The sequence below is a fragment of the Massilia agilis genome (genome assembly GCF_024756255.1).
Classification (GTDB): Bacteria; Pseudomonadota; Gammaproteobacteria; order Burkholderiales; family Burkholderiaceae_D; genus Telluria; species Telluria agilis.
Genome location: NZ_JANUHB010000005.1, coordinates 1 through 56,677 on the forward strand (window position 1 = coordinate 1; position 56,677 = coordinate 56,677).

Annotated in this window: 52 protein-coding genes (1 of these 52 cut by a window edge); 34 read left to right on the forward strand and 18 right to left on the reverse strand. The window is 65.1% G+C overall.

The features are described 5' to 3' along the window. Positions 1-74 precede the first annotated feature (74 nt). Positions 75-1,172 carry an anhydro-N-acetylmuramic acid kinase gene (locus tag NX774_RS18700; RefSeq protein ID WP_258823788.1) on the reverse strand — a complete coding sequence of 366 codons (1,098 nt, stop codon included), beginning with the start codon at positions 1,170-1,172 and terminating at the stop codon, positions 75-77. A 98-nt stretch (positions 1,173-1,270) separates the two neighbouring features. Then, positions 1,271-2,617 carry a M23 family metallopeptidase gene (locus NX774_RS18705; protein ID WP_258823789.1) on the reverse strand — a complete coding sequence of 449 codons (1,347 nt, stop codon included), beginning with the start codon at positions 2,615-2,617 and terminating at the stop codon, positions 1,271-1,273. A gap of 160 nt (positions 2,618-2,777) precedes the next feature. Between NX774_RS18705 and tyrS the strand changes: the two genes are divergently transcribed. From tyrS to NX774_RS18780, 15 genes are all read left to right on the forward strand, one after another. After that, the gene (gene tyrS / locus NX774_RS18710) at positions 2,778-4,031 is read left to right on the forward strand and encodes a tyrosine--tRNA ligase (RefSeq protein ID WP_258823790.1); all 1,254 of its coding nucleotides are present in this window, start codon (positions 2,778-2,780) and stop codon (positions 4,029-4,031) included. Further along, complete coding sequence (dtd, locus tag NX774_RS18715; RefSeq protein WP_258823791.1) at positions 4,028-4,486, forward strand: D-aminoacyl-tRNA deacylase; 459 nt, start codon at positions 4,028-4,030, stop codon at positions 4,484-4,486. The genes tyrS and dtd overlap by 4 nt, the downstream gene beginning before the upstream one ends. A 52-nt stretch (positions 4,487-4,538) precedes the next feature. Continuing rightward, the gene (locus NX774_RS18720) at positions 4,539-5,204 is read left to right on the forward strand and encodes a YbhB/YbcL family Raf kinase inhibitor-like protein (RefSeq protein WP_258823792.1); all 666 of its coding nucleotides are present in this window, start codon (positions 4,539-4,541) and stop codon (positions 5,202-5,204) included. A 39-nt stretch (positions 5,205-5,243) separates the two neighbouring features. Then, positions 5,244-5,906 (forward strand): histidine phosphatase family protein, encoded by a 663-nt coding sequence (locus tag NX774_RS18725; RefSeq protein WP_258823793.1) that lies wholly within the window; start codon positions 5,244-5,246, stop codon positions 5,904-5,906. Between the two features lie 326 nt (positions 5,907-6,232). Next, positions 6,233-7,258: a tRNA dihydrouridine synthase DusB gene (gene dusB / locus NX774_RS18730; protein WP_258823794.1), complete on the forward strand. Its 1,026-nt coding sequence runs from the start codon at positions 6,233-6,235 to the stop codon at positions 7,256-7,258. A gap of 82 nt (positions 7,259-7,340) precedes the next feature. After that, positions 7,341-7,574, forward strand: coding sequence for a helix-turn-helix domain-containing protein (locus NX774_RS18735; RefSeq protein WP_258823795.1), 234 nt, complete (start codon positions 7,341-7,343; stop codon positions 7,572-7,574). Between the two features lie 89 nt (positions 7,575-7,663). Continuing rightward, a complete protein-coding gene (purH, locus tag NX774_RS18740; protein ID WP_258823796.1) occupies positions 7,664-9,250 on the forward strand; it encodes a bifunctional phosphoribosylaminoimidazolecarboxamide formyltransferase/IMP cyclohydrolase in 1,587 nt (528 codons plus the stop codon). 179 nt (positions 9,251-9,429) lie between these two features. Further along, positions 9,430-9,966 (forward strand): crossover junction endodeoxyribonuclease RuvC, encoded by a 537-nt coding sequence (gene ruvC / locus NX774_RS18745; protein ID WP_258823797.1) that lies wholly within the window; start codon positions 9,430-9,432, stop codon positions 9,964-9,966. A gap of 18 nt (positions 9,967-9,984) precedes the next feature. Further along, positions 9,985-10,563 (forward strand): Holliday junction branch migration protein RuvA, encoded by a 579-nt coding sequence (ruvA, locus tag NX774_RS18750; protein WP_258823798.1) that lies wholly within the window; start codon positions 9,985-9,987, stop codon positions 10,561-10,563. 3 nt (positions 10,564-10,566) lie between these two features. Beyond that, positions 10,567-11,628: a Holliday junction branch migration DNA helicase RuvB gene (gene ruvB / locus NX774_RS18755; RefSeq protein WP_258823799.1), complete on the forward strand. Its 1,062-nt coding sequence runs from the start codon at positions 10,567-10,569 to the stop codon at positions 11,626-11,628. Between the two features lie 27 nt (positions 11,629-11,655). Continuing rightward, complete coding sequence (locus NX774_RS18760) at positions 11,656-12,504, forward strand: PhzF family phenazine biosynthesis protein (RefSeq protein WP_258823800.1); 849 nt, start codon at positions 11,656-11,658, stop codon at positions 12,502-12,504. 41 nt (positions 12,505-12,545) lie between these two features. After that, entirely contained in the window at positions 12,546-13,124 is a 579-nt protein-coding gene (locus tag NX774_RS18765; RefSeq protein ID WP_258823801.1) for a TMEM175 family protein, read from the forward strand. Positions 13,125-13,233: 109 nt separating this feature from the next. Next, positions 13,234-15,036, forward strand: a complete 1,803-nt coding sequence (locus NX774_RS18770; protein WP_258823802.1) for a CIA30 family protein — start codon at positions 13,234-13,236, stop codon at positions 15,034-15,036. A gap of 30 nt (positions 15,037-15,066) precedes the next feature. Further along, entirely contained in the window at positions 15,067-16,170 is a 1,104-nt protein-coding gene (locus NX774_RS18775) for a sensor histidine kinase (protein ID WP_258823803.1), read from the forward strand. Further along, positions 16,167-16,772: a response regulator transcription factor gene (locus NX774_RS18780; protein WP_258823804.1), complete on the forward strand. Its 606-nt coding sequence runs from the start codon at positions 16,167-16,169 to the stop codon at positions 16,770-16,772. The genes NX774_RS18775 and NX774_RS18780 overlap by 4 nt, the downstream gene beginning before the upstream one ends. Here NX774_RS18780 and NX774_RS18785 read toward each other — a convergent pair. The 5 genes from NX774_RS18785 to NX774_RS18805 form a co-directional block, all read right to left on the reverse strand. Continuing rightward, a complete protein-coding gene (locus NX774_RS18785) occupies positions 16,769-17,278 on the reverse strand; it encodes a hypothetical protein (protein WP_258823805.1) in 510 nt (169 codons plus the stop codon). The genes NX774_RS18780 and NX774_RS18785 overlap by 4 nt on opposite strands. A gap of 3 nt (positions 17,279-17,281) precedes the next feature. After that, a complete protein-coding gene (locus NX774_RS18790; RefSeq protein WP_258823806.1) occupies positions 17,282-17,728 on the reverse strand; it encodes a DUF2147 domain-containing protein in 447 nt (148 codons plus the stop codon). 261 nt (positions 17,729-17,989) lie between these two features. Continuing rightward, on the reverse strand, positions 17,990-20,788 hold the full coding sequence (locus NX774_RS18795; protein ID WP_258823807.1) for a valine--tRNA ligase: 2,799 nt from the start codon (positions 20,786-20,788) through the stop codon (positions 17,990-17,992). 161 nt (positions 20,789-20,949) lie between these two features. After that, positions 20,950-22,209: an MFS transporter gene (locus NX774_RS18800; RefSeq protein WP_258823808.1), complete on the reverse strand. Its 1,260-nt coding sequence runs from the start codon at positions 22,207-22,209 to the stop codon at positions 20,950-20,952. A gap of 122 nt (positions 22,210-22,331) precedes the next feature. Beyond that, positions 22,332-23,906, reverse strand: a complete 1,575-nt coding sequence (locus tag NX774_RS18805) for a S8 family serine peptidase (protein ID WP_258823809.1) — start codon at positions 23,904-23,906, stop codon at positions 22,332-22,334. Between the two features lie 358 nt (positions 23,907-24,264). Between NX774_RS18805 and NX774_RS18810 the strand changes: the two genes are divergently transcribed. The 7 genes from NX774_RS18810 (at position 24,265) to NX774_RS18840 (ending at position 31,904) form a co-directional block, all read left to right on the forward strand. Further along, a complete protein-coding gene (locus NX774_RS18810; protein ID WP_258823810.1) occupies positions 24,265-25,371 on the forward strand; it encodes an S-(hydroxymethyl)glutathione dehydrogenase/class III alcohol dehydrogenase in 1,107 nt (368 codons plus the stop codon). Between the two features lie 323 nt (positions 25,372-25,694). Beyond that, positions 25,695-27,470, forward strand: a complete 1,776-nt coding sequence (locus tag NX774_RS18815; RefSeq protein ID WP_258823811.1) for a M56 family metallopeptidase — start codon at positions 25,695-25,697, stop codon at positions 27,468-27,470. 180 nt (positions 27,471-27,650) lie between these two features. Beyond that, positions 27,651-28,145, forward strand: coding sequence for an outer membrane beta-barrel protein (locus NX774_RS18820; protein ID WP_258823812.1), 495 nt, complete (start codon positions 27,651-27,653; stop codon positions 28,143-28,145). Between the two features lie 191 nt (positions 28,146-28,336). After that, positions 28,337-28,867 (forward strand): outer membrane beta-barrel protein, encoded by a 531-nt coding sequence (locus NX774_RS18825; RefSeq protein WP_258823813.1) that lies wholly within the window; start codon positions 28,337-28,339, stop codon positions 28,865-28,867. Positions 28,868-29,048: 181 nt separating this feature from the next. Next, a complete protein-coding gene (locus NX774_RS18830; RefSeq protein WP_258823814.1) occupies positions 29,049-31,124 on the forward strand; it encodes a M13 family metallopeptidase in 2,076 nt (691 codons plus the stop codon). Between the two features lie 46 nt (positions 31,125-31,170). Next, entirely contained in the window at positions 31,171-31,533 is a 363-nt protein-coding gene (locus NX774_RS18835; RefSeq protein ID WP_258823815.1) for a hypothetical protein, read from the forward strand. Beyond that, entirely contained in the window at positions 31,530-31,904 is a 375-nt protein-coding gene (locus NX774_RS18840) for a hypothetical protein (RefSeq protein ID WP_258823816.1), read from the forward strand. Before NX774_RS18835 ends, NX774_RS18840 begins: the two co-directional genes overlap by 4 nt. A 62-nt stretch (positions 31,905-31,966) precedes the next feature. Here NX774_RS18840 and NX774_RS18845 read toward each other — a convergent pair whose 3' ends face one another. From NX774_RS18845 to NX774_RS18855, 3 genes are all read right to left on the reverse strand, one after another. Continuing rightward, on the reverse strand, positions 31,967-32,542 hold the full coding sequence (locus NX774_RS18845) for an SRPBCC family protein (protein ID WP_258823817.1): 576 nt from the start codon (positions 32,540-32,542) through the stop codon (positions 31,967-31,969). Between the two features lie 141 nt (positions 32,543-32,683). Continuing rightward, positions 32,684-33,190, reverse strand: a complete 507-nt coding sequence (locus tag NX774_RS18850) for a hemerythrin domain-containing protein (protein WP_258823818.1) — start codon at positions 33,188-33,190, stop codon at positions 32,684-32,686. A 215-nt stretch (positions 33,191-33,405) separates the two neighbouring features. Beyond that, a complete protein-coding gene (locus NX774_RS18855; RefSeq protein WP_258823819.1) occupies positions 33,406-33,891 on the reverse strand; it encodes an SRPBCC family protein in 486 nt (161 codons plus the stop codon). 181 nt (positions 33,892-34,072) lie between these two features. Between NX774_RS18855 and NX774_RS18860 the strand changes: the two genes are divergently transcribed. Beyond that, positions 34,073-36,388 carry a UvrD-helicase domain-containing protein gene (locus NX774_RS18860; protein ID WP_258823820.1) on the forward strand — a complete coding sequence of 772 codons (2,316 nt, stop codon included), beginning with the start codon at positions 34,073-34,075 and terminating at the stop codon, positions 36,386-36,388. 122 nt (positions 36,389-36,510) lie between these two features. Here the strand turns inward: NX774_RS18860 and NX774_RS18865 are convergent, their stop codons facing one another. The 3 genes from NX774_RS18865 to NX774_RS18875 all read right to left on the reverse strand — a co-directional run bounded on the left by NX774_RS18865 (position 36,511) and on the right by NX774_RS18875 (position 38,753). Further along, a complete protein-coding gene (locus NX774_RS18865) occupies positions 36,511-37,278 on the reverse strand; it encodes a BPSS1780 family membrane protein (protein ID WP_258823821.1) in 768 nt (255 codons plus the stop codon). Beyond that, positions 37,275-38,234: a homoserine kinase gene (locus tag NX774_RS18870; protein WP_258823822.1), complete on the reverse strand. Its 960-nt coding sequence runs from the start codon at positions 38,232-38,234 to the stop codon at positions 37,275-37,277. The genes NX774_RS18865 and NX774_RS18870 overlap by 4 nt, the downstream gene beginning before the upstream one ends. Before the next feature lie 75 nt (positions 38,235-38,309). After that, positions 38,310-38,753 (reverse strand): DUF2782 domain-containing protein, encoded by a 444-nt coding sequence (locus NX774_RS18875; RefSeq protein ID WP_258823823.1) that lies wholly within the window; start codon positions 38,751-38,753, stop codon positions 38,310-38,312. Between the two features lie 176 nt (positions 38,754-38,929). On the opposite strand from NX774_RS18875, the gene polA reads away from it, so the two are divergent. The 5 genes from polA (at position 38,930) to NX774_RS18900 (ending at position 45,321) form a co-directional block, all read left to right on the forward strand. Further along, entirely contained in the window at positions 38,930-41,674 is a 2,745-nt protein-coding gene (gene polA, locus NX774_RS18880) for a DNA polymerase I (RefSeq protein ID WP_258823824.1), read from the forward strand. Between the two features lie 283 nt (positions 41,675-41,957). Next, entirely contained in the window at positions 41,958-43,178 is a 1,221-nt protein-coding gene (locus tag NX774_RS18885; RefSeq protein WP_258823825.1) for a DUF4382 domain-containing protein, read from the forward strand. A 183-nt stretch (positions 43,179-43,361) separates the two neighbouring features. Continuing rightward, a complete protein-coding gene (locus tag NX774_RS18890; protein ID WP_258823826.1) occupies positions 43,362-44,246 on the forward strand; it encodes a dienelactone hydrolase family protein in 885 nt (294 codons plus the stop codon). A 188-nt stretch (positions 44,247-44,434) separates the two neighbouring features. After that, complete coding sequence (locus NX774_RS18895; protein WP_258823827.1) at positions 44,435-45,097, forward strand: ZIP family metal transporter; 663 nt, start codon at positions 44,435-44,437, stop codon at positions 45,095-45,097. A gap of 77 nt (positions 45,098-45,174) precedes the next feature. Further along, entirely contained in the window at positions 45,175-45,321 is a 147-nt protein-coding gene (locus NX774_RS18900; protein ID WP_258823828.1) for a hypothetical protein, read from the forward strand. 22 nt (positions 45,322-45,343) lie between these two features. Here NX774_RS18900 and NX774_RS18905 read toward each other — a convergent pair whose 3' ends face one another. From NX774_RS18905 to NX774_RS18915, 3 genes are all read right to left on the reverse strand, one after another. After that, positions 45,344-46,195: a sulfurtransferase gene (locus NX774_RS18905; RefSeq protein ID WP_258823829.1), complete on the reverse strand. Its 852-nt coding sequence runs from the start codon at positions 46,193-46,195 to the stop codon at positions 45,344-45,346. Positions 46,196-46,203: 8 nt separating this feature from the next. Further along, positions 46,204-47,124 (reverse strand): DMT family transporter, encoded by a 921-nt coding sequence (locus NX774_RS18910; protein ID WP_258823830.1) that lies wholly within the window; start codon positions 47,122-47,124, stop codon positions 46,204-46,206. Between the two features lie 70 nt (positions 47,125-47,194). Continuing rightward, positions 47,195-48,295, reverse strand: coding sequence for an aromatic ring-hydroxylating oxygenase subunit alpha (locus tag NX774_RS18915; protein ID WP_258823831.1), 1,101 nt, complete (start codon positions 48,293-48,295; stop codon positions 47,195-47,197). Positions 48,296-48,646: 351 nt separating this feature from the next. On the opposite strand from NX774_RS18915, the gene NX774_RS18920 reads away from it, so the two are divergent. The 4 genes from NX774_RS18920 to NX774_RS23510 all read left to right on the forward strand — a co-directional run bounded on the left by NX774_RS18920 (position 48,647) and on the right by NX774_RS23510 (position 52,998). Beyond that, positions 48,647-48,898, forward strand: a complete 252-nt coding sequence (locus NX774_RS18920; protein ID WP_258823832.1) for an exodeoxyribonuclease VII small subunit — start codon at positions 48,647-48,649, stop codon at positions 48,896-48,898. Beyond that, positions 48,895-49,785: a polyprenyl synthetase family protein gene (locus tag NX774_RS18925; RefSeq protein ID WP_258823833.1), complete on the forward strand. Its 891-nt coding sequence runs from the start codon at positions 48,895-48,897 to the stop codon at positions 49,783-49,785. The genes NX774_RS18920 and NX774_RS18925 overlap by 4 nt, the downstream gene beginning before the upstream one ends. Continuing rightward, entirely contained in the window at positions 49,786-51,657 is a 1,872-nt protein-coding gene (gene dxs / locus NX774_RS18930) for a 1-deoxy-D-xylulose-5-phosphate synthase (RefSeq protein WP_258823834.1), read from the forward strand. It begins immediately after the preceding gene. Positions 51,658-51,834: 177 nt separating this feature from the next. Then, positions 51,835-52,998, forward strand: coding sequence for a diguanylate cyclase domain-containing protein (locus NX774_RS23510; protein WP_258823835.1), 1,164 nt, complete (start codon positions 51,835-51,837; stop codon positions 52,996-52,998). Between the two features lie 91 nt (positions 52,999-53,089). On the opposite strand, the gene NX774_RS18940 is transcribed toward NX774_RS23510, so the two are convergent. Both NX774_RS18940 and NX774_RS18945 read right to left on the reverse strand, forming a co-directional pair. Then, positions 53,090-54,079, reverse strand: coding sequence for a rhomboid family intramembrane serine protease (locus NX774_RS18940; protein ID WP_258823836.1), 990 nt, complete (start codon positions 54,077-54,079; stop codon positions 53,090-53,092). A gap of 13 nt (positions 54,080-54,092) precedes the next feature. Further along, on the reverse strand, positions 54,093-54,644 hold the full coding sequence (locus NX774_RS18945; RefSeq protein WP_258823837.1) for a cob(I)yrinic acid a,c-diamide adenosyltransferase: 552 nt from the start codon (positions 54,642-54,644) through the stop codon (positions 54,093-54,095). Positions 54,645-54,717: 73 nt separating this feature from the next. Between NX774_RS18945 and NX774_RS18950 the strand changes: the two genes are divergently transcribed. Both NX774_RS18950 and glcE read left to right on the forward strand, forming a co-directional pair. After that, entirely contained in the window at positions 54,718-56,199 is a 1,482-nt protein-coding gene (locus tag NX774_RS18950) for an FAD-linked oxidase C-terminal domain-containing protein (RefSeq protein ID WP_258823838.1), read from the forward strand. A 13-nt stretch (positions 56,200-56,212) separates the two neighbouring features. Continuing rightward, a protein-coding gene (gene glcE, locus NX774_RS18955; protein ID WP_258823839.1) for a glycolate oxidase subunit GlcE crosses the window boundary here: on the forward strand, positions 56,213-56,677 show its start. The gene runs 585 nt beyond the window's last position; the window shows 465 of its 1,050 coding nt (coding positions 1-465); the start codon lies at positions 56,213-56,215; its stop codon lies beyond the right edge, outside the window.

The following is a 56,677-nucleotide window of genomic DNA, read 5'->3' on the forward strand; positions in this document are numbered from 1 at the left end:
ACCGTCGTCCCGACGCACGCCGGGATGACGTTGCCAAAAGGGCGGGGCTTTCCCGGCGCCAGGCAGTGGGCAGCTTACGCGGGGTACAGCGCTCCCAGGATGCGCGGGCCTTTCGCCCCCGTCACCGCCGGCAGGTTGCCCGGCTGGCGCTGCATGAAGCGGTAGCCCAGCCAGGCAAACGCCAACGCCTCCACCCGGTTGGGCGCCACGCCCAGCGCCGCCGTCGATTCCACCGTCACCTTGCCTCCCAGCTCCTGCGCCAGGTCGCGCAGCAGCGTTGCGTTGTAGGCCCCGCCGCCGCACACGTAGACCGCAGCCACGCTCGCGTTTTCGTCCTCGATCGCGCGCGCGATCGTGATCGCCGTCAGCCGCGTCAGGGTCGCCTGCACGTCGGCCGGCGCCACGTCCGGGCACTGCGCCAGCTTCGCATCCAGCCATTCGTCGTGGAACAGGTCGCGCCCGGTGCTCTTGGGCGCCGGCTGGCGGAAATAGGGCTCGTCCAGCAGCACTTCCAGCAGTTTTGCGTCCACCTTGCCGCTTGCCGCCCACGCGCCGTCCGCGTCGTAGGCCTTGCCCTGGTTGCGCGAAATCCACAGGTCGATCAGCACGTTGCCCGGGCCGGTGTCATAGCCTGTCACCCGGCCGTCGCCGTGCAGCACGCTGATGTTGCCGATGCCGCCGATGTTGACGACCGCGCGCGCCACGCCCGGCTTGCCGAACGCGGCCTCGTGGAAGGCGGGCACCAGCGGCGCGCCCTGGCCGCCAGCGGCGATGTCGCGGCTGCGAAAATCGGCCACCACGTCGATACCGGCCAGTTCCGCCAGCAGGGCAGGGTTGTTGGTCTGGCGCGTGAAGCCCAGTTCAGGCCGGTGCCGGATCGTCTGCCCGTGCACGGCCACCGCCGCCACCGGCCCGCCTGCTGCCGGCAGCAGGGCCTGCACGCACTGCGCGTACGCCGCCGCCAGCCCATTGGCCGCGATCGCCTCGCGTTCGAGTTCGTTGTCGCTTTTGGCCTGCAGCGCCATCAGTTCGGCGCGCAGCGCCGCGGGAAAGGGAACGAAGGCCGCTTCGATGGTGCGGATCGCGCCGTTGCCGAAGTCGGCCAGCACGCCGTCCACGCCGTCCAGGCTGGTGCCGGACATCAGCCCGATGTAGAGGGAAGAAGTGTTCATTTGAAAAAGGGAATTTGCCGTGCCCGGCAGTATAGTCAATAAAAAACGCCTCCCGCGCAAGCGCTGCGGGAGGCGTTCTGGTGTTGCGTCAGCCTGGCTTAGCGCGCGGCCATCGTCTGGCCGGCCGGCGCCAGCAGCGAGAAGCGGTGGCTCATGTCGGCCGCGGCCATCTTGAAGCGCGCCAGTTCGCCCTGCGACAGCGGCGCCTGCGCCACCACCTTCATCGAGTTCGGGTCGCGCGCTTCGCCGGCGACGCGGAATTCGTAGTGCAGGTGCGGGCCGGTGGCCCAGCCGGTGGCGCCAACGTAACCGATCAGGTCGCCCTGGTGCACCTTCTGGCCGCGGCGCAGGTTGCTGGCGAAGCGGCTCAGGTGGCCGTAGGCGGTGCTGTAGTTGGCCCAGTGCTTGAGCACAACCAGGTTGCCGTAGCCGTTGCTGGTGCCGGCGAAATCGACGACGCCATCGCCGGCCGCGCGGATCGGGGTGCCCAGCGGTGCGGCCAGGTCGATGCCCTTGTGCTGCTTCCACACGCCGAACACCGGATGCATGCGCATCGAGAAGCCGGACGAGACGCGGGTGTAGGCCACCGGCGACTTGAGGAAGCCCTGCTTGAGCGACTTGCCATCCAGGGTGTAGTAGCCGCCCTGGCGGGTGACCGGGTCTTCGTACCATACCGACTGGTAAGTGACGCCACGGTTGACGAACTCACCGGCGAGGATGCGGCCGGTCTTGACCAGTTCGCCATCCTGGTAGAAGGTTTCGTAGACGACGGAGAAGTGGTCGCCACGCTTCAGGTCCGAGCGGAAGTCGATGTTGTTCGAGAACATCTCGATGATCTGGCCGACGATCGAGTCCGGCAGCTTGGAGCCGTCGACATCGGAATCGGTGGCCGCGTACAGCGAGCTGGTGATCTGGCGCGAGCGCATCTCGATGCGGCGCTCCAGCTCCGGCGCGCCCTCGGCCGCCACGAACTTGTCGCCCTTGCGCTTGACGGTGATGGTGGTCGGCGCGTCCTTGCCTTCGATCGTGGCGTGCAGCGACAGCAGCAGGCCGTTTTCGTCGGTTTCAGCCTGGATGCGCTTGCCGGTCTTGAGCGTCAGGATGCGTTTGGCCAGCTTGTCCGAGCGGATGAAGTTCTGCGCTTGCGCGTCGTCCACGCCCAGGCGGGTGAGCACCGAGCCGAGCGAGTCGCCCGAACGGATCCGCTCTTCGTGGATGAACTGCTGCGAGTCGTTCTGCAGCGCGGCGATCTGCGCGGACAGGTTGGGCAGGTCCAGTTGCTGGGTGATCGACTTGACCGGCAGGTCGGACGCATCGGGGGCGATGGGAGCGACAGCGGTGGCGCCAAACGCGCACACTGCGAGCAAGCCAGCGCCTGCGGCGACGATCCGCGTCTTGCGGGACGTGTGGGCCAGCTTATCGGTGATTTTCTGTATTGGGTTCATGCAATCAGTTAAAATTTGCCGCTTCAACGTCTCTGAACCACTGCTTGTTATTGATCTTGTTACTGCTGATATCTTTTTTTGCGGCAAGATCGATGGATCGGGCATTATACCAAACTCCTCGGTCCTACAACCAAATAAGCTCATTTCCTACAAGAATTTTATGACAGATTCCGTTTCTTCTGGTAGTGATAAAAATGCAACTTTGCCGCTGACCGACAGCGTGCGGGAAGCGCTCGCCATTACCAAGCGGGGCGTCGACGAACTGCTGATCGAAAGCGAATTCGCACAGAAGCTGGCGCGCTCCGAGCAAACCGGCCAGCCGCTGCGCGTGAAGCTGGGGCTGGACCCGACCGCGCCCGACCTGCACCTTGGCCACACCGTCGTGCTCAACAAGCTGCGCCAGCTGCAAAACCTTGGCCACCAGGTGATTTTCCTGATCGGCGACTTTACGTCGATGATCGGCGACCCGTCGGGCCGCAACGTGACCCGCCCGCCGCTCACCCGCGAACAGGTGGAAACCAACGCGATGACCTACTTCCGCCAGGCGTCGCTGGTGCTCGACCCCGAGCGCACGGAGATCCGCTACAACTCGGAGTGGAGCGACCCGCTGGGCGCGCGCGGCATGATCCAGCTGGCCTCGCGCTACACCGTGGCACGCATGATGGAGCGCGACGACTTCACCAAGCGCTTCAAGAGTGGGACACCGATCAGTATTCATGAGTTCCTGTATCCGTTGATGCAGGGCTACGATTCGGTCGCTCTGCACTCGGACCTTGAGCTAGGTGGAACGGACCAGAAGTTCAACTTGCTTGTTGGCCGCGAGCTGCAGAAGGACTACGGCCAGGAGCCGCAGTGCATCCTGACCATGCCGCTGCTCGAGGGCCTGGACGGCGTGGACAAGATGTCCAAGTCCAAGAACAACTATATCGGCATCACCGAGCCGGCCAACACCATGTTCGGCAAGCTGATGAGCATTTCCGACGTGATGATGTGGCGCTACTACGAGCTGCTGTCGTTCCGCTCGATGAACAACATCATCCAGCTCAAGGCCGCAGTCCAGGAGGGCATGAACCCGCGCGACGCCAAGGTGGCGCTGGCCAAGGAGATCGTCACCCGCTTCCACGACGCCCAGGCCGCCGAGGACGCGCTGGCCGACTTCGTCAACCGCTCCAAGGGCGGCATTCCGGACGACGTGCCGGAAGTCACCCTGGCTGGCGCCCCGCTGGGGATCGGCGTGCTGCTCAAGCAGGCTGGCCTGTGCGCCTCGACCTCGGAAGCGAACCGCATGATCGACCAGGGCGGCGTGCGCATCGACAGCGCCGTCATCAGCGACAAGGGCCTCAAGGTCGAAGCCGGCACCTTCGTGCTGCAGGTCGGCAAGCGTAAATTCGCGCGCGTCACGCTGACCGCATGATCGGCCTGCTGCAACGGGTCAGCCAGGCCAGCGTGGTCGTCGATGGCGAAACCATCGGCGCGATCCAGGCCGGCCTGATGGTGCTGGTGTGCGCCGAAAAGGGCGACACCGAGCGCGAGGCCGACGCCTTGCTGGCCAAGCTGCTCGGTTACCGTGTGTTCGCCGACGATGCCGGCAAGATGAACCGCAGCGTGAAGGACGTGCAGGGCGGCTTGCTGCTGGTGCCGCAGTTCACGCTGGCGGCCGACACCAAGTCCGGCACCCGGCCCTCGTTTTCACCTGCCGCCAGCCCGGAAATTGGCGCGCGCCTGTTCGATTATTTCGTGCGCCGCGCCGCCGAAAGCCATGGCAATGTTCAGACCGGCAGGTTCGGTGCGGACATGAAAGTTTCGCTGATCAACGACGGTCCCGTGACTTTCTGGCTGCAGGTTGATCCGGTCGGTGTTTCGCGCTGAAACAAGCGGGCACCGGCAAGGGTCAATGACATCAGGGCGACGGGAGACAGCGATGAAGATCTGGAGTGATTCCTTTACCGAAGGCGGGGTCATCCCGCCCGAGTGCGCGTTCGCCGTGATCGATCCGGTCAACCACATCAAGCTGTCGAGCAACCGCAACCCGCATTTTGCCTGGGAAGACGTTCCCGCCGGCACCCAGTCGCTGGTGCTGCTGGCCCACGATGCCGATGTGCCCAGCGAAGGCAGCAACGTCAACAAGGAAGGCAGAACCGTGCCCGAATCGCTGGCCCGGGTGGACTTTTACCACTGGACGCTGGTGGACATCCCGCTGTGCATGAAGTCGATCACCGAAGGCATGTTCTCGGACATGGTCACGCCGCACGGCAAGGCCGGCCCGCTGGTTCCCTTCACGATCAAGAACGGCACCGAGCACCAGCTGCGCCAGGGCCTGAACGACTACACCGGCTGGTTCGCGGGCGACCCCGACATGGCCGGTGAATACTACGGCTACGACGGCCCGTGCCCGCCCTGGAACGATGAGCGAGTGCACACTTACGTGTTCACGCTGTACGCGCTCGACATCCCGCGCCTGCCGCTGGAAGGCCGCTTCACCGGGCCCGAGGCGCGCCTGGCGATCATGGGCCACATCCTGGACGAAGCACAGATGATCGGCGTGTACTCGCTCAACCCTGCCGTTGCCGCCACGCTCACCAAATAACAACCACGCGCCCCGAGGTTCGGGCGACCTGGGAACCTCATGTCTGCATCAAACAACCATCCCACCCGCATCCTGCTGATCCGCCATGGCGAAACCGCGTGGAACGCCGAGCGCCGCCTGCAGGGGCACCTCGACATTGCGCTCAACCGAGAAGGCGAACGGCAGGCGGAACTGCTGGCTGCCGCGCTGGCCAGCGAGACGATCGACGCCATCGTCGCCAGCGACCTGATCCGCGCCAGGCAGACCGCCGCCGCGGTTGCGCGCGCGCACCTGCTGCCCGTGCACGAAGACCGCGCGCTGCGCGAGCGCGGCTACGGCGGCTTTGAAGGGCTGCTGTATGCCGAGATCGCCCAGCGCTTTCCGGCCGAGTTTGCAGCATGGCAGGCGCGCGACGTGGACGCCGTGCTGCCGGCCGGGGCCAACCGGGGCGAGACCTTCCGCCAGTTCCATGCCCGGGTGACGGGCGCGATGCTGCGCTGGGCCAAGGCGCATCCGGGCAAGACGCTGGCGCTGGTGGCCCACGGCGGCGTGCTCGAATGCGCCTACCGCGCGGCCCAAAACATGCCGCTGGAAACGCCGCGCGACTTCAAGGTGCACAACGCGAGCGTCAACCGCTTTGTGGTCGATGAGGGCGTGCTCAGGCTCACCAGCTGGGGCGAGATCGGCCATTTGCGGCCGGCCGTGCTGGACGATCTGCCGTAAGCACGTATCCACCAAGCAGGACCGCAGCCCCGCCTTTTTCGTTACCCTCAAGACCGTCGTCCCGGCGCAGGCCGGGACCCATACTGAGTCGGACAGAGCCGCGGGGCAAGAAACTCAGCATGGGTTCCGGCCTCCGCCGGAACGACGGCGAGGAAGGGGCCGGAGCCGTGCTGGCTATTCCTCCCTGTAATCGCTCAATAACCCCAGCGAATCCCTGCGCGCCACTGTCGCGTCCGCCACACCTCATCAAAAAATAGTGCTAATAAATTGAGCAGCGGTTCGGTTAAAATAGCGGATTCCCGCTGACCCTTTCGAAGTTTTCGCCTGTGCAAATCGGTCCCTACACCCTGCGCAATAACGTCTTCGTCGCCCCGATGGCAGGGGTGACGGACCGGCCGTTTCGCCAATTGTGCAAAGAGCTCGGCGCCGGTTACGCGGTGTCGGAAATGGCCGCGTCCAACCCGCGCCTGTGGGCCAGCGAAAAGAGCACGCGGCGCATCGATCACGCCGGCGAAATGGAACCGAAAGCCGTGCAGATCGCCGGCGCCGTGCCCGAGGAACTGGCCGACTGCGCCAAATTCAACGTCGATCGCGGCGCGCAGATCATCGACATCAACATGGGCTGCCCGGTCAAGAAGGTCTGCAATAACTGGTGCGGCTCGGCGCTGCTGCAGCACGAAGACCTGGTCGCGCGCATCCTCGACGCCGTCGTGGCGGCGGTGGACGTGCCGGTCACGCTGAAATTTCGCACCGGCTGGAACCGCGAAAACAAGAACGCGCTGCGCATCGCGCGCCTGGCGCAGGATGCCGGCATCCAGATGCTGACCCTGCACGGCCGCACCCGCGCCGACGGCTACAAGGGCGAGGCCGAATACGACACCATTGCGGCCGTCAAGGCGGCGGTGTCCATTCCGGTGGTGGCCAACGGCGACATCACCACGCCCGAAAAAGCGAAGTTCGTACTCGACTACACCAAGGCGGACGCGGTCATGATCGGGCGCGCGGCCCAGGGCCGTCCCTGGATCTGCCGCGAAGTGGACCACTACCTGCGCACCGGCACCCACCTGCCGGCGCCCACCGTGGCCGAGGTGCGCGCATTGATGAACGCTCACCTGGAGGCCCATTACGCCTTCTACGGTGAATACGTCGGCGTGCGCACCGCACGCAAGCATATCGGCTGGTACGTGCGTGATTTGCCGGGCGGGGAGGCGTTCCGGCAGCGCATGAACCTGCTCGAAGCGACTGCCGATCAACTTGCGGCTGTCGATGAGTTTTTCAAATCGCAATATCGGTACGGTGAGCGGTTACAATACCGGCCCGCAGATCCTGTCGACGAAGCGATGGCGGCATAGCAGTGAAAAATAAATAAAACCAGGGGACAAACGCTGCCGACAGTAAGCAGCGTGGAAAACTAACCAGGATGAAGCAGCAAACATGAGCAAAGAGAGTATTCAGGAAGTCGTCCAGAAGAGCCTTGAGGACTATTTCAACGACCTGGGCGAGCAAAAACCGTCGAACATCTACGACATGATGGTGATGACCGTCGAAAAGCCGATCCTCGAGGTCGTGATGCACCGCGCCGAAGGCAACCAGTCGCACGCGGCGCAAATGCTGGGTATTAACCGTAACACCTTGCGCAAAAAGCTCCAGGAGCACGGCCTCCTGTAACGCGCCGGCATCCGTGGCCGTGCGATCGGGCGCGGCCGCGAAAGCGCCCCTAGCCCGATCGCAGAATTCCAATCAACCAGGCCACACCCATGATCAAACAAGCTCTTATCTCCGTCTCCGACAAGACCGGCGTGCTCGATTTCGCGCGCGCCCTGGCCGCGCTCGGCGTCAACATCCTGTCCACTGGCGGCACCGCCAAGCTGCTGCAGGATAACGGTGTGCAGGTGACTGAAGTCGCCGACTACACCGGCTTCCCGGAAATGCTCGACGGCCGCGTCAAGACGCTGCACCCGAAAGTCCACGGCGGCATCCTCGCGCGCCGCGACCTGCCGGAGCACATGGCCAAGCTCACCGAGCATGGCATCCCGACGATCGACATGGTCGTCGTCAACCTGTACCCATTCCAGCAGACCGTCGCCAAGGAGCAGTGCTCGCTGGAAGACGCGATCGAAAATATCGACATCGGCGGCCCCACCATGCTGCGCTCTGCCGCCAAGAACCACCGCGACGTGGTCGTGGTGTGCGACCCGGCCGACTACGGCCGCGTGCTGGCCGAGATGAAGGGCACCGGCGCCGCTGCCGGCGACGTCAGCTATGAGACCAAGTTCGAGCTGGCCAAGAAAGTGTTCGCGCACACGGCGCAGTACGACGCGGCCATCACCAACTACCTGACCAGCCTGGGCCCGGACAAGGCGCACGCCACCCGCGCCACCTACCCGCAGACCTTCAACATGACCTACGAGAAGGTGCAGGACATGCGCTACGGCGAGAACCCGCACCAGAGCGCCGCGTTCTACCGCGACCTGGCGCCGGCCGAAGGTTCGCTCGCCAACTACAAGCAGCTGCAGGGCAAGGAACTGTCGTACAACAACATCGCTGACGCCGACGCGGCCTGGGAATGCGTCAAGTCGCTGGGCGGCTTCGACCAGCCGGCCGGCTGCGTGATCATCAAGCACGCCAACCCGTGCGGCGTGGCGATCGGTGCGGACGCGCTGGACGCCTACTCGCGCGCGCTCAAGACCGACCCGACCTCGGCGTTCGGCGGCATCATCGCCTTCAATGTGGAAGTGGACGGCAAGGCGGCTGAAGCGATTGCCAAGCTGTTCGTCGAAGTGCTGATTGCGCCGTCGTTCACGGCCGAAGCACTGCAAATCATGTCGGCCAAGCAGAACGTGCGCGTGCTGCAGATCCCGCTGGGCAACGGCCACAACGCGTTCGACCTCAAGCGCGTGGGCGGCGGCCTGCTGGTGCAGTCGCCGGACGTCAAGAACGTCGGCATCGGCGAACTGCGCGTCGTCACCAAGAAGCAGCCGACCCCGCAGCAGCTGCAGGACATGATGTTCGCCTGGCGCGTGGCCAAGTTCGTCAAGTCGAACGCCATCGTCTTTTGCGGCAACGGCATGACCCTGGGCGTGGGCGCGGGCCAGATGAGCCGCGTGGACTCGGCGCGCATCGCCTCGATCAAGGCGCAGAACGCCGGCCTGACGCTGGCTGGTTCGGCCGTGGCGTCGGACGCGTTCTTCCCGTTCCGTGACGGCCTGGACGTGGTCGTGGACGCAGGCGCGACCTGCGTCATCCACCCGGGTGGATCGATGCGCGACCAGGAAGTGATCGACGCCGCCGACGAGCGCGGCGTGGTGATGCTGTACACCGGCACGCGCCACTTCCGCCACTAAACCGCTTTCCGTAGGGTGGGCAGCTCGCTGCCCACGCGTTCAAACAGTGCCTGAGCTGTGCCGGCCGGTTTTGAACGCGTGGGCGGAAAACCCGCCCACCCTACGGTTGCGTCGTGAAAAACCTGTGTTTTTGCACAGTATTTCCCCACGAAACTTGTCTGCCGGTATAACATGCGCACATGATTATTCTCGGCATCGACCCCGGCCTGCGCACGACCGGCTTTGGCGTCATTGAAAAGCACGGCGCCAAGCTGCGTTACATCGCTTCCGGCACCATCAAAACCGGCCTGGAAGGCGCGCTGCCGCCGCGGCTGAAGGTGATCCTGACCGGCGTCTCCGAGATCATCACCACCTACCGCCCCACCTGCGCGGCCATCGAAAAAGTCTTCGTCAACGTCAACCCGCACTCGACCCTGCTGCTGGGCCAGGCGCGCGGCGCGGCGATCACGGCGCTGGTTGGCGCCGACCTCGACGTGGCCGAATATTCGCCCACCCAGATCAAGCAGGCCGTGGTCGGCACCGGCAAGGCCGCCAAGCCCCAGGTGCAGGACATGGTCTCGCGCCTGCTCAAGCTGCCCGGCCTGCCGGGCACGGACGCCGCCGACGCGCTCGGCGTGGCCATCTGCCACGCCAACAGCCAGGATGCGCTGGCCCTGATCGGCTCGATGGCGCCCGCAATGCAAGGCCTGCGCATGAAGCGCGGCCGCCTCGTTTAACCGCAAAGGAAGCACACGATGATCGGTCGCCTGTCTGGAATCCTGTTAGAGAAGAACCCGCCGCAGCTGCTGGTGGACTGCCAGGGCGTCGGCTACGAAGTGGACGTGCCGATGAGCACCTACTACAACCTGCCCAACACCGGCGAAAAGATCACCCTGTTCACGCACCTGACCGTGCGCGAGGACGCGCACCTGCTGTTCGGCTTTGGCAGCGCCAGCGAACGCGCCGTGTTCCGCCAGCTGATCAAGATTTCCGGCGTCGGCGCGCGCACCGCGCTCGCGATCCTGTCCGGGATGACCGTGGCCGACCTGTCGCAGGCCGTCACGCTGCAAGAAGCGGGCAGGCTGGTCAAGGTGCCCGGCATCGGCAAGAAGACCGCCGAGCGCCTGCTGCTGGAACTGAAGGGCAAGCTGGGCGCCGACATCGGCGCGGTTGGCGGCGCCGCCCGTGACGACGCGCAATCGGACGTGCTCAATGCGCTGCTCGCCTTGGGGTATTCTGACAAGGAGGCGCTGGCCGCGATCAAGAACCTGCCGGCCGGCTCCAGCGTTTCCGACGGCATCAAGTTCGCGCTGAAGGCGCTATCGAAGGGCTGATAGATGAGCATCCAGACCGACAACTTCACCGAGCAGCGCGTGATCGACGCGGCGCCCGCCTCGCCCAACGAGGAGGCGATCGAGCGCGCCTTGCGTCCCAAGCAGCTCGACGAATACGTCGGCCAGCAGAAGATCCGCGACCAGCTCGAAATCTTCATCCACGCCGCCCGCAAGCGGCGCGAGGCGCTCGACCACACGCTGCTGTTCGGCCCGCCGGGCCTGGGCAAGACCACGCTGGCCCACATCATCGCGCGCGAAATGGGTGTGAACCTGCGCCAGACTTCCGGCCCGGTGCTGGAACGCCCCGGCGACCTGGCCGCGATCCTGACCAACCTCGAGCCGAACGACGTGCTGTTCATCGACGAGATCCACCGCCTGTCGCCGGTGGTCGAGGAGATCCTGTACCCGGCGCTGGAGGACTACCAGATCGACATCATGATCGGTGAGGGGCCGGCAGCGCGCTCGGTCAAGCTCGACCTGCAGCCGTTCACGCTGGTGGGCGCGACCACGCGCGCCGGCATGCTGACCAATCCGCTGCGCGACCGCTTCGGCATCGTCGCGCGGCTGGAGTTCTACAACGTCGATGAGCTGACCAAGATCGTCACCCGCAGCGCCGCGCTGCTGGAAGCGCCGATCAACGACGACGGCGCGCGCGAAGTGGCCAAGCGCGCGCGCGGCACGCCCCGTATCGCCAACCGCCTGCTGCGCCGCGTGCGCGACTACGCCGAAGTGAAGGGCAACGGCGAAATCACCAAGGAAATGGCGGACGCCGCGCTGCGCATGCTGGACGTCGATTCGGTCGGCTTTGACGTCATGGACCGCAAGCTGCTGGAAGCGGTGCTGTTCAAGTTCGGCGGCGGGCCGGTCGGCATCGGCAACCTGGCCGCGGCCATCGGCGAAGCGGCGGACACGATCGAGGACGTGCTCGAGCCGTATCTCATCCAGCAAGGCTACCTGCAGCGTACCCCGCGCGGGCGCGTTGCGACGCCGGCCGCCTACCAGCACTTCGGCGTGGCCGCGCCGCGCATCAGCCCCACGGGCGACCTGTGGGATAACTTGCCCTGAACGCGTCAGCGGGACGCCAACTCTTCCATGAACAAGCGACATCCTTTCCACCAGCTGGACGTTTTCACTGGCACGCCATACAAAGGCAATCCCCTTGCGGTGGTACACGACGCGCAAGACCTCAGCGAGGAGCAAATGGCGTCGTTCGCACGGTGGACCAATCTCTCCGAAACGACCTTCCTGTTGCCTCCAGCCGATCCGGCTGCCGATTATCGTGTCCGGATCTTCACGCCGGGAGGTGAGCTCCCGTTTGCCGGACACCCCACCCTGGGCAGCTGCGCAGCCTGGCTCAAGGCTGGCGGCATGCCTCGTCAAAGCGACGTGATCGTGCAGGAATGCGGCGTCGGCCTGGTTCGTATCCGCCGCACTCACGCCCGGCTTGCATTTGCGGCACCGCCCTTGCGCCGAAGCGGACCGCTTGATTCGTCTTCGCTAGCGCAAATCAAGCGCTCGCTCAGCCTGAACGATGATGATATCGTCGCCCATCAGTGGGTCGATAACGGGCCGGGCTGGTGTGCTGTCATGCTGCGCTCGGCTGAGCAGGTCCTGGCCATCCAACCCGACTTCGCAGCCATGGGCGATTTGAGGTTGGGGATTGCGGCACCCCAGCCAGCCGGCGCGGATACCGATTATGAAGTGCGCGTGTTCGTTCCATCGCTGGGCGTTCCGGAAGACCCGGTCACGGGTAGCCTGAACGCCGGATTGGCCCAATGGCTCATCGGTAGCGGGGCCGCGGCGGACAATTACCTGGTAAGGCAAGGAACCGTACTTGGCCGAGCAGGAAACGTCTTTGTCGAGCGCGTGGGCAACGACATCTGGATCGGGGGAGAAGTGGCCGGCTGCATTGAAGGAATCGTGGACTTTCCTTCAGCATAGGTTAGTAACCCGCACGGCATTCGATCAATCACGGAGAAAATGTGGGCAAGAACCGACTGGAAGCCTTCAGCGACGGCGTCATCGCCATCCTCATCACGATCTTGGTGCTGGAATTGAAGGTCCCGCACGGCGCGGACCTGGCCTCGCTTGCACCACTGTGGCCGGTCTTCCTTAGCTACGTCCTCAGCTTCATTTACCTCGGCATCTACTGGAACAACCACCATCACCTCTTGCACGCAGTCCGCGAAATTGGCGGTGGCGTGCTGTGGGCAAATCTGCACTTGCTGTTCTGCCTTTCGCTCATTCCCTTCGTAACCGGATGGATGGGCGAAAACCACTTTGCCACGATCCCGGTGGCCGCCTACGGCATTGTGCTGTTCATGTGCGCAGTGGCGTACAGCCTGCTGGTGCGCTGCCTGATTCGCTACCACGGTGGCAACCGGGAGCTCGCAGCGGCGATCGGCACGGACGCCAAGGGTTGGGCCTCGATCGTGCTTTACTTGGCCGGCGTTGCGCTGTCCTTCGTCCAGCCCTGGCTCGGCTTTGCGGTGTATATCGGGGTTGCCCTGATGTGGCTGATCCCCGACCGCCGGATCGAAAAACGCATCGCGCATCACTAGTCCGATGGTCCCGCATGACAAATGTCATGCCAAAGTCATGGCAGCTGCCTCTGCCGCCTTCTCGTCGTGTTCGCGATACTGATCGCATCGAACACAACGAGAGGGAAACATGACCAAGACTGCTCTGAAAGCGCTGGCGCTCGCCGCCGGCATCACCTGCGCCGCCGCCCAGGCTTCGACCACGCTTGTTGAGGACGCGCGCGTCTTCGACGGCAAATTCGCGCACGAGCACCGATCGGTGCTGGTGGTCGATGGCGTCATCGCCAACGCCGACTACCATGGGGCGGCCCCTGCCGGCGCCCGCATCGTGAGCGGCAAGGGCCGCACGCTGCTGCCCGGCCTGATCGACTCGCACGTGCACGCCTACCGCCACTTCGAGCTGCCGCTCCTGTTTGGCGTCACCACCGAAGTGGACATGATGACCTCCGTCCAGGTTATGCAGCAGGCCACGAAGGCGATGGCGGCAGGGACTAACCGCGACAAGGCCGATTTGTTCTCGGCCGGGGCGCTGGTCACGGCGCCTGGTGGGCACGGCACCGAATACGGCTTCCCGATCCCGACGCTCGCCAACGGCGGCGATGCGCAGGCCTTTGTCGACGCCCGCATCGCCGAGGGATCGCACTTCATCAAGGTGGTGATGGAGGATGGCTACGGCGAACACAAATTCAACAGCCTGGACCGCGCAACCGTGAAGGCCGTCATCGACGCCGCCCACCGCCGCGGCAAGCTGGCCGTCGTCCATATCAGCACGCTGGCCAATGCACGCGCCGCTCTGGAAGCGGGCGCCGACGGCCTCGCGCACCTTTTCCCCGGCAGGTCGATCAGCGCGGAGGATGCCGAGAGCCTCGCCCAGCTCGCGCAGGCCAAGGGCGCGTTCGTGATCCCGACCTTCACGGTCCTGGAAAGCATCGCCGGCCTCAAGCCGCGGGACGTGATGGACGAGCCGTCGTTCGCGGGCCTGCTGAACAAGGAACAGCGCGCCGCGCTCGAAGAGGGTTATCGCAACGTGCCGGTGCCGCAGCTGATGACCGCGCCCAAGATGGTGACCGCCGCGCTGCGCAAGGCCGGCGTGCCAGTCCTGGCCGGCACCGACGCGGGCAATCCGGGTACGCAGTACGGCATCAGCCTGCACCACGAGCTGGCCGCGCTGGTGGATGCCGGCCTCACGCCGCGTGAAGCTTTGGTGGCGGCAACCAGCGGCCCGGCGTCGGCATTCAAGCTGGGCAAGCGCGGCCAGGTCGCCAACGGTTACAAGGCCGACCTGGTGCTGGTCGAGGGCGACCCGCTCACCGATATCGGCGCTACCCGCCACATTGTCGAGGTGTGGAAGGACGGCGAAAGCACGGCGGCGTTGCGTGACCAGCAGCGCGCGCGTGTCGTGCAGGAGCAGCAGGCACGGGGCACGCCGCTGGCGCTGCCTGCCGATGGCCGCATCAGCCTTGTGCGCGAAGGTAAACTGGCCAGCCCCTTCGGTGTCGGCTGGATGCCTTCGGAGGACCGCATGATGGGCGGCCGCTCCAGCGTCAAGCTGGCTACGTCCGAGTCGGGCGGCGGCGCGCTCATCGCAGTCGATGCCAAGGTCGAACCTGGCTTCGCGTTCCCGTGGGCCGGTGCCGGGTTCATGCCGGGCGCGCAGCCGATGCAGCCTGCGAACCTGTCCGGCGCAAACGCGATTGCCTTTCGCGTGCGCGGCGATGGCCAACGCTACCAGCTGACGATGCTGTGGCAAGGCGCGAGCATCCCGCGCGGCGTGCCCTTCGAGGCGGGCAGCGAGTGGATCGATGTGACCATCCCGTTCAGCCGCTTCGACGGCATCGATCCGGCGGCGCTGCTCATGATAGGATTCAACGCCGGTCCCAAGCCGGGCAGCTACCACTTCGAAATCGCCGACGTGCGCCTGGTCCGCCAATGACCCTCACCGGCAAGAACAACGATAAGCACAATGAACACCGTACAGCGTATCCTCAAGGGGCCGTGGATTCCGCCCGAGTTCGGCAAGATGCCGTACATGTGGCTCTTCTCCCTGTGTTTCGTATGGTGGAAGTACCTGTACGTCGTGCCAGACAGGATGGAGGTGCTGCTGATTGCACTGACCACGCTGCTGTTCTTGCCAATCTATTTGCATAGCTTCTGGGTTGAACGGGAGCGCGCGCTCTTGTATGTGGTCTTTGCCAGCGTGCTGGCCACGATCTGGGCTTTCTACAACTTCTCGAACCTCTTCATCTTCGCCGGTGCCATGTGCGCGCGCGTGCAGCCGCAGCGCAGGGCATACCAGACGCTGGCAGCGGTGATGGCGGTGGCGGTGGCCGCCGGGCTGCTGCTGGCACGCGAGCGCCTGTTCTACTTCATGCCGCTGCTGGTCGTCGGTCTGCCGGTCGGCATTGCGGCGATTTCGGAAGCCAGCTTGCGCCGCACCCGCCAGGCGCTGCTGCGCAAGCAGGAAGAGGTCGAGCACCTGGCCCGCATCGCCGAGCGCGAGCGCATCTCGCGCGACCTGCACGACCTGCTTGGCCATTCGCTGTCGATGATCGCCTTGAAGGCCGAACTGGCGGGCAAGCTGGCCGAGCGCGACGTGGTGGCCTGCCGCAGCGAGATCCATGATATCGAGACCGCTGCGCGCAAGGCGCTGTCTGAGGTACGCGCAGCGGTGACCGGCTACCGCCAGAGCGGACTGGCCAGCGCGCTGGCGAGCGCCCGTGCCAGTCTTGCCGCGGCCAACGTCGAGCTGTACGAAGAGGTGCAGCGCATCGCGCTGCCGCCAGCGAAGGAACACGTGCTGGCGCTGGCCCTGCGCGAAGCGGTCACGAATGTGGTGCGGCACGCCCAGGCGAACCGTTGCCGGCTGGCGCTGGCGGAAGAAGACGGCATGGCAGTGCTGCGCGTGGCCGACGACGGCGCGCGCGTGAGGGAGGCCTCGGACCTCAAGCGCGGCAATGGCCTGACGGGCATGCACGAGCGCGCGGCGGCTGCCGGCGGTTCACTGTCGATTACCGCCGGCGCAGGCACCACGCTCGAACTGCGCCTGCCTTTGGGAGAACCTGCATGATCCGAGTACTGATTGCCGAAGACCAGACGCTGGTGCTGGGCGCGCTGGCGGCGCTGCTCAAGCTGGAACCGGACATCGACGTCGTCGGCACCGCCAGCAACGGCAAGGACGCACTGGCGCTGTGCCGCCAGCTGCTCCCTGACATTGTGCTGACCGACGTGGAGATGCCGCAGATGACGGGCCTGGAGCTGGCCATCCAGCTGTCCGACGAAGGGTTCGCGAGCAAGGTCATGATCCTGACCACGTTTGCCCGCAGCGGCTACCTGCGCCGCGCGATGGCCGCCGGCGTGCGCGGCTACCTGCTCAAGGACGCGCCAGCCGACACACTGGCCGCCGCGATCCGCCAGGTGCAGGCCGGCGGCCGCGCCATTGCGCCCGAGCTGGCGCTGGAGAGCTGGAACGCGGGCCAGGACCCGCTGTCCGACCGCGAGCGCCAGGTGCTGCGGCTGGCGGGCGAGGGCAAGACCAGCGGCGAGATTGCGAAACAGGTGCACCTGTCCGAGGGCACCGTGCGCAACTACCTGTCAGAGGCCATCAGCAAGCTCAACGCGGGCAACCGCATCGAAGCCTACCGCATGGCGCGCGACGCCGGCTGGCTCTAGGCCACAGCCATCGCGGCTGGCGCGGCGCTGCGCTTGACGCGGCGCCAGCAGACCACGCCGCCGAGCAGGCCGGCCGCCAGGCTTGCCGGAATCACCTTGAGCATCTTGTCCGAGAATTCGAGCGGCACGTCGCTGCCGGCCGCGAGGCCCAGGTCCGGCATGGCGGCGAACAGCGCGGCAAGGCCGGCGGCGGACACCAGTGCGCCCAGCACGTAAAAGCAGCCGCATTCGAGTTCCATCATGCGCGCCATCATGACGGCGGCCGCAAAGGGCAGGGCGGTCGCCAGCAGGACCGCGACCCAGGTGGCAAAGAAGAAGCACGTAACGACCCACGCGGCGTGCAGTGCGGATGCGCCGCCGGTAGCGCCGGCGATGGCGCCAGGGCCGAAGAGGAAGAGGATGTAGGCGGCCGACGCCGCCGTGACCGCGACGAACCAGGCGCCGAGGTGCTTGTACCGCACCGGCCTGCTGTCACGAACTTCGCTGTTGCAGGCCGGGGCGCTCATGTTTTACTGCTCCCGGACCCAGGTCTGGGTGCGGCCCAGCAGCGGCGTGCCGATGTAGCCGCGCATGTCGAGCTTCTTGCCGCCGTCCTTGAGGGTGATCTTGGCCTTGTAGGTCTTGCCGTTCTTGGGGTCGAGCACGGTGCCGCCGCTCCAGACGTCATCGTCTTTTTTCAGGCCGTTCAGGATGGTCATGCCGACGATCGGCTGGTCCTTCAGCGCGCCTTCGCACTTGTCGCACTTGGGGTTCTGGTCTTCGCTCGGCTCGCGGAACAGCTTTTCGATCTTGCCCGACAGCTCACCGTTGTTTTCGGTGATGCGCACCAGCGACTTGGCCTTGCCGGTTTCGTCGTCGATGGTTTTCCACACGCCCACCGGGGAATTGGTTTGCGCCCATGCCGACGGCATGGCGAGTACGGCCGCGATCAGACCTGCTTGAACGAGGGTTCGCATTGGATGTCTCCTGTTTTGGTTTTAGTGACAACCAGTGTAGCAAACACTTCAGCAGACTTGATTGGGTGGGGGCAGAAATTAGAGGAAAGTGTCAGAAAGTTACGTGTGCCAAACAACACACGCACCCTCAAAACGTCGTCCCCGCGCAGGCGGGGACCCATACTGAGCTCACATTACGGCAGCTTTGAGCCTGCCGGTGCTGCCAGCTGTCTATGGGTCCCCGCCTGCGCGGGGACGACGTGGTGCGGGTGGTGGTACTTTTTAAGCCGCCGGCAGCTTGGCAAACTGCTCGCGCATCTTCTCGATGGTGGCCGAGAAGTTAGCCAGGCGCTCTTTCTCCTGCGCCACGACGGCAGCCGGTGCGCGGGCGACGAAGCTTTCGTTACCCAGCTTGCCGTTGCACTTGGCGATCTCGCCCTCGATGCGCGCGATCTCCTTGGACAGGCGCTCGCGCTCGGCGGCGACGTCGATCTCGACCTTGAGCATCAGCTTGGTGGTGCCGACGATCGACACGGCAGCCGGCGATTCCGGCAGCGCATCCACGATCTGCACTTCCGACAGCTTGCCCAGCGACTGCACGTACGGCGCGAAGCCTTCCATGCGCGCTTTGTCGTCGGCGCTGCCCGGCTCGACGATCAGCGGCACGCGCAGCGACGGCGCCAGCTGCATTTCGCCGCGCAGGTTGCGGGTCGCGTCGGTCAGCGCCTTGAGCTGCGCCATCCACTGCTCGGCGTTCTCGTCGATGGCCGAGGCGTCGGCAACCGGGTAGGGCTGCAGCATGATGGTTTCGCCCGATTTGCCGGCCAGCGGCGCAACGGCCTGCCACAGCTGCTCGGTCACGAACGGGATGACCGGGTGCGCCAGGCGCAGCACCACTTCCAGCACGCGCAGCAGGGTGTGGCGCGTCGCGCGTTGCTGCGCTTCGCTGCCTTGCTGCACTTGGACCTTGGCCACTTCCAGGTACCAGTCGCAGTACTCGTCCCACACGAACTTGTAGATCGCGGAGGCGATGTTATCGAAGCGGTAGTCGTCGAAGCCCTTGGCCACTTCCTGCTCTGTGCGGTTGAGCAGCGAGATGATCCAGCGGTCGGCGGCGGACAGGTCTTCCGGATTCGGCTTGCCGCAGTCCTTGCCCTCCGTGTTCATCATCACGAAGCGGGTCGCGTTCCACAGCTTGTTGCAGAAGTTGCGGTAGCCTTCGCAGCGGCCCAGGTCGAAATTGATGTTGCGGCCCAGCGAAGCGTAGCTCGCCATCGTAAAGCGTACGGCGTCGGTGCCGAACGCCGGAATGCCCTCCGGGTACTCCTTGCGGGTGGCCTTGGCGATCTTCTCGGCGTCTTTCGGGTTCATCAGGCCCGTGGTGCGCTTGGCCACCAGCGATTCCACGTCGATGCCGTCGATCAGGTCGATCGGGTCGAGCGTGTTGCCCTTCGATTTGGACATCTTCTGGCCGCTCGAATCGCGCACCAGGCCGTGCACGTACACGGTTTCGAACGGCACCTTGCCGGTGAAGTGCGCGGTCATCATGACCATGCGCGCGACCCAGAAGAAGATGATGTCAAAGCCGGTGACGAGCACCGACGACGGCAGGAACGCGCGCAGGTCCGGCGTGTCGTTCGGCCAGCCGAGGGTCGAGAACGGCACCAGCGCGGACGAGAACCAGGTGTCGAGCACGTCCTCGTCGCGGTGCAGCGGGCCGAATTCGCCGGCCGCTTCGGCCTTGGCGCGCGCTTCCTCGTCGCTGCGGGCGACATACACGTGGCCCTTCTCGTCGTACCAGGCCGGGATGCGGTGGCCCCACCACAGCTGGCGCGAGATGCACCAGTCCTGGATGTTGTTGAGCCACTGGTTGTAGGTGGTGGTCCAGTTCTCGGGCATGAACTTGATCTCGCCGCTGGCCACTTTTTCGAGTGCCACGTCGGTGATCGACTTGCCCGGGTTGAAGGTGCCTTCCGGCGCCGGCTTGGTCATCGCCACGAACCACTGGTCGGTCAGCATCGGCTCGATGATGACGTTGGTGCGGTCGCCGCGCGGCACCATCAGCTTGTGCGGCTTGACCTGCTCCAGGAAGCCCTGCGCTTCCAGGTCGGCCACGATCTGCTTGCGCGCGTCAAAGCGGTCCAGGCCCCGGTACTGTTCCGGCGCGTTGTCGTTGATCTTGGCGTCCAGCGTGAACACGTTGATCATCGGCAGGTTGTGGCGCTGGCCCAGCGCATAGTCGTTGAAGTCGTGCGCCGGCGTGATCTTCACGCAGCCGGTGCCGAATTCCTTGTCCACGTACGAGTCGGCCACGATCGGCACTTCGCGGCCGGTGAGCGGCAGCTTGATCATCTTGCCGTGCAGCGGCTGATAACGCTCGTCGGTCGGGTCCACCGCCACGGCCACGTCGCCCAGCATGGTCTCGGGACGGGTGGTGGCCACGCTGATCGAGCCGCTGCCATCGGCCAGCGGGTAGCGGATGTACCACATGAAGCCGTCTTCTTCTTCCGACACCACTTCCAGGTCGGAGACGGCGGTGCCCAGTTTCGGGTCCCAGTTCACCAGGCGCTTGCCGCGGTAGATCAGGCCTTGTTCGTACAGGCGCACGAACACTTCCGCCACCACTTCCGAGCGCGTCTCGTCCATCGTGAAGTACTCGCGGCTCCAGTCGGCCGAGGCACCCAGGCGGCGCATCTGGCCGGTGATGGTGCTGCCCGACTTTTCCTTCCACTGCCACACGCGCTTGATGAATTCGTCGCGGCCCAGGTCGTGGCGCGAGATCTTTTGCGCGTCGAGCTGGCGTTCCACCACGATCTGGGTGGCGATGCCGGCGTGGTCGGTGCCCGGGATCCAGGCCGTGTTATGGCCGCGCATGCGGTAGTAGCGGGTCAGGCCATCCATGATGGTCTGGTTGAATGCGTGGCCCATGTGCAGGGTGCCCGTCACGTTCGGCGGCGGCAGCTGGATGCTGAACGAAGGCTTGGACGGATCGGTGGTGCCGGTGAAGTAACCGCGCTTTTCCCACTCGCTGCGCCAGAACTGTTCAATGTCGGCTGGCTCGAAAGACTTGGCTAATTCCATGGTGGTGGCGTGTAAATTTGGCGAAAAGAACCATTATAGATGACCGGGAGCGGTGAATGCTCCCGCCGCGGCACCAAACGGCACACGATACAGGGGAAAACGCAGCGGCGGCGCAAGCGGCGGGAGCGGGCCTGCGCGCGTCATGCCGTCCGGGCGGCGGCTTAGCGGGCAGCCGCGGGTTGAGGCGCAGTGAGGGTAAAGCCTTTGACCGGCAGCCTGAGCGAGATTGCCGCAGCGAGCAGCAGCAGCACGCCAGCGGCGCCAAATGCGACCCAGTGCGTGCCGTAACGCTCGTAACCCCAGCCGCCCAGCCATGAGCTGATCGTTGCGCCCACCTGGTGCACCATGTACGCGTAACCGTACAGCACGCCAACCAGCCGCACGCCATACACGTCGGCGATGATGGCGGAGGACAGTGCCACGCTTCCCGCCCAGACCAGCCCGCCAATGGCCGCCGCCGAGTAAAGCTGGACATGCGTCCCCACCAGCATCAGGGCAAAGAAGCCGAGCCCCCGGACAAAATAGATCGTCGCCAGGATATTCTTGCGCGGCAGCTTGTCCGCCACGCGCGCCAGCATTTGGGTGCCGAAAATCGCCACAATGCCGATCAGGCCGATGCCGAACGCGCTGGTCGAGGCGTCGAAGCCATGGTCCATCAACATTGGCACGCCGTGCGTTCCCAGCAGGTTCATGCTGAAGCCGCATGCGAACAGGCCGGCCGCAACCTTCCAGAATGGCCGGGTGCGCACGGCCTGGCCCAGTGTCAGGCTTAGCACGGGCGCCGCCTTGGCTGGCGCGGCGGCGATCTGGCCGGGCAGCAAATCGGTATGTTCGGGGGCGTCGTCGCGGATGATGAACAGCGCCGCAGGCACGGTCACCACGGTAAACACGGCAGCAAAGGCAAGCATGGTGTTCTGCCACCCGATCGTGCGGATCGCGAACGAAAACAGCGGCGTCAGCACGGCGATGCCGGCCATCGAACCGCTCGACACGAGGAACAGGGCCATGCCGCGCTGGCGCGTGAACCACCGGCTGATCACAGGAGTCAGCGCCACCTGGCCGGTGAACGCCAGCCCGAGCGACATCAGCACGCCGAAGGACAGCAGGAGCGCAAGCGGCGTGCGCGCGACCACCGTCCAGAGCACGGATGCGATGACGATGGCGGTGCCGGTCAGCAGCACAAAGCGGGTGCTGTAGCGCCCGGCGAGGTAGCCGGCCAGCGGCATGCCCGCGCCATAGAACAGCATGCCCACTGCGACGATCGATGCCAGTTCGCTGCGGGAAAAGCCGAGACTGGTCGCCATCGGCACAAAGAAGGGTCCGATGCTCATGCGCAGGCCGACCGTAAGCAGGGTCAGCAGGGTGGCGGCGGCCACGATGTTCCATCCGAAATACCAGCCGCCATTCGTCTTGTCAGTCACGTCAGGTCCCGTTCAGCAGTTTTCTTGGAGCTGAAGATTGTATGCGAACAAGATTTGGCGCGCTTACCACCAACAAAAAAAGGGCGTCCTGAGACGCCCTTGGTTCGCCGTGCGAGACGTGCTTACTTGCCGCAGCCCAGCGACTTGATGCGGTCGTAGGCGGCCTTCGCCTGCACCAGGCCGTAGCCGTAGTGCACGTCACGGCCGGCCACGCCCAGGTCCATCGCGCTGTTGTTCAGCGAGGTGCGGATCTGGCTGCCGGTGCAGGTCGGGAAGTAGCTCCACACCAGCGCGGCCACGGCCGACACGTGCGGCGTTGCCATCGAGGTGCCGTCGAAGTAGGCATAGTTCGATGCCTTGACGGTCACGGTCGCGCTCTGGCCCAGCTGTGCTTTCATCGCGGCGCCGTCGGTGTCCGATGCCGAGACCGACGGGATGCTGGTCGCGGTGCCGTTCAGCGTGCCCGAGAAGCTGCCGGCCGCGTTGTTGTAGATGATCGCGCCCACGCCGCCGCTGTTCTGGCAGTTGGTGACCTTGGTCGCGAAGTCCACGGTGCCGCGCTGGATCAGGCAGACCTTGCCGGAGACGGCGGTGTTGACGGTGTCGCCGATGCCGAAGTCAGCCAGGGCCGCGGTCGCGGTCTTTTGCGGCGAGCCCTCCAGCGGGAACGACGAGCTGTAGCTGGTGGTGCCCACCGACAGCGACGAGTCCTCGCCGGTGCCCATCGGCACGGTCGACAGCACCGAGACGCCCGGGCCGGAAATTTCGACGTCGTTGTTGTATTGCGAGAACGAGGCGTAGGTCTTGTTCTCGTCCACGGCCGCCACCGACATCACGCTGCCGTAGCCGGCCGGGTAGGAGGTGGTGGCGTTGCCGCTGTTGCCAGCCGCAGCGATGCTGAGCACGCCCTTGGTCTGCAGGCTGTCGAAGGCGCGCTGCTCGGTGATGCTCTTGGAGCCGCCACCCAGCGACATGGTGATGACGTTGGCACCGGCCGAGCCGCACTTGTTGGCGGCGCTGGCCAGCGTGGACGAATAGGTCCATGCGCCGTTGGCGCCGAACACCTTCACGATGTGCAGCTTGAGTGCCTTGTTCGGGTTCACGCCGACCACGCCCACGCCGCTCTGGTTCACCGCCGCGATGGTGCCGAACACGTGGGTGCCGTGGTGGGTCTCGTCGGTGTACCACCAGCCGGTGCCCGAGTCGTATTCGCCGGTCACGTTGCTGCCGTTGTCCTTCAGGTCTTCATGGCTGAAGTCCACGCCGGAGTCGATGATGCAGATCTTGCGGTTGCCGGCGTTGGTGTCCGGCAGCTGGTCGGCCTGCACCAGCTTGATGCCGTACGGGACCAGCTGGCCAGTCGCATACGGCGTGCCGGTCGACGGCGTGGTCAGCGCGAAGGGCTTGCGCACCACGTCTTCCTCGATGTATTCGACGTTCGGATTGTTGTCCAGGCCCTTGAGCGCGGTGGTCGGCACTTCGACCGCCATCGCGTTCATGCCGAAGATCTCCAGCTTGACATTGCCGTGGGCGGCGGCAACGGCGGAGCGGATGCTGGCGGCAGCGCCAGGCTTGAAGGCAACGATGACACGGGTGGTGTCCGGTGCCGCGGCGGAAGCATTGCCGATCACGCCTGCGGCAAGCGCGGCCAGGCAAAGTCCCAGGGTTTTTGATGCGCGAGTGTCGTGTTTGGTCATTCTACTTTTCTCCGTATGAAAGCCTATCGTTTTCGCCGCGGTTCTTTGCCCGCGTGCTCTCGTTGCTGCCGTTGCCGCATATGCATGCAACCGATCTAGTCTATTTGGAAAGGTTCTGGGCGCGCAATGGCAGGTTCAAGCGTGCGCGAGAACTGTTGTTATGTGGTGGGCCTGCACTGTTGAAACCGCTGAGTTCGGCAGGCGCGTGCTATATTTTTCGCGCGGCCGCGAGCAAGATGCACGGCGGGTGAGCGGCCTTGGCGGGCACGCATTTGTGCGTGTTCGAAGCGCGGCCTTTCCTGGCTTGATATCATGGCAAACCCCAGCGGCAGTGTCCGCGTCTGAAGAGGAAGAACACATGAAAACCAAGGCAGCGATTGCGTGGAAGGCGGGCCAGCCGCTGACGATCGAGGAAGTGGACCTGGATGGCCCGCGCGAGGGCGAAGTCCTCATCGAGGTCAAGGCCACCGGCATTTGCCATACCGATTACTACACCCTGTCCGGCGCCGACCCGGAAGGCATATTCCCCGCAATCCTGGGCCATGAGGGCGCGGGCGTGGTGGTGGACGTGGGCCCGAACGTGAAGAGCCTACGCACCGGCGACCACGTGATCCCGCTGTACACGCCAGAGTGTCGCCAGTGCAAGTTCTGCCTGTCGCAAAAGACCAACCTGTGCCAGGCGATCCGCAGCACCCAAGGCCGCGGCCTGATGCCCGACGCGACCACGCGCTTCCACCTCGACGGCAAGCCGATCTTCCACTACATGGGCACGTCCACCTTCTCCAACTACATCGTGGTGCCGGAGATCGCGGTGGCCAAGATCCGTTCCGACGCGCCGTTCGACAAGGTGTGCTACATCGGCTGCGGCGTCACCACCGGCATCGGCGCGGTGATCTTCACGGCCAAGGTGGAGGCGGGCGCCAACGTGGTGGTGTTCGGCCTGGGCGGCATCGGCCTGAACGTGATCCAGGCGGCGCGCATGGTCGGCGCCGACAAGATCATCGGCGTGGACATCAACCCGGGGCGCGAAGAGATGGCGCGCAAGTTCGGCATGACGCACTTCGTCAACCCGCTCAAGGAAGAGAACGTGGTGGACACCATCGTCCAGCTCACCGACGGCGGCGCCGATTACAGCTTCGAGTGCATCGGCAACGTGCAGGTGATGCGCCAGGCGCTGGAGTGCTGCCACAAGGGCTGGGGCCAGTCGATCATCATCGGCGTGGCGGAGGCGGGCAAGGAAATCTCGACCCGCCCTTTCCAGCTCGTGACCGGTCGCCAGTGGAAGGGCTCGGCCTTCGGCGGCGCGCGCGGGCGCACCGACGTGCCCAAGATCGTGGACTGGTACATGGAAGGCAAGATCAATATCGACGACCTGATCACCCACCACCTCACGCTCGACCAGATCAACAAGGGCTTCGACCTGATGAAGGCGGGCGAGTCGATCCGTTCGGTGGTGGTGTACTAAGCCAGCACGTCGTACCGGCGAACGCCGGTACCCATGCCGAGTGTGCGCGCAACTCGGCTGGGCTCTGTTCAGCATGGGTCCCGGCGTTCGCCGGGACGACGGTCCAGGCGCGCGTTTTCGTCGCCTGTTCCGCCGATCCTGCAGCCTGTCGCACCCCGGTAGCATCCTCCCACGCGTTTTCCTACAGTTGTCATCGGCGGCATGCGTCCGCCCTCAAGTAGATTAAAAGTTCTAGACAAAATTATCTAGAACTTTTAATCTAGATCGCACAACAACGGAGACCACATGCACCAGCACACCCTTGAGCAGAAAGGGCAGCGCCGATGAACGGCTTGCTGTCCTCCATCGTTCCCAGCCTGGGCTGGGCGCTGCTCGACTTTGTGTGGCAGGGCATGCTGGTCGGCTGGATCGCCGCCTTGCTGCTGGCGCTGCTGCGCAAGGCATCCCCGCAGGCGCGCTACGCCGTGGCGTGTGCGGCGCTGCTGCTGTGTGCGGCGCTGCCCGTGGCCGGCACGCTGCAACGGGTGCTTGCCGCGCAGTCGGCCACCGCCAGCAGCTTGCCGCTTGCACTGGCGGACGCCGCCGTCCTGCATGCCGCCCCTGCGCTGGCGCTGCCCGCCGAGCAGCTTGCGTCGTGGGAGGGCATGCTGCAGCAGCGACTGCCGCTCGTGATCTTCTGCTGGGCCTGCGGCGCCGGCGTGCTGGCGCTGCGCATGCTGCTTGGCCTGGTGTGGGTGCGCAGGCTGTGCCGGCCTGGCCATTATCGGCGCGACAGAGCCTGGCAGGCGCGGCTGGACCGGCTGGCGCGCGCGATGGGCGTGGCACGGCGCGTCACGCTCGGCCTGGTGGACGACCTGGCCAGTCCGGTGACAGCCGGCTGGTGGCGCCCGGTCGTGCTGGTGCCGGCATCGCTGGTGTCGGGCATGCCGCCCGACTTGCTGGAAGCGCTGCTGGCGCATGAACTGGCGCATGTGCGCCGCCTCGATTACCTGGTCAACCTGATCCAGAGCGCGATCGAAATCCTGCTGTTCTACCACCCGGCCGTGTGGTGGCTGTCGAACCGGATTCGAATCGAGCGCGAACAGATCGCAGACGATTTAGCCGCAAGCACGCTCGGCGAACCGCGGCGCCTGGCACTTGCACTGTCCGAGCTGGACCTGTTCCGGCTCACCACCCCGCAACTTGCCCATGCAGCACATGGAGGAAATCTTATGTCTCGCATCAAACGCCTGGTTCGCCCCGAATCCGAACCGCTGAACTGGAAGCTGGCGCTGCCCATCCTGGGCCTGGCCGCGTGCGCCGCGCTGTATGCCCACACATCCACCGCGCTGGCAGCGCCGGACACGGCGCCCGCGATGAAGGCGTTCAAGCGCTACGCCGGCCCCAGCAAGGACGGCTCGTATGCCCTGGTGCGCGATACCGACCGCGGCACCAACATGAACGGCGACAGCGTGGACTGGCGCGAAATCGAAGCGGTCAAGAAGAACATGCACGGCCAATTCCTGTGGTTCCGCGACGGTGGCCAGGCCTGGGTCGTGCAGGACCCGGACATCCTGGCACGTGCCAATGCGGCCTGGGCGCCGGTGGACCGGCTCGGCGAGCAAATGGACGTGTACGGCAGGCAGATGGACGAGCACAGCAAGAAGATGGAAGCGCTCGGCCGCCATATGGAGCAATCGGTTGCACGCGTCCAGCCGGACCAGCAGGCGATGCGCGAGTTCGAGCGAAAAATGAACGAGATGGGGGCCCGGATGGGGGATCTCGGCGCGCGGTTGGCGAGTACGGATGGCGCCGAGCGCGACCGTGTGTCACAACAGATGCGTGAGCTCGGCAAGAAGATGGACGCCGAGGGCAAGCAATTCCGCCAGCATGCGGAGAAACAGGACCAGCGCCAGGCGCATGCGGCCATGGACGACCTGGGCCAGCGCATGCGCGAGGCGAGCAAGCCGATGGATGAACTGGGTCACCAGATGGGCGCGCTCGGCAAGCAGATGGAGCATGAGAGCAAGAATGCCGACCGGGTGGTGCGCCAGTTGATCCGCGAATCGCGCCAAAAAGGCCTGGCCCGGCCGGTGCCGCTCACCACGGCCAAAGGCTGAGTCAACGTTGACGGGGCAGGCGCCTGGCGCCTGTCACGGACATCGATTAGACCATGTAACAAATTGTCATCGAGCTATCGAACAGCCAGTTGATGGGTTATCATTGCCGGTTGGCAATCCAGTCCTCATACGAAAAACTGGGCTGCAACGGTTCTGAAAATTCATCTTAGGAAACTCATCATGATCAAGAAAATCCTCGCTGCCGCCGCCCTCGCGACCCTGGCTGCCTCGTCGCAAGCTGCCGGTCCGGGCACCACCTACGCCGGTGTCGACGTCGGCGCGACCCACATCAAGGGCGACTCCAACCAGGTCAGCTACGGCGCCTTCCTTGGCTACAACTTCAACCAGAATTTCGCCGGCGAGATCGGCGTGCGCCGCCTCTGGTCCGACACCCAGGACTGGAACGAGGCCCGCATGGACCAGATCGCCGTGTCGGCCATCGGCAGCCTGCCGGTCAACGCCGCGACCAGCGTGTACGGCCGCGTGGGCTACAACCGCCTGAACGCCAAGGTTGATATGGGCAAATACGGCAGCGTTTCCGACAATACCTCGGGTCTCCTGCTGGGCGTTGGCGTCAAGTATGACTTTGACAGCAACATCAGCGGCCGCGTCGAACTGCAGCGTCCGCACAGCGACGTGCTGAACCTGAGCGCAGGCATCTCGTACGCTTTCTAAGCTGCGGCGATCGAAGCGAAGGGAAGGGGCGCTGCGGCGCCCCTTTTTTTCGTTCCCGAGAGAATGTAAAAGTTTGTGACCGATTGTTTAGTTACGCAAACCCTCTGGTAAATTTCACGTCAGCAACTAGTTAAATCGATAAGAACTGGTTGCGACGATCGATTCTTACAACACAACTGAAAGAGGGTTTCATGATCAAGCAATTTATCGCAGCAACCATTGTGGCGGGCCTGGGGCTGAGCGCGGCGTCCTACGCCGCCGAGCCGGTGACCAATCCGTTCTATGCCGGCCTGGATGCCGGGGTGACCAAGAGCGATGATTTTTCGAACACGCGCGGCAGCTACGGCGCCTACCTGGGTTACAACGTGAACCAGAACTTCGCGGTGGAAGCCGGCGCGCGCCGCCTGTCCAGCTATGATGATCCGTGGAGGTCCCTGCGCTCGGACCAGTATTCGCTGTCGGTCATCGGTTCGCTGCCGGTCAACGAAAAGCTGAGCGTGTTCGGCCGCGTTGGCGCCAGTCACATCGTGAACCACGTCAGCTTCAAAGCCGTGGGCCAGCCGGGGGTCTCTGATTTCCAACTCCGTGACGAGGACACCCATCTGCTGCTGGGCGTGGGCGCGAGCTACAAACTGACCGACAACGTGTCGGCCCGGCTGGAACTGCAGCGTCCGCAAAGCGGCGTCAAGAACCTCAGCGCAGGCGTGCACTACGCGTTCTGACGTCGAGGAACCAACGTAAAAGGGGCGGCGGCCGCAGGGCTGCCGCCCTTTTCGTTTGACCGCGCAGTCAATATTGCCGATCAAATAATTGTGTGGCAGCATACGCCCCATTCGCGCGTACGCTCCCGCCGCTGCCACGCACCGGAATGCGTGCGCATTGTTCCCGCCTTCCGGAGCCTTCATGCGCCACCTCATTCGCTTTGCATTTTCCCTGACTGTCGCCGGTGCCGGCGCTGTTGCCGTCGCGCAGACGCCGCCTGCCCAGCCCGACCGTCCGGCCACCGCGTTCCCGTACACGCCGGGGCTGGACGTGAGCTCGATGGACAAGAGCGCCAACCCGTGCGAAGACTTCTACCAGTACGCCTGCGGGGGCTGGATGAAGAACAATCCGATCCCGGCCGACCAGGCGCGCTGGTCGGTGTACGGCAAGCTGGCACAGGACAACCAGCGCTTCCTGTGGGGCGTGCTGGACGAGCTGGCCAGGAAGACGGAAGGGCGCAACGCGACCCAGCAAAAGATCGGCGACTACTTCGGCGCCTGCATGGACGAGGTGGCGATCGAACAGCGCGGCGCCGCGCCGCTCAAGCCGTACTTCGAGCGCATCACGGCGATGCGCTCGACGCGCGACTTGCCGGCCGTGCTGGCCGCGCTGCACATGGACCTGGCCGATGAAGGCTTCTTCTTCGGCTTTGACTCGGGCCAGGATTTTGCCGACGCCACCCGCGTGATCGCGTTTGCCGGCGCCGGCGGCCTGGGCCTGCCGGACCGCGACTCCTACCTCAAGGACGACGCCAAATCGAAGGAAATCCGCGAGAAGTACGTGGCGCACGTCGCCAGCATGTTCCAGCTGTCCGGCGAAACGCCCGAGGAGGCGCAGCGCTCGGCCGCCAAGGTGATGCAGATCGAGACGGCGCTGGCCAAGGCATCGCTGTCGCGCGTGGACAAGCGCAACCCCTACAAGCTGTTCCACAAAATGAACGGCAAGGGCCTGCAGGCCCTCACCCCGGGCTTCGACTGGCATGCCTACCTTGTCACGCTGGGCGAGCCGAAGCTGAACAGCTTCAACGTGACCGAGCCTGCATTCTTCAAGGAATTTGCCCGGCAGCTGAGCAGCAACGACCTGGCGGCGATCCAGACCTACCTGCGCTGGCACGTGATGCACGCGCTGGCGCCGGCGCTCTCGTCGAATTTCGACAAGGAGAACTTCGCGTTCTTCAGCAAGACCCTGCGCGGCGTGCAGCAGCAGCCGCCGCGCTGGAAGCGCTGCGTGCGCCTGGTGGACACCCAGCTGGGCGAAGCGCTGGGCCAGGAATTCGTCAGCCGCGCCTTCTCGCCGGAGCTCAAGGCCAAGTCGCTGCACATGACGCGCCAGGTCGAGGAAGCGATGAAGAAGGATATCGACTCGCTCGAGTGGATGAGCCCGGAGACCAAGAAGCGCGCGCAGCAGAAACTGGTCGCGATCGTCAACAAGATCGGCTACCCCGACAAGTGGCGCGACTACACCGCGTACACCGTGAAGCCCGATGACTTCGCGGGGAACGTGGTGCGCGGCAATGTATTCGAAGTGAAGCGCCACCTGGCCAAGATCGGCAAGCCACTGGACCGCAGCGAGTGGGGCATGACGCCGCCGACGGTAAACGCCTACTTCAACCCGCAGATGAACGACATTAACTTCCCGGCCGGCGTGCTGCAGCCGCCGCTGTTCGATCCGAAGATGGATGACGCGCCCAATTACGGCAACACCGGCGGCACCATCGGCCACGAACTGACCCACGCCTTCGACGACGAGGGCCGCCAGTTCGACGCCAACGGCAACCTGAAGGACTGGTGGACCAAGAAGGACGCCAAGGAATTCGAAGAGCGCGCCCAGTGCATCGTGGACCAGTACGCGCAGTACACGGTGGTGGATGACATCAAGATCAACAGCAAGCTGACGCTGGGCGAGGACGTGGCCGACCTGGGCGGCCTGATCCTGGGCTGGATGGCGTGGAAGGAGCAGATGGCGACCATGCCGCAGCAGGCGCAACCGCTGCGCGACGGCCTCACGCCCGAGCAGCGCTTCTTCGTCGGCTACGCGCAGTGGGCGTGCGAAAACGACCGCCCCGAGAACCAGCGCGTGCACGCGATGACCGACCCGCACTCGCCGGGCCGCTACCGCGTCAACGGCCTGCTGGTGAACATGCCGCAGTTCCAGGAGGCATTCCAGTGCAAGCCGGGGCAGGCGATGGTGAAGGAGAAGCGCTGCCGCGTGTGGTAAATCCGGTGCGCGGGAGAACGAAAACTACTGACGCAGGAGATTTGGCGTGACTGATGCGCAGTTGGCTTTCTACAGCTCATGGGCCTCGATCGTTGGCCTGTGCATTTCCGTTGTCTCGCTGTTCTACGTGCGAAGCATTAAGAAGAACATCATCCGGTTCAGGCGCAAGCAGAGGATTCGTCACCTGACCGACGAAATCCTTCAAATTCAAGACGACGCGATGCCGCTCTCCTCGGCGTCGCGCACGAAACTCTTGGCATTAAAGCGGAACATCCCGACTTATGTGTGGTCCCGCTTTACTGAAAAGGGCAGGGCGGCGTTGGAAGTGCATAAGCACATCGACGAGGGCAATATCGTCGCGCTCAAGGAAGCCATTTACGACCTGGCGTCGTTTTCGGAGGACGCATGAACAAATACGAAGCCCTGTTTGATGAAATTCTGAAACAAACCCAGACACGCGCATTGGAGTGGAGGCAGCTCAGGCGCAATGCGAATGCCGACCTCATTTTCAACCCGACCTTGGTATATCGTCAGTTCTCGACCGAGATGCGGCGTCGGGGAAATTCCTTCACAGTACTTCTCGTGGAGAAGAAATACGACGACCCGGAGCATGACTTCGCTTATCAGCGCTATGCGCCGGAATTGCTGGTGGTTGATGATGACGGCGAACTCGTTACAACATTAACCGATTCGGTGATCGAATGGCGGGACCTGATGCGGCTGGCCAGCATGGTGGAGGCGCAAAGCGACAAAGCGAGCAAGCTCTTTGACGCGAGCTGACGGGGCGCTGCCAGCCAGGGCCCCCACCGCGGCGAGGGCCGGGCCGTCAACCAGATGACTGGTCAGTGCGTCGAGGACGACGACGACTGCTGCGGGATGGTTCCGCGCCAGGCGCCAGTTTCCTTGCCGCGCTCTTCCAGCATGTCCTTGAAGCGCTGCAGGTTCTGGCGCGCCTCCAGGCGCATGGCGCCCAGTGCGTCGCCGATTTTTTCCATCGGGCCTTCCGGCTTGTAGCTCATCTGCACCGTGACCCGGGTGCAGCTGTCCGAGAGACGGTGGAAAGTCACCACGCCTGCGTTCGGTGCGCCGCTGGTGCTGCGCCAGGCAATGCGCTGGTCCGGGATCTGCTCGGTGATTTCGGCATCCCATTCCTTTTCTTCGCCCATCACGTTGGCCTTCCAGTGCAGGTGACGATCGTCCCGCTGCTTGACCTCGTGCACGCTAGCCATGAACTTGGGGAAATCCTCGAACTGGGTCCACTGGTTGTATGCCGAGCGCACCGGCACGTTGACCTCGGCCGATTCCATGATGGTCGAGCTTTCGCTCACGTCGGAACGGCCTTGCTTCTTGTCCATCTGCTTTTTCAGCATCATGCCGCCGACTGCAAGGGCGGCGACTGTCACTACACGATTCAGCATGTCAAATCTCCTTTCGCTGTAAAGCACGCAAACGCTAAGGTAAGCCAATCGCGCAGCGGGTGGCGCGCGACAGGTTGTGTCCGGCAGGCAGGCCAGGCAGCAGCGCCACCGCTTCCAGTGGCGCTGTTTGCGCAGTAATGATCAGCGGTGCATGTCGATGCCGGCCTGCGATTGCATGTGGATCAGGTTCGCTTCGAACGATTGCATTTCGAGCCCGATCGGGGCCATGTCCATGTTGGCGGCCTCGAGTTTGGGGAAGAACTCTTTTTCCTCCTGCTCGATGTGATGCAGCGTGCTTTGGATCAGTTCGCGCATCAGGCGGTCGGCGTGCGGTTCGTCAAGGGACATGCCCTGCAGCGTGGCGACCAGGTCGTCGGTCTTCAGGTGCTCCTGTTCGAAGTGGCCGATCATGGCCGGGTCGATCTGGCGCACGCCGGGGTAGAACACCGATTCCTCCACGCGCGAGTGGGTGTGCAGCGCCTGCAGCATTTGCTTGGCAGCTTGCTTCTGGACTTCCTTGTCCTGGGTGTGACAGTACTTGTCTGCCAGCTTGCGCACCAGGTCGTGGTCGCGGATCAGCAAGTCGAGCGGGTGCTCGACCGGGTCCAGGGTCTGGACGGGTTTGATGGGGTCGTCGTTGGCTTCCATTTGAATCTCCTCCTTAGAAACAAAGTCGCATACGCGAAGTCCACGGGGAGTGGACCCGTTCCGGGCATATGCCCGTGGCGGGTTGGATTTTCAACACCTATCTTTGCGTCTTGGAGAGGGGAAACTGGGCCGAGGCGAGCGCAGGAGTGCGGTGGCGCTCGCTGCGCCTGGACGCGTGGGCAGACAAGCTGCCCACCCTACGCCTTAGAGCACGCTCAGCGCGCCTCGACCAGTTCTACCAACTGCTCGGTGGCCTTGGCCCAGCCTTCGTGGAAGCCCATCTTTTCGTGCGCCTCGCGGTCTTCCACCGACCAGTGGCGCACGTGCGCGCTGTAGCGGGTCTTGCCGCCGCCAAGGTCGTCGAAGGTCACTTCCGCCACCATGAAGGCCTTGTCCGACGGCTCCCACGCGCTGGTGAAGGCGTCGGTGAACACGATGCGGCGGTTGGGCACCACGTCGAGATAGACGCCATTGTTGGGAAATTCCTGGCCTTCCGGCCCGTGCATGGTCATGACGCTCGCGCCGCCGGGGCGCAGGTCGCTGGAGATCACGGAGACGCGCCACGGCTTGGGGCAAAACCACTTTTCCATTGTCCGGGGATCGGTCCATGCCTGGAACAGCTTTTCCGGCGGGGCGTTGATCACGCGGGTCAGGAACAGGTCGCGCCCCTCGGCACGGGTGGTGGTCTGGTTATCGCTCATCTTGCCTCCTCATTGGTCAGGTTGTTTGTCAGACTCCCGAGCTTGTCGATCAGTTGCCTGTTCATTGTCGTTCAAGCTTGGCGCAAATCGACAAGCGCGCAAAAATTTTTCGTGATCAAAGGCACCAGCTGACAAGCTGGCAACAGCGGCGGCCGCAGACCCCCGGCGGTATAATGACGGGATGCAGAATCTCCTCCAGAACCTGAACCCAGAACAACTGGCCGCCGTCACGCTGCCGCCCCAGAGCGCCCTGATTTTGGCGGGCGCAGGCTCGGGCAAAACGCGGGTGCTGACCACGCGCATTGCCTGGCTGATCCAGACCGGACAGGTGTCGCCCGCCGGCATCATGGCGGTGACGTTCACCAACAAGGCGGCCAAGGAGATGCTGACGCGCCTGTCCGCCATGCTGCCCGTGAACACGCGCGGGATGTGGATCGGCACCTTCCACGGCCTGTGCAACCGGCTCTTGCGCACGCACTACCGCGACGCGGCGCTGCCGCAGGCGTTCCAGATCCTCGACACGCAGGACCAGCTGTCGATGATCAAGCGCCTGCTCAAGGCCAACAACGTGGATGACGAGAAGTACCCGGCCAAGGATCTGCTGTACTTCATCAACAATGCCAAGGACCAAGGGCTGCGCGCGCACGACGTCGAGGCCTACGAGCCGATCACGCGCAAATTTGCCGAGCTGTACGAGCTGTACGACCAGCAATGCCAGCGCGAGGGCGTGGTCGATTTTGCGGAGCTGTTGCTGCGCACCTACGAGCTGCTGTCGCGCAACCAGCCGCTGCGCCACCATTACCAGATGCGCTTCAAGCACATCCTGGTGGACGAGTTCCAGGACACCAACGACCTGCAGTACAAGCTGCTCAAGCTGCTGGCCGGCTATGGCGAAGCGCAGGGTGGCGCCTTGTTCGCGGTGGGCGACGACGACCAAAGCATCTACGCCTTCCGCGGCGCCAACGTGGGCAACATGAGCGCGTTCGAGCGCGACTTCCACGTCAAGAACCTGATCAAGCTGGAGCAGAACTACCGCTCGCACGGCCACATCCTCGACAGCGCCAACTACCTGATTTCCTACAACGCCAAACGCCTTGGCAAGAACCTGCGCACCGACCAGGGGCAGGGCGAGCAGGTGCGCGTGTACGAGGCGTCGTCCGACCTCGAGGAAGCGCAGTGGATCATCGAGGAAGCCAAGAACCTGATGGCCGACGGCATCCCGAGGAGCGAAATCGCGATCCTGTACCGCTCCAACGCGCAAAGCCGTGTGATCGAGCACGCGCTGTTCGCGGCCGGCCTGCCGTACACCGTCTATGGCGGCCTGCGCTACTTCCAGCGCGCCGAGGTCAAGCACGCGATCGCTTACCTGCAGCTGATGGACAACCCGCACAACGATTCGGCCTTCCTGCGCGTGGTGAACTTCCCCACCCGTGGCATCGGCGCGCGCACCATCGAGATGCTGCAGGGCGCCGCTGAGCAGTACGGCATTTCGCTATACGCGTCGGTGCCCTACATGACCGGCAAGGCGGGTTCTTCGCTGGGCGCCTTCGTCAAGCTGGTCGAGGGCGCGCGCTTCGAGACCCAGCAGCTGCCGCTGCCGGAGATGGTGCGCGTGGTGCTCGAGCGCAGCGGCCTTTTGACCCACTACGCCAACGAGAAGGAAGGCGCGGACCGCGTCGAGAACCTCGAGCAGCTGGTGGACGCAGCGGCCCAGTTCGTGCAGGAAGAGGGCTTCGGCCAGCAGGCGCCGGCGCACCTGGGCCCGCAGGCGCAGGCGCAGGCGGGCGAGCTGGTGGTCAGCGAAGACGGGGTCGAGATCCTGGACGCCGACGCGCCGCTGCCGGCGGTGATGTCGCCGCTGTCGGCCTTCCTGTCGCACGCGTCGCTGGAAGCGGGCGACGCGCAGGCGCAGGTGGGACAGGACGCGCTGCAGCTCATGACGGTGCACTCGGCCAAGGGCCTGGAGTTCGACGCGGTGTTCATCACCGGCCTGGAAGAGGGCCTGTTCCCGCACGAGAGCAGCTCGCGCGAGGCGGACGGCGTGGACGAGGAGCGGCGCCTGATGTACGTGGCGATCACGCGCGCGCGCCGCCGGCTGTACATGAGCTTTACGCAGCAGCGCATGCTGCACGGGCAGACGCGCTTTAACATGAAGTCGCGCTTTTTCGACGAGCTGCCGGATGAGTCGCTCAAGTGGCTGTCGCCGCGCGTGCAGGGGCACTGGTTCGCGAACAACAAGAAGACCACCGCCTGGGACGATGCCCAGTTCCGCAACGCGGGCACGGACAATAAGATCGCGCAGCAGATCACGCAAAAGTCGGGCAACGGTTCCGGCTGGCGGATTGGCGAATCGGTCTCGCACGCCAAGTTCGGCGAGGGTGTGATCGTCAATATCGAAGGCGGCGCCGGTGCGGCGCGCGCGCAGATCAACTTCGGCTCGGCCGGGATGAAGGTGCTGGACCTGTCCGTGGCCAAGCTCGAGCGCTTGTCGCGCTAACCCCTCTCGTTAGTCTTCGCACGTCGTCCCCGCGCAGACGGGGACCCATAGGCCGCATGAACGCAGGCTCAGCATCGGTCCCCGCCTGCGCGGGGACGACGTTTTTGAGCTAACAAAGTTTTCTAGGCCGGCTGCCCTTGCGGCTGTACCGGCTTGCCGAAAATCTGGCGGTATCCGACGTAGATCGCGCACTGCAAGAGCAGCACGAACAGGAAGATCAGCCACATGATGATCACCTGCGCGATGTGCACCGGCCCCACGATCAGCGCCACCAGCATGCACACCGAGAAGAACAGCCCGAACCACGCCAGCAGCAGCACGCTGAACACGCGCGCGCTTCGCACCACCGCGAAGAAGCTGTAGAAGGTGGCCTTGCCCGGCCCCATCTTCTCCCAGTAGGTGAGCGGCGCCGCAAAGGCCAGCGAAATCAGCGCCGCCAGGTCGAGCACGAAGATGAGGAACATCGCCAGCACGTCCGACACGTCGACCGCCAGCTTCTTCGGGTCCGGCTGCTGCACGGTGATCTGCTCCCAGAACGCCGGGTCGATGGCGAAACGTGCCAGCAGGGCGAGCAGCAGCGACACCGCCAGGTACACCAGCCCGAGCTTGCACAGCGTGACCACGGCCGGCTTGCGAAAGCCCGTCAGCAGCACGCTGGGGGTGACGCGCTCGCCGTTGTCGATCATCAGGCAGGCCTGCATGAAGGCCATCGACAGCGACGGGATCAGCACCACGGCCAGGATCGGCCCCACCACCGGCACCGCGGAAAACGCGATGCTGATCAGGATGTTCGCGAACATCAGCGTCGTCAGCCCGCCGGGCTGCTTGCGAAACAGTGCGGCGCCTTGCTTGAGCCATGCCCAGCCAGTGCTGGCGGGAAGCTTGCTCATGCCGGCAGCTCCTGGGCCGCGTGCTCCACGCGGTCGCGCAGGATGCGTTCGAAATGGGTGGGGTCGTGCGGCGTGAGCAGCTCGGCCTCGCGCGGCAGGTGCAGGTCGTACAGGCGCGACAGCCAGAAGCGCAGCGCGGCGGCGCGCAGCATGGTCTGCCAGGCGGCGCGGTCGGCGTCGGTGAACGGCCGCACCGCGTGATACGCGTCGAGCAGCGCGGACAGGCGCGCGGTGTCCAGCTTGCCGCTCTGCTGGTCGATGCACCAGTCGTTGACCGTCACTGCCACGTCGAACAGCCAGGTATCGCAGCCCGCAAAGTAAAAGTCGAAGCAGCCGGTGAGCTTGTCGCCGACGAACATCACGTTGTTGCGGAACAGGTCTGCGTGCACGGGACCGTGTGCGAGCTGGCGGTAGGTGTCGGTGCCGGCAAACGCCTGCTGGAACGCGATCTCGGACGACAGAAGCTGCGCGTTTTCCGGCGAAAGGAAGGGCATCACCTTGGGGGCCGTCTCGAGCCACCAGTCCAGGCCGCGCAGGTTCGGCTGCTGCAGCGGGAAGTCGTGCGCGGCCAGGTGCATGCGGGCCAGCATGGTGCCCGCCTCGGCGCAGTGCACCGGTTGCGGGTCCATTTGCGATGCGCCTTCCAGTTTGGTGACCACCGCCGCCGGCTTGCCGTGCAGGGGCACCACCAGGTCGCCGTGCTCGTTCGGCACCGGATCGGGCACGGGAATGCCGCGCCGCGCCAGGTGGCGCATCAGCTGCAGGTAGAACGGCAGCTGGTCGAAGTCGAGGTTCTCGAAGATCGTGAGCACGTACTCGCCGCGCTCGGTGGTCAGGAAGAAGTTACTGTTTTCGATGCCGGAGGCGATGCCCTTGAGCGCGCGCGCCTGGCCGAGAGGGAACTGCTTGATCCACTGGTTGAGGTCGTCCAGCGTGACCGCGGTGAAAACTGCCATGTTCAAGCAAAAAGTGAGAGTCGGTAGCTGATTCGGGTTGATACTCGCGCGCGGGTCGTCCGCGCGCGGGCCGCGTTATTTGGTGGGGCGCGGCGGCGGCGGCACTTCGGCCGCGGCCGGGGTCTGCTCCGGCGTTTCGCTGCTTGGCTCGCCCTGCTTGCGCTTGCGGTTCAGGTCGAACTCCAGCACCTGCCACTGCGGCGCGCGAATGCCGCCGGCTTCCTGCGTGCCGGGCGCGGCGTTGCCCGCCGGGACGTTGGGGCGCATGTAGTAGTGGCTGGGGCCGGCCTGCACCTCGACTTCGGTGACCTGCCCGTTCTGCTTGCGCTCCTTGATCTGGGTGCCGCCTTTGGGCGGAATAGTGGTCGCCGGCACGTCGCTGCCCGGCTCGATACGCTCGAGCTTGGGCGGCTTTTCGCTGGGCGGCGCGCTTTGCGCCTGCTGCTGCGCGAACGCGCACGGCGCGAGCGCCAACAGGCAGAGCGAGAACAGTCGGAGGGAAGGGAGCTTGCGCTGCATGATGTTTCACCTTTGTCGTTTTGTTCATTGTAACAAAGGGCGTGCCTTCCCAGTGAAAAGTGTGGGCATCGTCCCCATCTGGATTGGCGGGCCGTTGCGTTTTCTTCATGCCGGATTCTGCGATAATGCGTGGATCGAACGCGGCGCTGGCCCGCCCATCACCAGATTATCTCCCTATGCAAAATACCCTGCTGCTCGTTGACGGTTCCAGCTACCTTTATCGCGCCTTCCACGCGCTGCCCGACCTGCGCAGCCCCGACGGCTTCCCGACCGGGGCCATGCACGGCATGGTCAACATGCTGCGCCGCCTGCGCGCCGATTACCCGGCCGCCTACGTCGCCTGCGTGTTCGACGCCTCGGGCAAGACCTTCCGTGACGAGATGTACCCGGAGTACAAGGCCACGCGCGCCTCGATGCCGGACGACTTGCGCAAGCAGATCGAGCCGATCCACGAGGCGGTGCGCTACCTGGGCTGGCCGATCCTGATGGTGGACGGCGTGGAGGCCGACGACGTGATCGGCACCCTGGCGGTGCAGGCCGCCGCCCGCGGCATGAACACGATCGTCTCCACCGGCGACAAGGACCTGGCCCAGCTCGTCAACGACAAGGTCATGCTGATCAATACCATGACCAACGATAAGCTGGACGAAGCGGGCGTGATCGCCAAGTTCGGCGTGCCGCCCAACCGCATCATCGACTACCTCACCCTCATCGGCGACACGGTGGACAACGTCCCCGGCGTGAACAAGTGCGGCCCCAAGACCGCGGTCAAGTGGCTGACCCTGCACGGTTCGCTCGACGGCGTGATCGAGAACGCGCACGCGATCACCGGTGCGGTGGGCGAGAACCTGCGCGCGGCGCTCGAATGGCTGCCCAAGGGCCGCCAGCTCATCACCGTCAAGACCGACTGCGACCTGTCGCGGCACGTCGTCTCGATCGAGGAAACGCTGGTCGGCCGTCCTGAAGACCGCGAAGCGCTGCAGGCCTTCTTCCAGCGCTACGGCTTCAAGACCATGCTGCGCGAGCTGACCGCCAACGGTGGCGCCCGCGCCCCCGCGGCCCAGCTCAATTCGCCGGAAGGCGCGCAGGCCACGCTGCCCGGCATGCCGATCATCCGCGGCGAATACGAAACCGTGCTCACCGAAGAGCAGCTCGCCAAATGGATCGCGCTGGTCGATGTTGCCGCGCTCACCTCGGTGGATACCGAAACCACGTCGCTCGACCCGATGGCGGCCGAGATGGTCGGCATTTCGCTGTCGGTCGAGTCGGGCAAGGGCTGCTACATCCCGGTGGCGCACCGCTACGCCGGGGTGCCGCAGCAGCTGGCGCGCGAGCTGGTGCTCGAGCGCCTCAAGCCGTGGCTGGAAAATCCGGACAAGCCCAAGCTTGGCCAGAACCTGAAATACGACATGCACGTGTTCGAGAACCATGGCGTCAAGCTGCGCGGCATCGTGCACGACACGCTGCTCGAATCCTACGTGTTCGAGTCGCATAAGCCGCACGACATGGACACGATGGCCATGCGCCACCTGGGCTACACCACGATTCCCTACGTGGACGTGTGCGGCAAGGGCGCCAACCAGATCTGCTTCGACCAGGTGGAGCTGGCGCGCGCGACCGAGTACGCGGGCGAGGATTCGGACATCACCCTGCGGCTGCACGAGGTGATGCTGCCGCACGTGCAGAGCAACGAAGGCCTGAAGTACGTGTACGAGAAGATCGAGCTGCCCACGCAGGTGGTGCTCCAGAAAATCGAGCGCAACGGCGTGCTGGTCGATGCCGAGCTGCTGGCGGTGCAGTCGAACGAGCTGGCCGAGCGCATCATGAAGCTGGAGCAGGAAGCCTACGAACTGGCCGGCGGCCCGTTCAATCTCGGTTCGCCCAAGCAGATCGGCGAAATCTTCTTCGGCAAGCTCGGGCTCCCGGTCATCAAGAAGACGGCGACTGGCGCACCCTCCACCGACGAAGAGGTGCTGCAGAAGCTGGCCGAGGACTTCCCGCTGCCGAAGGTGCTGCTCGAACACCGTGGACTGTCAAAGCTCAAGTCCACCTACACCGACAAGCTGCCCAAGATGGTGAACCCGCACACCGGGCGTGTGCACACCAACTATGCGCAAGCGGTGGCGGTCACTGGGCGCCTGGCGTCGAACGACCCCAACCTGCAGAACATCCCGGTGCGGACCAGTGAAGGGCGCCGCATTCGCGAGGCCTTCATCGCGCCGCCGGGAAGCGTGATCGTCTCGGCCGACTATTCGCAGATCGAGCTGCGCATCATGGCCCACATTTCGGGTGACGAGGCGATGCTGCGCGCGTTCGCGCAGGGCGAGGACATCCACCGCGCCACCGCCGCCGAGATTTTCGGCATGCCGCCCGAGGAAGTGCAGGCCGAGCAGCGCCGCTACGCCAAGGTCATCAATTTCGGCCTGATTTACGGGATGAGCGCTTTTGGCCTGGCGTCGAACCTGGGCATCGAGCGGTCGGCCGCGCAGAACTACATCGAGCGCTACTTCAACCGCTTCTCGGGCGTGAAGCAGTACATGGACGAGACGCGTCTGGCGGCCAAGCAGCGCGGCTATGTGGAGACGGTGTTCGGGCGCCGCCTGTGGCTCCCCGAGATCAATTCGCCCAACGGCCCGCGCCGCGCCGGCGCCGAACGGGCCGCGATCAACGCGCCGATGCAGGGCACCGCGGCCGACCTGATCAAGCTGGCGATGATCGCCGTGCAGGGCTGGCTCGAGAAGGACCAGCTGGCCACGCGCATGGTCATGCAGGTGCACGACGAACTGGTGCTCGAAGTGCCCGAGGGCGAACTGGCGCTGGTGCGCGCGCGCCTGCCCGAGCTGATGGCCGGCGTGGCCAAGCTCGACGTGCCGCTGTTGGCGGAAACCGGCGTGGGGCCGAACTGGGAGCAGGCACACTGATCGCCTGAGTAACTATCGCCGGCTACGTAGGGTGGGCTCTCGAGCCCACGCGTTTGCACGCGGCCCCGTAACCGCGTGGGCACAAGTGCCCACCCTACGATTGCACGCCCGTTAAGACCTGTTAATACAAGGTTAAATTTCGGTGGCTTCGCCGCAACAGTTCAGTATCTGAAGTGTAAGCAATGGTTTCAATGTGCGTTCGTTAACTCAAAAGTTGCCAATCGGAATATAGGATGCCTTTCAACCCGCCGTGGTCGTCGGCGATTTTTCTGAAAGGCATAACATGAAACAACAGCTCACCAAAATCGGCCTCGTGGCCGGCAGCGCCCTGGCTGCAGCCTCGCTCGTCGCCTGCGGCGGCGGTGGCGGCTCCTCTGGTTCCTCGACCACGCCGCCGCCAGTTGGCACCGCCGGCACCCTGACCGTGGCGCTCACCGATGCCCCGGCCTGCGGTTTTGACGCGGTCAACGTCACCGTCAGCAAGGTGCGCGTGAACAAGAGCGCCACCGCCAGCGACACCGACGCCGGCTGGGTGGACGTGACGCTGAACCCGGCGCGCAAGATCGACCTGCTCAAGCTCACCAACGGCGTGCTCGACACCCTGGGCCAGACCTCGCTGGAAGCCGGCCACTATACCCAGGTGCGCCTGGTGCTCGATTCGAACGCGAGCGGCACCGCCAACACGGTGCTGCCGACCGGTTCCAAGACCGAACAGCCGCTCGATACGCCGAGCGCGGTCCAGAGCGGCATCAAGCTTACCGGCGAATTCGACGTGGCCGTCGGCCAGCGTTCGGACATCGTGATCGACTTCGACGCCTGCAAATCGGTGCTCACCAAGGGCAATGGCAAATACGCGCTCAAGCCGGTGCTGCGCATGGTCCCGAGCGCGGTCAACAACGGCATCACCGGCGTGATCGCCACCACCGCGCTGGCCAACCACGTGGTGGTGTCGGCCCAGCAGAACGGCAAGATCATCGCGTCCACGGCGCCGGACAGCACCGGCGCATTCAACCTGTCGCACCTCACGGCCGGTAACTACGATGTCGTCATCACCTCGGACAACAGCGCCGCGTCGGTGATCAGCGCCGTGCCGGTGACGGCCAGCGGCACCACCGCCATCAGCACCACGGGTGCCCCGATCGCGCTGGCGCTGTCCACCACCGGTTCGATCAGCGGCACCGTCACCATGACGCCGCCGAGCGCCACCGAGGCGGCATATGTCGCGGCCAAGCAGTCGTTCGCTTCCGGCCCGACGGTCACCATCAAGTACCAAGGGGCGGATCTTGCGACCGGTGCCTACACGCTGGCCAACCTTCCGGTGGCGGCGCCGCAGTACGCGGTGTACAGCAGCACGCTGCCGCTCGCGTTCAACGCCGCTGTCGGCGTGACGCCGGCGACCTACACGGTGGAGGCAAGCGCCAACGGCTACACCACCAAGTCGGTGTCGGGTGTGAGCATCGCGACCGCGAACCAGGCCAACGTCAACTTCGCGCTGGCGCCGTAAGCTGATCTCAGTCTGGCTGGACGCGTGGGCGGGAGACCCGCCCACCCTACGTACTTCCCGGTAGGGTGGGCAGGTATTCCTGCCCACGCGTTCAAGCACCGCTTGCAAACCCGATCCTGTGCACGCCATCGCTCCGACGCTGATAAGATAGCAAGCCTTTTCCATCACGTCGGAGGATCGCAGATGAAGGACCTGGTACAGGATGGCGACAGCCTTGTCGCCGACAGCGCTTTCGCGGACGGTGTGGACCGCCGCGTGTTCCTGAAGGCCGCGCTGGGCACCGGCTTTGCCGCCGCCACGCTGCCGGTCGCGGCGCAGTCCGTGATCAAGACCGATACCGCTGGCCTGACCGCCGGCACCATCCAGCTCAAGGTCGGCGGCACCACGGTGCCCGTCTATCGCGCCCAGCCCGAGGGCAAGACCAATCTTCCCGTCATCCTGGTCGTGTCCGAGATCTTCGGCGTGCACGAACACATCGCGGACATCGCGCGCCGCTTCGCCAAGCTGGGCTACCTCGCGCTCGCGCCCGAGCTGTTCGTGCGCCAGGGCGACCCGTCGAAGGTCCCGAATATCGCCGACCTCATGCGCGACATCATCTCCAAAACCCCGGATGCGCAAGTCATGGGCGACCTCGACGCCTGCGTGGACTGGGCGCGCCACAATGGCGGCAACGTGGACAAGCTGGGCATCACGGGCTTCTGCTGGGGCGGCCGCATCACCTGGATGTACAGCGCCCACAATCCCAAGGTGAAGGCCGGCGTGGCATGGTACGGCCGCCTGGTGGGCGAACCGAGCGCCAACACGCCGAAGCACCCGATCGACATCGCGGCCAGCCTCAAGGTTCCGGTGCTGGGCCTGTACGGCGCCAAGGACACCGGCATCCCGGTCGATACGGTCAAGAAGATGGAGGCCGAACTGGCCAAGGGCAGCAGCGGTTCCACCTTCGTGGTGTACCAGGATGCCGGCCACGCCTTCAACGCCGACTACCGTCCGAGCTACGTCGAAGCCGACGCCAAGGACGGCTGGTCGCGCGCACTCGCCTGGTTCAAGTCGCACGGCGTCGCGTAGACGGCGCACGGCTGCGGCCCGGCGGCGGTACAATGCTGGGCTGCAGCACTGCACGACCAAGAACAAGAGGCTAACAAATCGACCCGATCCTCATCTCCATCCTGCTAGCGACACTGTTCGCCGGCGCCGTCAGCATCACCGCCGCCGCCATCTTCTCGTTCACGCTGCTGTCCAAGGTAGTCGAGCGCATGGTCAGCCTGTCGGTGGGGATCATGCTGTCCACCTCGCTGCTGCACGCGCTGCCCGAGGCGTTCGAATCGAATGCCGACCCGCGCAGCCTGTTCGCCACGCTGCTTGCGGGCCTGCTGGCGTTCTTCATGCTGGAAAAGCTGGCGGTGCTGCGCCACTCGCACCATCACGAGGGCGACGGCCACCATCACGCGCACGGGCACGACGCGCGCGAGGCGGGCAAGGCGGGGTGGATGATCCTGGTCGGCGACGGCATGCACAACTTCACCGACGGGATCCTGATCGCGGCGGCCTTCCTGGCCAATCCGCAGCTGGGCATCGTCACGGGCCTGGCCATCGTCGCGCATGAAATCCCGCAGGAGATCGGCGACTTCATCGTGATGCTCAACGCCGGTTTTTCGCGCCTGCGGGCCTACGTGTTCAACCTGCTGTGCAGCCTGATGGCGGTGGCCGGCGGCCTGCTCGGCTACTTCACGCTGGACCGCGCCAGCAGCCTGATTCCGTACGTGCTGGTGTTCGCGTCCTCGGGCTTCATCTACATCGCCGTCAGCGACCTGATGCCGCAGATGCAGCGCCGTGCCACCGTGCGCGAGTCGGTGCCGCAGGTGTTCCTGATCGGGCTGGGCGTGCTGATCGTACTGTTCCTCACACGCGGGCACTGATCGCCCAAAGCTTGCGCTGCGCCGTTGACAGTGCGCACGCGCCGGCCATACTTGGGTGTGGCCGACGAGGAGAAGTCATGAACAGGTTCGATCAGGTACTGGGCGCAATCCGCGCCAATCCGGTGCGTTTCGTCGCATGGATGCTGGCGCTGCTGGTCCTGGCGGCGGCCGCGCTGACCGTCTTCGACGGCCTTGGCCTGGACCTCTGGCTCTTCAGCCACTGACGGCAAGCCGGCACACGCCTGGTCAGCCGCCGGTCGCCACAGGGCGCGACGCGTCCGCGCACCATTCGCTCCACGACCCCGGATACAGCGCCGCCCCGCGCAGGCCGGCCACTTCGAGTGCCAGCAGGTTGTGGCACGCGGTCACCCCGGACCCGCATTGCATGATCGCCTTGGCCGGATCGTCCACGACGGCGGACCACTCCGACTTGAGCTGCGCCGCATCCTTGAAGCGCCCGTCCGCGCCCAGGTTGTCCTTGAAGAAGCGGTTCTTCGCTCCCGGGATATGCCCGCCCACCGGATCGATGGTCTCGTTCTCGCCGCGGAAGCGGTCGGGCGAGCGGGCATCCACCACCACACGAGCACCGCCGCCGATGTTGGCCAGCACCTGGCTTGCGTCCACGGTGGCCACCAGCGGCGCGCGCGCTGCGATCGCGCCGCGCGGCTTGGTGTCCACCTCGGCGGACAGCGGCAGCCCTTGTGCCTGCCACGCGGCCATGCCACCGTCCAGCACCGCCACCGCCTCGTGGCCGATCCAGCGCAGCAGCCACCACAGGCGCGCGGCGAACATGCCGCCGTGCGCGTCGTAGGCGACCACTTGCGTGCCCTCGTTCACGCCCCAGCCGCGCAAGGTCTCGATGAACGCCTCGCGCTCCGGCAGCGGATGGCGGCCGCGGAAGGCGCCGTCAGCTGCGCGCTTGGCGCCGGACAGTTCGTTCTCCATGTCGGCAAACACGGCGTGGGGCAGGTGGGCGACGGCATAGCCTTCGCGGCCGGCATCCAGGTTGACGAGGTCGTGGCGGCAGTCCACTACCACCCAGTTGGGGTCGTCGATGTGGCGTGCCAGTTCAGCGGCGGGAATCAGCGTGGTGTACATGATGCTCCTCAGGTTTCGGCTGCAATCGGATCGGTCTCGATGGAGGTCGCGCCGCGTGGCGCGCTCTTCGTATTGTAGAACGTCGCGGCGATGCCGGAGGCGAGGATCACGCCCATGCCCAGCCACACGTGCCAGTCGAAGCGGTCACCCCACAGCGCCATGCCCCACAGGCTGGAGAACACGATGCCGGTGTATTGCAGGTTGGCCACCACCAGCACCTTGCCCACGCGGTAGGCGCGCGTCATCGCCATCTGCGCCAGCAGGGCCGACACGCCGATGGCCAGCACCAGCGCCGCCAGGCGTGGCGTGAAGGCGTGGAAGCTGACGCCGTTCGCATCCGGCGTGGCCAGGCTCAGGAAGAAACCGGCGATGGCGGTGGTGAGCGAGAAGTAGAACACCACGCGGTATTCCGGCTCGCCCATCTGGCCCAGGCGGCGCACCTGCATGTAGGCCATCGCCGAGATCACCGACGAGGCCACGCCGGCCAGGCCGCCGAGCCACTGGTTGGTTTGTACGGCCGGCCGCAGCACCAGCGTCACGCCGACAAAGCTCATCGCCACCGCGACTGCCAGCGGCCACTCGACGTGCTTTTTGCCGTGCCACCAGCCCAGCGCGAACATCCAGACCGCGATCCAGATCGGCGCGGTGTAGTTGAGCGTGACGGCGGTGGCCAGCGGCAGCGCGCCGATCGCGAAGAACCACAGCCACAGCGAGGTCACGCCGACGATGCTGCGCCAGATGTGCTCCCTGGGGAAGGCGGTGCGCAGCGTGCCGCCGTGGGCGCGCAGCGAGGCGAACAGGATGACCGAGCCGATCAGGCCGCGGTACATCAGCAGTTCGGAGGTGGAGAAGGTGGCGGAGGCCAGCTTGACCGCCGCGCCCATGGCGGCGAAGGCAAAGCTGGCAAACAGCATCCAGAGAGAAGGCATATGTACAGCGTGGGGTTATAAAACAAAACCGCGGCCCATTCGAGCCGCGGTTTGAAGGTGCTACAGGTACTTACAGGGCAATCCGGCTCCGGTACCACTCGTGGAAGTGCTGCATGCCGTCTTCCATCGGCGACTGGTAGGGGCCCACTTCGTTGGTGCCGCGCTCCATCAGGATCTTGCGGCCGGCATCCATGCGCAGGCCGATCTCGTCGTCCTCGATGCAGGTTTCCATGTACGCGGCGCGCTCGGCCTCGACGAATTCGCGCTCGAACAGCACGATCTCTTCGGGGTAGTAGAACTCGACCACGTTGCGGGTCTTCTGCGGGCCGTCCGGCCACAGGGTCGAGACCACCAGCACGTTCGGGTACCACTCGACCATGATGTTGGGGTACAGCGTCAGCCAGATCGCGCCGAACTTGGGCGGCACGCCGTTGCTGAACTTGAGCACCTCTTCCTGCCACTTCTTGTATTTGGCCGAGCCAAAGCGTTTCAGGCCGGCGTTCACGCCCACCGTCTGCACGCTGTAGTCTTCGCCGAACTCCCAGCGCAGGTCGTCGCAGGTGACGAAGTTGCCCAGGCCCGGGTGGAACGGCTCGACATGGTAGTCCTCGAGGTACACCTCGATGAAGGTCTTCCAGTTGTAGTCGCAGTCGTGCACCTCGACGTGGTCGAGCATGAAGCCGGAAAAATCGAGGTCCTTGGTGACCGACAGCTTGGACAGCTTGTCCATCACGTTGTAGCCGTTCTGCTCGAACAGCATGCCGTTCCAGCTTTGCAGCGGCGTCTTGGACAGGTTCAGGCACGGCGTGTGCTCGAAATGCGGCGCGCCGATCAGTTCACCCTTCAGGTCATAGGTCCAGCGGTGCAGCGGGCAGACGATGTTGTCGGCATTGCCGCGGCCGTTGAACATCACCGCCTGGCGGTGACGGCAGACGTTGGACAGCACTTCGATGCCGGTTGCGTTGCGCACCAGCATGCGGCCTTCCTTTTCCGATGCCAGCGTGTGGAAGTCGCCGACTTCCGGAACCATGAGTTCGTGCCCGACGTAGCGCGGGCCCTTGAGAAACAACTCCTGCATTTCGCGCTTTTGCAGCGCGTCGTCAAAATAGACATTTACCGGAAGCTGCGCGCACGAACGCGCAAGCTTCGCCTGGGTCGCCAGATCGGACATCCCAACCCCCCTTATATAAGAGCGAGCCAAAGAAGAGAAAATCCTAAGACCAGTATTCGGCTTCGTAATACGGTATTTCGGAACAGAACCGGCGATTATACCGTCTAACAAGCCCTACCGTAATGGGTCGGCGCGAGATTGTGGCAGGCAGGGTGAAAGATATTGCCTGAACGGCATCGTTTTCATGAGTCGGGGAAGGGCTCCCGTTACATTGTGGACGCACTGACACGATGGTGACGCGACACGCGATTCGCCACCCGAGTGGTTGGATTGTTCTAAAATACGCGATTAGACTGTCCAGTGGCGCACAAGTTGCACTACGGCGGGCCGGTCGTTGAATAAAAGAAAACTATGTCAAATAACACACCCTCGTCGCCGCCGGAATCGTTCGAGCAGGCGATGGCCGAGCTGGCCCAGCTCGTGAGTCAAATGGAATCCGGCCAGCTGCCGCTGGAAGCGTCGGTGGCCGCCTATGCGCGCGGCTCCGAGCTGGTCAAGTACTGTGCGGCCCAGCTGGACAAGGTCGAATCGCAGGTCAAGGTGCTGGAGGGCGACATGCTCAAGCCGTTTGCGGCCGACGCGGCGGGCGAGGGCGCGCAATGACGGTTCCTTTCGGCGACTGGATGAAGGGTGTGCAGGACGAGGTCGAGCAGGCACTCGGCGCGTACCTGCCCGATGCCGGCACGGTGCCGCACAAGCTGCACGAGGCCATGCGCTACACCACGCTGGGCGGCGGCAAGCGCGTGCGCCCGCTGCTGGTGTATGCCAGCGGCGCGCTGTTCGGCGCCGATGCGCGCGCGCTGGCGCGGGCCGCCTGCGCGGTCGAGATGATCCACGCCTATTCGCTGGTGCACGACGACATGCCGTGCATGGACGACGACGATCTGCGGCGCGGCAAGCCGACGGTGCACGTGGCCTATGACGAGGCGACCGCGCTGCTGGTGGGCGACGCGCTGCAGTCGCAGGCCTTCCAGGTGCTGGCCGAGACCGACACGCTGCCGCCGAAACAGGTGGTGGCGATGCTGCGCTTGTTGGCCGAAGCGGCTGGCTCCGCCGGCATGTGCGGCGGGCAGGCGATTGACCTTTCCAGCGTGGGCCATGCGCTCACGCTCGAACAACTGGAGCGCATGCACCAGCTGAAAACCGGTGCACTGCTGCGCGCATCGGTGGTGCTGGGCGCGCTGGCCGGGCGCGAGCTGGCGCCGCATGAACTGGATGCGCTGGCCGCGTATTCGAAAGCGATTGGCCTCGCGTTCCAGGTGGTGGACGACGTACTGGATGCGACGGCCGATTCGGCCACGCTGGGCAAAACCGCCGGCAAGGACGCGGCCGACAACAAGCCGACCTATGTGTCGATCCTTGGCCTTGAGCCCTCGCGGGCCCTGGCCGAACAACTGCGGCGCGATGCGCATGAAGCGCTGGCGCCGTTCGGAGAACAAGCACTGCGGCTGCGCGAACTCGCGGACCTCATCGTGCAGCGGAAGGCCTAAATGAAACTGCTAGAGACCATCAACGATCCCGCCGACCTGCGCAAGCTGCCGCGTACGCAGCTCACGCCGCTGGCGCACGAGCTGCGCAGCTTCCTGCTCGATTCCGTCTCCAAGACCGGCGGCCACCTGTCGTCGAACCTGGGCACGGTGGAGCTGACCATCGCGCTGCACTACGTGTTCAACACCCCGCACGACCGCATCGTGTGGGACGTGGGCCACCAGACCTACTCGCACAAGATCCTGACCGGGCGGCGCGAGCGCATGCCCTCGCTGCGCCAGCTGAACGGCCTGTCCGGCTTCCCCAAGCGCGACGAAAGCGAATACGACACCTTCGGTACCGCGCACTCGTCCACCTCGATTTCGGCGGCGCTGGGCATGGCCCAGGCGGCCAAGCTCAAGGGCGAGCACCGCCATGCGATCGCCGTGATCGGCGACGGCTCCATGACCGCCGGCATGGCGTTCGAGGCGCTGAACAACGCGGGCGTCGAGGACGACGTCAACCTGCTGGTCATCCTGAACGACAACGACATGTCGATCTCGCCGCCGGTGGGCGCACTGAACCGCTACCTGGCGCGCCTCATGTCGGGCAAGTTCTACGCAGCCGCCAAGAACGTCGGCAAGACCGTGCTGCCGGCCCCGATGCGCGAGCTGGCCAAACGGCTGGAAGAGCACGCCAAGGGCATGGTGGTGCCGGCCACGATGTTCGAAGAATTCGGCTTCAACTACATCGGCCCGATCGACGGCCACGACCTCGAATCGCTGATCCCGACGCTGGAAAACATCAAGCAGCTCAAGGGGCCGCAGTTCCTGCACGTGGTGACCAAGAAGGGCCAGGGCTACAAGCTGGCCGAGGCCGAACCGATCCTGTACCACGGCACCGGCAAGTTCAACCCGACCGAAGGCATCAAGCCGGCCGCCGCGCCGTCCAAGATCACCTACACTGAAGTGTTCGGCAACTGGCTGTGCGACATGGCGGCGGTGGACAAGAAGCTGGTCGGCATCACGCCGGCCATGCGCGAAGGCTCGGGCATGGTGAAGTTCCACCAGCAGTTCCCGAACCGCTATTTTGACGTGGGCATCGCCGAGCAGCATTCGGTGACCTTTGGCGCGGGCCTGGCGGCGGAAGGCATGAAGCCGGTGGTGGCGATCTACTCGACCTTTTTGCAGCGCGCCTACGACCAGCTGATCCACGACGTGGCGCTGCAGAACCTGGACGTGACCTTTGCGCTGGACCGCGCGGGCCTGGTCGGCGCCGACGGCGCAACCCACGCCGGCAATTACGACATGGCCTACCTGCGCTGCATTCCCAACATGGTGGTGATGGCGCCGTCGGACGAGAACGAGTGCCGCCAGATGCTCACCACGGCCTACCACTACCCGGGCCCGGCCGCGGTGCGTTACCCGCGCGGCACCGGCGTGGGCGCGCAGGTGCAGCAGGAGCTGACCTCGATCGAGATCGGCAAGGGCGAGATCCGCCGCCAGGGCAAGGGCATCGCGATCCTGGCCTTCGGTTCGATGGTCGCGCCGAGCCTGGCTGCTGCCGGCGAGCTGAATGCGACGGTGGCCAACATGCGCTTCGTGAAGCCGCTCGACGTCGAGCTGGTCAAGCAGCTGGCCCGGGAGCACGACTACCTGGTCACGGTGGAGGAGGGCTGCATCATGGGCGGCGCCGGCTCCGCAGTGGCCGAGGCGCTGGCCGCCGAAGGCATCGCCAAGCCGATGATCCACCTCGGCCTGCCCGACAGGTTCATCGACCACGGCGACCCGGGCCTGCTGCTGGCCTCCGTCGGCCTGGACGCGAAAGGCATCGCGGCGTCGATCCGCGAGCGCGTCGGCATTGCCGAGCCGCGCCTGGTGGTCAACAACAGCTGACCTGCCGGTCCCGCCTTGAATGACGACGCCGGGCTCGCCCGGCGTTGTCATTTGTGTAATTCAATACATATTTTGTAGCGGAAACGTTACGTTGCGTTAAGTCACAATTGGCACATTCACGGGCTTCGGTTACGCTGGAAGACTGATATTTCAGTTTGGCAAATATACGTGTACATTGTGCAAGACCTTACCGGGTCGCGGGGCCATTTCGAGCCTGCACTCGAGGCGGCCTACCAGGCCGATCTCGCGACGCAGAAAATTGTCGCATTCCAGCGCACGGCCTTGCTGTGCGCGGTGCTGTACAGCTGCTTCGCGGTGCTCGACCTGATGGCGGTGCCGAGCAATGTGGCCGCGGCCTGGGCGATCAGGGCAGTGGTGCTGTGCGTGACCGCCGCCACCTCGCTTGCCACACGCTTGTCGCGCGAGACCTTCGTGCGACGCTATGCCATGCTCACCTGCCTGACCTATCTGATGTGGGGGCTGGGGATCGAGGCGATCATCATGCTCACCCGCCCCGACGATCCGGGCTGGAGCACCTACTATGCGGGCTTGCTGCTGGTCTCGATGGCGCTGTACGGCGCCACTTACCTGCGCGTGCTGCACGCCAGCCTGACCGGGCTGGCGCTGACCCTGAGCTATCTGGCGCTGGCGCTGGGCTACCAGCACATGGCCGAGCGCGGCGACTGGGTCATCGTGGTGCAGAACTGCTTCTTCCTGATCGGCGCCAACTTCATCGGCCTGTTCTCGCTGCACATGCGCGAACACTTCTCGCGCCAGGCCTTCCTGCTCAAGAATGCGCTCAAGCGCGACCTCGAGCTCGAAGAGGAAGCCAAGCGCCAGAGCGAGCACCTGTCCGAGCACGACGCGCTGACCGGCCTGCCCAACCGTGTGCGCTTCCTGCGGCGCCTTGGCGAACTGCTGGCCCAGCGCGACGACGGATCCACGGTAGCGGTGCTGTTCCTCGACCTGGATGACTTCAAGCCGGTCAATGACCGCCACGGCCACGCCGCCGGCGACTACGTGCTGCGCCGCGTGGCCGACCGCGTGCGCGGCGCCATCCGGGCGTCGGACCTGGCCGGCAGGCTGGGGGGCGACGAATTCGTGGTGGCGCTGCCGCTCGCGGCCGGGCAGGCCGAGCTGACCATCGAGCGACTGAGCGCGGCGCTGCGCGCCGCCATCGGAGAGCCGATCGCTTTCGGCGGCGAGGTCGTGCGCGTGACCGCGAGCGTTGGCGCGGCGCGGTGTCCCGATCATGGCCAGACGGCCGAGGAATTGCTGCACGCCGCCGACCAGTGCATGTATCGCTCCAAGCGGCGCAAGGAGGCCGCGCTGGCGGCGTAGGGTGGGCGGGTTTCCCGCCCACGCGTTCAACGACACCTTGAGTGGCTGCGGCGCTGTTCTCTGAACGCGTGGGCAGGAAGACCTGCCCACCCTACGGGCGCTGGCCGGGCACGTACAACGAACGCGCCAGCAGCAGGCCCGCAAGATAGCCACCGGCCAGCCCGCCGATGTGGGCCGCGTTGTCGGTATGCGGGTACACCAGGCCGGCGGCGATGTTGAACATCAAAAAGCCGCCGAGCGAACCGCGCAGGTCCTTCACGATCGTGGCCGGCACGCCGCTGTCGGGCCGCTGCATGAAGGCGAGCAGCCCGCCGATGATGCCGAAGATCGCGCCCGATGCGCCAACGCTGTTCACGTGCGGATTCCAGAGCACGCTGGCCAGGCTGCCGCATACGCCGGCGATCATGTACAGCGCCAGGAAGCGCGCGCTGCCGAACATGCGCTCGACCAGGCGGCCAACCTGCCACAGCGCGAACATGTTGAACAGAATGTGCAGCAGCCCTCCGTGCACGAACATCGATGTCACCAGCCGCCACGGCTGACCGTGCAGGGTGAGCGGACCGGCGTTCGAGCCCCAGCGCACCAGCTTCATCGACTCCGCAGCCGCCGAGCCGTCGCCGGAAGAACTGAGCGACATCAGCACGAACACCAGGATGTTCATCGCCAGCAGCGCCCAGATGACGGGCGTACGCGGGGTCCAGTGGTCGATCCGGTCGTGGAAGGTCTCGCGGTCCGCCTGCGCGATTCTGAATTCCTCGGTCTGGCGCACCGGCAGCAGCTCGAAGATGCGCCACGCGTTCACCTCGTCCGGCACATCGAAGGCCACGGTCTGGTCGCGCTCCACGCCGACGACCTCGAATTCCACTTCCTTGCCGTCGCTGCGCACGTTGACGATATCGACCATCTTCAGCCGGTGTTCTTCCGGTTCCGAGGCGCGCAGGTTGCGGTAGCGCGTGCCGGAGAGGACCAGGAAATCAGGCTCGATCGTGACCGAGCCCTTGCCGTTGAACTGGTAGGGATTGCCCGCGCGGCGCCTGCCGCCGGCGCGAAAGCGGACCTCGAAGGTTTCGCCGGCCGTCATGCGCGCGGGAAGGTCAGCGCTTGCGGTCGTGCTGCCACAGCACGTCGCTGCCGCCGGCAAAGCGGTTGAGCACGCGCGCCAGCACGAACATCAGGTCCGACAGGCGGTTGACGTATTGGCGCGGGTAGGCGTTGATGGTCTCGCTGTGCGCCAACGCCACGATGGCGCGCTCGGCCCGCCGGCACACCGTGCGGCACACGTGCGCCAGCGAGGCCGCGCGCGAGCCCGCCGGCAAAATGAACTCCTTCAGGATCGGCAGGTCGGCGTTGTATTTCTCGAGCAGGTCGTCCAGCCGTGCCACGTGGTCCTCGGTGATCAGCTGGTAGCCCGGGATGCACAGTTCGCCGCCCAGGTCGAACAGGTCGTGCTGGATCGTGACCAGCTCCTCGCGCAGCGCGCCCGGCATGTCCTCGCACAGCAGCAGGCCGACGAAGGAATTGAGCTCGTCGACCTCGCCCAGCGCGTGGATGCGCACGCTGTCCTTGCCGGTGCGGCTGCCATCGCCCAGTCCGGTAGTGCCATCGTCGCCCGTGCGGGTGGCGATTTTTGAAAGTCGATTGCCCATGGTTATGTCACACTTGAAAAAAAGATAGGCCGAGGATACGACAAAACGACAATATTGTGCCTACAATCTCCGCATGAGTGCATCCCTTCCTGTCAATACGGGGCGCCGGGACGAAGTCGCTGCCGCCCTCAAGGCTCGCCTGCCGGCGCGCTGCGTGCTGTCCGACCCCGAAGATACCCGTCCCTACGAGTGCGACGGCCTGGCGGCCTACCGCCAGCTGCCGATGGTCGTCACCCTGCCCGAGAACGAGGAGCAGGTGCTGGCGGTGCTGGACGCCTGCCGCGCGCTGAACGTGCCGATTGTGCCGCGCGGCGCCGGCACCGGCCTGTCCGGCGGCGCGCTGCCGATCGCCGAGGGCGTGGTGATCTCCACCGCACGCCTGAACCGCATCGTGCGGGTGGACGCGCACGCGCGCACGGCCGTGGTGCAACCGGGCGTTCGCAACCTGGCCATTTCCGACGCGGCCGCGCAGCATGGCCTGTACTACGCGCCGGACCCGTCCTCGCAGATCGCATGCACCATCGGCGGCAACGTGGCCGAGAACTCGGGCGGCGTGCACTGCCTCAAATACGGCCTCACGGTCCACAATGTGCTGCGCGTGCGTGTGGCCACCATCGACGGCGAGATCATTGAACTGGGCAGCGAAGCGCTGGACGCGCCGGGCCTGGACCTGCTGGCCGTGTTCATCGGCTCGGAAGGCATGCTCGGCATCGTGACCGAGGTGACGGTCAAGCTGGTGCCCAAGCCGGCCACGGCGCGCGTGATCATGGCCTCGTTCGACGACGTGGTCACCGGCGGCAATGCGGTGGCGCGCGTGATCGCGGCCGGCATCATCCCGGCCGGGCTGGAGATGATGGACCGCACCTCGGTGCGCATGGTCGAGCCGTTCGTGAAGGCCGGCTACGACACCGAAGCGGCAGCGATCCTGCTGTGCGAGGCCGACGGTACCGAGCTCGAAGTGAGCGAGGAAATCGAGCGCATGACGGAGGTGCTGCAAGGCGCGGGCGCGACCGCGATCTCGGTGTCGCAGAACGAGGCCGAGCGCATGCGTTTCTGGTCCGGCCGCAAGAACGCCTTCCCGGCCGCGGGCCGCATCTCGCCGGACTACTACTGCATGGACGGCACCATTCCGCGCAAGAAGCTGGCCGAGGTGCTGACCGGGATCGAGCGCATGGAAACGACCTTCGGCCTGCGCTGCTCGAACGTGTTCCACGCCGGCGACGGCAACCTGCACCCGCTGATTCTGTTCGATGCCAACCAGCCCGGCGAATTCGAGCGCGCCGAGGCGTTCGGCGCGGCGATCCTGGCGCTGTGCGTGGAAGTGGGCGGCACCATCACCGGCGAACACGGCGTGGGCATGGAGAAGATCAACTCGATGTGCGTGCAGTTCCGGCGCGAAGAGCTCGACGCCTTCATCGAGGTCAAGCGCGCGTTCGACGAGCCGATGCTGCTCAACCCCGACAAGGCCATCCCCACCAAGAACCGTTGTGCCGAATTCGGCAAGATGCACGTGAAGGGCGGGGTGCTGCCGTTCGCGGACCTGCCGCGCTTCTAAGCTGGAACACTACATGCAGGCGATTGAACAATTCAAGGAACAGGTGTGCGCCGCGGCCGCGAACAAGCGCGCCTTGCGCATCCGTGGCGGCGGCACCAAGGACTGGTACGGCCAGACGCTGGATGGCGAGATCCTCGACACGCGTGCCCACACCGGCATCGTCGATTACGAGCCGACCGAACTGGTGATTACCGCGCGCTGCGGCACCCCGCTGGCCGAGATCGAGGCCGTGCTGGCCGAACGCAACCAGATGCTCGCTTTCGAGCCGCCGCATTTCGGCGCGGGGGCCACCTTCGGCGGCGCCATCGCTGCCGGCCTGTCCGGACCGCGCCGTGCCAACAGCGGCGCCGCGCGCGACTTCGTGCTGGGCGCGACCATCATGGATGGCAAGGGCGAGGTGCTGCGCTTCGGCGGGCAGGTGATGAAGAACGTGGCCGGCTACGACGTGTCGCGCCTGATGGCCGGCTCGCTCGGCACG

Excerpts from the sequence above, each read along its gene's own strand:
- NX774_RS18700 (WP_258823788.1), bottom strand. The coding sequence starts at position 1,172 with ATGAACACTTCTTCCCTCTACATCGGGCTGATGTCCGGCACCAGCCTG.
- NX774_RS18705 (WP_258823789.1), bottom strand. The coding sequence starts at position 2,617 with ATGAACCCAATACAGAAAATCACCGATAAGCTGGCCCACACGTCCCGC.
- tyrS (WP_258823790.1), top strand. The coding sequence starts at position 2,778 with ATGACAGATTCCGTTTCTTCTGGTAGTGATAAAAATGCAACTTTGCCG.
- dtd (WP_258823791.1), top strand. The coding sequence starts at position 4,028 with ATGATCGGCCTGCTGCAACGGGTCAGCCAGGCCAGCGTGGTCGTCGAT.
- NX774_RS18720 (WP_258823792.1), top strand. The coding sequence starts at position 4,539 with ATGAAGATCTGGAGTGATTCCTTTACCGAAGGCGGGGTCATCCCGCCC.
- NX774_RS18725 (WP_258823793.1), top strand. The coding sequence starts at position 5,244 with ATGTCTGCATCAAACAACCATCCCACCCGCATCCTGCTGATCCGCCAT.
- NX774_RS18735 (WP_258823795.1), top strand. The coding sequence starts at position 7,341 with ATGAGCAAAGAGAGTATTCAGGAAGTCGTCCAGAAGAGCCTTGAGGAC.
- purH (WP_258823796.1), top strand. The coding sequence starts at position 7,664 with ATGATCAAACAAGCTCTTATCTCCGTCTCCGACAAGACCGGCGTGCTC.
- ruvC (WP_258823797.1), top strand. The coding sequence starts at position 9,430 with ATGATTATTCTCGGCATCGACCCCGGCCTGCGCACGACCGGCTTTGGC.
- ruvA (WP_258823798.1), top strand. The coding sequence starts at position 9,985 with ATGATCGGTCGCCTGTCTGGAATCCTGTTAGAGAAGAACCCGCCGCAG.
- ruvB (WP_258823799.1), top strand. The coding sequence starts at position 10,567 with ATGAGCATCCAGACCGACAACTTCACCGAGCAGCGCGTGATCGACGCG.
- NX774_RS18760 (WP_258823800.1), top strand. The coding sequence starts at position 11,656 with ATGAACAAGCGACATCCTTTCCACCAGCTGGACGTTTTCACTGGCACG.
- NX774_RS18770 (WP_258823802.1), top strand. The coding sequence starts at position 13,234 with ATGACCAAGACTGCTCTGAAAGCGCTGGCGCTCGCCGCCGGCATCACC.
- NX774_RS18775 (WP_258823803.1), top strand. The coding sequence starts at position 15,067 with ATGAACACCGTACAGCGTATCCTCAAGGGGCCGTGGATTCCGCCCGAG.
- NX774_RS18780 (WP_258823804.1), top strand. The coding sequence starts at position 16,167 with ATGATCCGAGTACTGATTGCCGAAGACCAGACGCTGGTGCTGGGCGCG.
- NX774_RS18785 (WP_258823805.1), bottom strand. The coding sequence starts at position 17,278 with ATGAGCGCCCCGGCCTGCAACAGCGAAGTTCGTGACAGCAGGCCGGTG.
- NX774_RS18790 (WP_258823806.1), bottom strand. The coding sequence starts at position 17,728 with ATGCGAACCCTCGTTCAAGCAGGTCTGATCGCGGCCGTACTCGCCATG.
- NX774_RS18795 (WP_258823807.1), bottom strand. The coding sequence starts at position 20,788 with ATGGAATTAGCCAAGTCTTTCGAGCCAGCCGACATTGAACAGTTCTGG.
- NX774_RS18805 (WP_258823809.1), bottom strand. The coding sequence starts at position 23,906 with ATGACCAAACACGACACTCGCGCATCAAAAACCCTGGGACTTTGCCTG.
- NX774_RS18810 (WP_258823810.1), top strand. The coding sequence starts at position 24,265 with ATGAAAACCAAGGCAGCGATTGCGTGGAAGGCGGGCCAGCCGCTGACG.
- NX774_RS18815 (WP_258823811.1), top strand. The coding sequence starts at position 25,695 with ATGAACGGCTTGCTGTCCTCCATCGTTCCCAGCCTGGGCTGGGCGCTG.
- NX774_RS18820 (WP_258823812.1), top strand. The coding sequence starts at position 27,651 with ATGATCAAGAAAATCCTCGCTGCCGCCGCCCTCGCGACCCTGGCTGCC.
- NX774_RS18825 (WP_258823813.1), top strand. The coding sequence starts at position 28,337 with ATGATCAAGCAATTTATCGCAGCAACCATTGTGGCGGGCCTGGGGCTG.
- NX774_RS18830 (WP_258823814.1), top strand. The coding sequence starts at position 29,049 with ATGCGCCACCTCATTCGCTTTGCATTTTCCCTGACTGTCGCCGGTGCC.
- NX774_RS18840 (WP_258823816.1), top strand. The coding sequence starts at position 31,530 with ATGAACAAATACGAAGCCCTGTTTGATGAAATTCTGAAACAAACCCAG.
- NX774_RS18845 (WP_258823817.1), bottom strand. The coding sequence starts at position 32,542 with ATGCTGAATCGTGTAGTGACAGTCGCCGCCCTTGCAGTCGGCGGCATG.
- NX774_RS18850 (WP_258823818.1), bottom strand. The coding sequence starts at position 33,190 with ATGGAAGCCAACGACGACCCCATCAAACCCGTCCAGACCCTGGACCCG.
- NX774_RS18855 (WP_258823819.1), bottom strand. The coding sequence starts at position 33,891 with ATGAGCGATAACCAGACCACCACCCGTGCCGAGGGGCGCGACCTGTTC.
- NX774_RS18860 (WP_258823820.1), top strand. The coding sequence starts at position 34,073 with ATGCAGAATCTCCTCCAGAACCTGAACCCAGAACAACTGGCCGCCGTC.
- NX774_RS18865 (WP_258823821.1), bottom strand. The coding sequence starts at position 37,278 with ATGAGCAAGCTTCCCGCCAGCACTGGCTGGGCATGGCTCAAGCAAGGC.
- NX774_RS18870 (WP_258823822.1), bottom strand. The coding sequence starts at position 38,234 with ATGGCAGTTTTCACCGCGGTCACGCTGGACGACCTCAACCAGTGGATC.
- NX774_RS18875 (WP_258823823.1), bottom strand. The coding sequence starts at position 38,753 with ATGCAGCGCAAGCTCCCTTCCCTCCGACTGTTCTCGCTCTGCCTGTTG.
- polA (WP_258823824.1), top strand. The coding sequence starts at position 38,930 with ATGCAAAATACCCTGCTGCTCGTTGACGGTTCCAGCTACCTTTATCGC.
- NX774_RS18885 (WP_258823825.1), top strand. The coding sequence starts at position 41,958 with ATGAAACAACAGCTCACCAAAATCGGCCTCGTGGCCGGCAGCGCCCTG.
- NX774_RS18890 (WP_258823826.1), top strand. The coding sequence starts at position 43,362 with ATGAAGGACCTGGTACAGGATGGCGACAGCCTTGTCGCCGACAGCGCT.
- NX774_RS18895 (WP_258823827.1), top strand. The coding sequence starts at position 44,435 with ATGGTCAGCCTGTCGGTGGGGATCATGCTGTCCACCTCGCTGCTGCAC.
- NX774_RS18900 (WP_258823828.1), top strand. The coding sequence starts at position 45,175 with ATGAACAGGTTCGATCAGGTACTGGGCGCAATCCGCGCCAATCCGGTG.
- NX774_RS18905 (WP_258823829.1), bottom strand. The coding sequence starts at position 46,195 with ATGTACACCACGCTGATTCCCGCCGCTGAACTGGCACGCCACATCGAC.
- NX774_RS18910 (WP_258823830.1), bottom strand. The coding sequence starts at position 47,124 with ATGCCTTCTCTCTGGATGCTGTTTGCCAGCTTTGCCTTCGCCGCCATG.
- NX774_RS18915 (WP_258823831.1), bottom strand. The coding sequence starts at position 48,295 with ATGTCCGATCTGGCGACCCAGGCGAAGCTTGCGCGTTCGTGCGCGCAG.
- NX774_RS18920 (WP_258823832.1), top strand. The coding sequence starts at position 48,647 with ATGTCAAATAACACACCCTCGTCGCCGCCGGAATCGTTCGAGCAGGCG.
- NX774_RS18925 (WP_258823833.1), top strand. The coding sequence starts at position 48,895 with ATGACGGTTCCTTTCGGCGACTGGATGAAGGGTGTGCAGGACGAGGTC.
- dxs (WP_258823834.1), top strand. The coding sequence starts at position 49,786 with ATGAAACTGCTAGAGACCATCAACGATCCCGCCGACCTGCGCAAGCTG.
- NX774_RS18940 (WP_258823836.1), bottom strand. The coding sequence starts at position 54,079 with ATGACGGCCGGCGAAACCTTCGAGGTCCGCTTTCGCGCCGGCGGCAGG.
- NX774_RS18945 (WP_258823837.1), bottom strand. The coding sequence starts at position 54,644 with ATGGGCAATCGACTTTCAAAAATCGCCACCCGCACGGGCGACGATGGC.
- NX774_RS18950 (WP_258823838.1), top strand. The coding sequence starts at position 54,718 with ATGAGTGCATCCCTTCCTGTCAATACGGGGCGCCGGGACGAAGTCGCT.